Here is a 57281-nt window from a genome sequence, read left to right as displayed (position 1 = left end):
GGCGAGCCGCTACGCGATCGAAATAAGCCGTCAGATGTGTGTGCTTCGAGAGATCAAACTGTAACGCTTTAGCCCAACGCAACACGGTGAACAGATACGCATCCGCTACGCTGAAACGCTGGCCTAGCAGGTAATGCTGCTTCTCGAGTACGGTGTCCAGGTAGCTGAATTGGCTGGCCAGCTTATCGCGGGCAATCGCTTTGTATTCGTCCGGCGTCTTCGGATTGAACAGCGGGCTGAAGCCTTTATGCAACTCGGTGGCCACGTAGTTGAGCCATTCGATCGCATGATAGCGGGACAGTGTGCCAGCGGCTGGGATCAGGTTACGATCCGGTACGCGATCCGCCAGATATTGCACAATCGCCACGCCTTCGGTCAGCAGGCTGCCATCGTCAAGTACCAATGCCGGGACTTGTCCCTTCGGGTTGATCGCCAGATAGTCGGCACCACTTTCGGTTTTCTTCTGCGCTAAATCGACTTTCTCTGCGCTGAAATCCAACCCGGCCTCACGTAGTACGATGTGGGGGGACAGGGAACAGGCGCCAGCTTTATAGAACAATTTCATCGAAAACTCCTTGATGGTGATGAAGGACAGGCAGGTTTAACCTCTCATCCTAGTCCTCGGCTGGAAAAATTACAGCGGTTTTGCCAACAATTTTTTATTACTCCACTGGGACGAGTGACTGCATCTGCGCCAATAAATCAGCAATCTGCTGCTGTAATGCCTGTGGGGCCGTTTGCATCGGCGAGCGCAGTTCGTTGTTTATCAGCCCCTGTTGCGACAGCGCTGCCTTAACCGGGCCAGGGTTGGGGTAACTGAACATCTGGTTGATCATGGGTAACAGGGTAAAGAAATTGTCGCGTGCGGCGGCCAGATCGCCTTGCGCCACTTGTTCTACCAAGGCAACGAAGCGTTCTGGGTGGATGTGAGCCGCCGCGGAAATCGCGCCAGTGCCACCGAGACACAACGTGGTCATGATCAAATTGTCTTCACCCGTCAGCACGTCGATAGCGCCATCATGGATCAGCGCCATCGTGGTATCCAGGTTACCGCCGCAATCCTTGATCGCTTTGATTTGCGGATGACGGGCAAGTTGACGCAGCGTCGCCAGTTCAAAGGTTGCTCCGGTGCGATAAGGCACGTTATACAAAATTACCGGCACGCGAGAGGCATCGGCAAGACGGGTAAAATACTCCACCAAGCCTGATTGTGAAGGGCGAATATAGTACGGAGCAGGGATCAGTACACCGGCAATGTCGCGCTGATTGATGGCCTGCTGCATCTGCAAGGTGCCAGTCAGGTGATTACCGGCAAGCCCCATGACCACCTGGCGGGCGGGCACTACCTCGAGAACGGCATCCAGTACGGCCAGCTGTTCCTCTTCGCTGAGTGCCGCGGCTTCGCCGGTGGTACCACAGACCACCACACCAGCAACGCCTTTGGCGATCAAATGTTGAGCCAGCCTTTTTACGGCCGGAAAATCGACGTCGTCATGATTGAATGGGGTAACCAATGCAACCCAAATACCGGAAAATGAAGCCATGTAAAACTCCTGCTGTGACCGACAGAGAAGTCAGATGAGAAAACCAGAGGGGAGTCACGCGTTGCACACCATCCAGTCAGCTCATCTGACGGGACAGCACGCCCCGGTCAAATGAGCGACTGTTTCTTTGCAGTTACCGCCACGATCCCACCAACGGTCAACGCGGTTTGCTGCGGTGTAGCCTGTTGGAGTAGATGGGTCATGGCGATCTCGTAACCAGTGAATGTTATCCGATAGTGAACAGAACACCGCAGGGTGTCAATGGATAACCGGCTGATAATAGACATATTAATAATAGTAGGGCGCAGATGAACCTGGCTTATAAAGCAGAAACCCCGCCGAGGCGGGGTCTGGTATCAACGATGTGGGCGCGTGCTGATGGAAGCGGTCCAACTGAAGGTTTCCCCTGTTGGTTTTACCCGGTTGGCTTTGCGTTCTGCCCGGGTCGCTTTGGCAATCTTTTCGCGTGCGGCCATAATGCGATCGATGGCTTCGTCTTTAATTTTATTATGTTCGGCGTTGGTCAACTGGCGATCGAGGTTTTTGCTTGCTCTGTCCAGATCGGTTTTTACTTCACGTTGTTCGCTTTCTGTCATCTCTTTCAGCGTTAGTCTCTTCATTTTGGCAACCTGTTTTGTGAAGTTGACTTTCAGTGTACAGGATTTACGGCAAAAAAAGTGCGCTGTAGCGATCAAACTTCTTCCAGCAGTTCGCTGAGGAAACGGCGCATACGTTCGGTACGCAACGCTGCCATCATACGGCCAGTGGCAGTCTGAAAACCTTCCTGTAGTTTGAACAGCTTGGTTTCAAAGTGGTCGAGCGTGAATCGTTTGTCATCGTACTGACGCTGTTGTGCCAACGGATCGGCGGCATCGTATAGGGCGCTACGCATACGGCCACCGATATAGAAGCAACGCGCTACGCCGATCATACCAATGGCATCCAGCCTGTCGGCATCCTGCAGGATTTTGGCCTCCAACGTTTGCGGCGTTATGGCAGCGGAAAAACTGTGGGCTTCGATCGCGTGCGCGGTCTTCTGGATATCGGTATTCGACCAGCCAAGGGTTGCCAATGCGATACCCGCCTTTTCTGCCGCCATGCGGGAGGCCAGATGGCGTTGGGGGGAGTTTTTCTCTACCGCAACGCAGTCATGCAGCAATGCGGCGGCGCACAGAATTTGCAGGTCTCCTCCTTCATCCCGGCTGATTTGGCGAATATTTTTCCACACGCGATGCAGGTGGGCCACATCGTGAGAGCCGTCATCGCCCGCCAACGTCAGCGGCAGTAACTGCTGGGCCAATGCCTGGAACGGAGAGAAGGGTTGCAACAGTTCTGGGGCCAAGGCTGGAGAATGCACAAATCGATCCTTATCAATGGCTGGGGGTGAAGAAACATTACTCGTTGCGAGGATTGCCGTATTTGTCGTCGTACTCGCGCCGATAGCCGCGAGCCTTATTGCGATCGCGGATCCACAGATAACCACAAACCAGGGCTACCACGGTTGAAAATGAAACATTGCGCATATCCCGGTCATAGACAAACACCAACAGTGCATCCAGAGCCGCAACCAGGGCAAACCACTTATACATGTGCGACTGCCGCCGCGTTGCGGCGTTAAGGCGTTTCAACTGTCTGGCTTCGTGCAAAACCGGCTTTTGCTGCATAGTCACTCATCATTAATCAGTCTCTACTGGATAAATTAGCAGACTTTTCACGTTGCCGTCATGACGGAAAAGCATTGTTAGGGCAGTTTCTTCTGCGGATTAAAAATCATGCGCTGCCGGATTGAAATCGGCTAAAAACGTGATAGGTTATTTATTCACTATTTCCGATTTTATATTCAGTGAGTGGCGATGATTGTCAGAACCTGGCACGGGTGCGTGCCGCTTCAACATCGGCAGGGATTTGCCGATCATTTAGCTGTCACAGGTGTGAAGCATGCTAATGGCATTGCGGGCAACCTTGGGGCGTTTGTCAGGCAAGAGGTGCAGGGAGACTATGCGCATTTCTTTTTGGCAACCTATTGGACCTCGCTGGAGGCCATCAAATGTTTTGCCGGTGAGGCCTATCAGGTGGCGGTCACCTATCCGGATGATGAAGCCTTTGCGCTGATCTCCGATCCTTACGTATTTCATCATCAGGTGGATGAAATCAGTGAGCTTTAACCTTGGGCAGGAGATAACGATGAACAGCAAAACGGTACGGCCAGAAGAGATCGTGCAACAGCAACTTGATGCCTACAATGCCCGTGATATTGATGCCTTTATGGCCTGCTGGGCCGATGATGCGCAGTATTACCAGCATCCGGATACGCTGCTTGCCCGCGGTAAAGGTGAAATTCGTGAGCGTCATATTGCCCGCTTCCTAGAGCCCAGTCTGTACGGTGAACGCATCAAACGTATGGTGGTGCAGAATCTGGTGATCGACCAGGAGGTGGTGACTCGCAATTTCCCACAGGGACGCGGGAAGATGGACGTTATTGCCATCTACGAAATCGATCAGGGGAAGATTGCCAAGGCCTGGTTCAAGATTGGCCCATGTGAACCGGATGAGGGCGCGCTATAGCGCCCCTGATTTACAGAGCCAGAATCGCTTCGATCTCGACGTTAAGATCCGGCGAAAACAGGGCGCTGACGGCAACCAGTGAACTGGCGGGCAGAGCACCGTCCAGATAGTCGAACAGCACGTCACGGATGGTGGCCAGGTCGGCTATCTCGGTCAGAAACACGGTGACCTTGATCAGTGACTTAAGGTTGGTCCCTTCGCTGGCAGCCACGGCCGCCAGCTGTTCCAGTATGGCGCGTGCCTGATCTTGCACCGGCTGCCCCTGGGCTTCGGTGGCAAAGGCCGTCAGGCCAGAAACGTACAACGTATCGGCGTGGCGTACCGCGTGGACATAGGGCCCGCCCGGCTTGGGTAATTTTGCATAATTGGTGCGTTTGAGTAATGACATGATGACCCCACGAGATAGCCAAGAGCACGCACAACCGAGCGCGTGCAGCCGAAAGTTTTGCAGCAGACTGCCTGATAATACTATCATCCTATCCAGTCGTTCACGCAATAAGGGTGCATAAGGGTGATCAACCAGGCATTTATTCCTTATCTGCAACGTTGGCAGCTGGTGCCCGACGGGCAAGCGTTTGAAACCCACAGCAGCCTGTTGATGCCGGTACGCTATCAAACGATGCCGGCGATGCTGAAAATTGCCCGCGAACAGGAAGAGAAATTTGGCGGTCTGCTGATGTGCTGGTGGCGTGGAGAAGGCGCTGCGCGCGTGTTGGCCTGGCACGATGACGGCATTTTGCTGGAACGGGCCTGTGGGCCGCTGTCTTTGGCACAGTTGGTACGTAATGGCGAAGACCAACGGGCCACGGCCATTCTGTGCCAGGTGATTGCCCGTTTGCATGCGCCACGCGATGAACCCTATCCCGATCTGATCCCTTTGCATCAATGGTTTAATGCCTTATGGCCCGCAGCGCAGGCTCATGGCGGTATGCTGCGCCTGAGTGCCACCGCCGCGGCAGAACTGCTGACCAGCCCACGGGAGCAAGGAGTGCTGCATGGTGATATCCACCATGACAACGTGCTGGATTTTGCCGACCGCGGCTGGCTGGTAATCGATCCCAAGCGTTTGTATGGCGAACGCGGGTTTGATTATGCCAATATCTTCTGTAACCCCAATTACGGTATTGCTACCGATCCCGATATCTTCCATCGGCGTGTAGAGCAAGTGTGCTCGCTGGCCGGATTGGAACGCTGTCGTCTGCTGCGATGGATCCTGGCCTGGGCGGGGCTTTCCGCCGCCTGGTTTTTGGAAGAGGGTGAAGCGGCGGATATCGATTTCCGGGTAGCGGAACTGGCGGCACGCGCCTTAGGTATCGCGTTGCCGCAGGGTGATAGCGGATTTATTCTGCCCATCGTCGCAGAGCAATAGCGGGCTTCAACGTGTTTTGTGCTGTGGTAATGAGAAAATCGCGTATGCCAGCACGCCACCAATCAGCCCCCAGAATGCCGCTCCCACATTTAACAGCGTCAAGCCGGAAGCGGTGATCAGAAAGGTGATCACCGCCGCGTCTCGCTGTTTATCATCTTGCAGTGCACGCTGCAAACTCCCTGCAATGGTGCCTAATAATGCCAGCCCGGCGATGGTATGGATCAAGGCTACCGGCAGCGCGCTGAACAACATGCCGATGGTGCCGCCGAACACTCCCGCCAACAGATAAAACCCGCCAGCGGCTACGGCAGCCATATAACGACGTTTAGGGTCGGGATGAACGTCAGATCCCATGCAAATGGCCGCGGTAATGGCCGCAATACACACCGTGAAGCCGCCAAAAGGGGCCAGCACCAGCGCTGTCAGCGCGGTCCAACTGATCAACGGTGAAGTGGGGACCTGATACCCGGCAGCCTTGAGAGTGGCGATGCCAGGCGCGTTCTGCGAGGCCATCGTCACGACAAAGAAAGGAATACCGATGCCCAGCAGCGTCGGGAGCGTGAAGTGTGGGGCGATAAATTCCGGTTTGGCGAAGGACAGCGTGTGTTGAGTGAAGTGAATGTTACCCTGTAACGCGGCAATGGCCAGTCCGGTAAATAAAGTCAGTACGATGCCGTAACGCGGCAGATAGCGGCGGGTGAACAGATAGACCAGGCACATCCCCGCGCTGAGCGAAAAATTGATCTGCAAAGAGGCAAAGGCGTCCAAGCCGAAGCGGAGCAGTATGCCAGCCAGCATTGCCGCCGAGATGGCCTGCGGGATGTAGTTCATCAATTTGGCAAACAATCCAGTGACACCACAGAGCAGGATCAGGCCGCTGGCGAAAATAAATACCCCGATGGCCTCATTGAGCGGGGTACCGGGCAGGCTGGTGACCAGCAACGCTGCGCCGGGTGTCGACCAGGCAGTGAGGATTGGCGTGCGATAATAGAGCGATAGCCCCAGCGAGGTGATCCCCATGCCCAGACCAAGCATACTCAACCAGCCGCCAATCTGTAGCGGGCTGGCCCCTGCGGCAGCTGCGGCCTGGAAGATAATCGCGGCAGAACTGGTGTAGCCCACCAGTACCGCCACAAAACCGGCGACAATGGCAGAAAAGGAGATATCACGTAAAGAGAGTGCAGGACGCATAACCGCTCCCGAGCCTGTGTGCGTTATAACGTACGAATGGGCGCAGCATAGCATCGTGCGTTATAGCGCACAAGGGGGTATAATCGTCCAGACCTTTCAGGAGAACAGCTATGCAGGATCTTGGCAGCCATTTGGCACAAACGCTGAAGTCATTACGTACACAGCGCGGTTGGAGCCTGAATCAGGCCGCCGAAAAGACGGGCGTCAGCAAGGCGATGCTGGGGCAGATTGAACGGGGTGAATCTAGCCCGACGGTGGCGACGTTGTGGAAAATTGCTACCGGGTTTAACGTGGCGTTCTCGGCTTTTCTTGAAGCCGCACCGTTGCAACCGGCGGCGATGCTGCACCGCTACGGTGAGCTGCCAATATTCAATCAACACAATGCCGACATGCGCGTGGTACCGCTGTTTCCATTCGATCGTCAATTGGGTTTTGATCTGTTTGTGATCGACCTGGCTCCTGGTGCGGTGAGCGAATCTTCGGCACACGAGGCGGGCGTAATTGAACACGTTATCGTGATCAGTGGCCAGTTGGAATTGGCGATCAACGGCAAGTGGTACAGCCTTGCTAGTGGTGAGGCCATGCGTTTCCAGGCAGACTGCCCGCATGCGTATCACAATGCCAGCTCAGAGCCGGTGCGTATTCACGATCTGATCCACTACCCGCGAGCTTGATCGCGGAGCGGGCGCAGCATTATTGGCATTCAAGCGGGGTTTGGTCAGAAAAAAACGCCGAAGCTAGGCTCCGGCGTTTGATGGTCAGGTTACAGCAGGGATTAGAGGGCAGCAGCTTTCGCTTTTTCTGCCGTATCTTCTGCGGTGTCCAGCGTCATACGGTACAGCTTCGGTGCGGTCAGCATCATCAACACGGCGATCACTGCGGTGGCGATACCAATCTGCATAAACACATGGCTGTAGATAGCCAAAGAAGCGTGAGGATCGTTGATGTCGCTTGGCACGGCGGTCAGACCCGCGACTTTACCGGCGATCAGTGCGGCGGCGGCGGTAGTCAGGAACCAGGAGCCCATGATGAAGCCCATCAGACGCTGTGGTACCAACTGGGCAACCATGGCCAGACCCAGACCCGAGATCATCAGCTCACCGATACTCTGCAGGGCATAGCTCAAGATCAGCCAGTTAACGGAGACGATGCCCTGGTCATTGGCGAAGCTTGCGCCCCACGGCAGCACCAGGAACGCGCCGGAGCACAGGATCATGCCGAAGGCAAACTTGTGCGGCATCGGCAGACGGTCACCCATCTTGTTATACAGCGCCGCGAGGAGAGGGCTGGCCAGCATGATCCAGAACGGGTTCAGCGCCTGGTACTGCTCCGGCTCAAAGGCGATCCCCAGAATATTGTGCTCAACGTTATGGATGGCAAAGAAGTTCAGTGAGGTCGGCATCTGGCTGTACAACACGAAGAACACGACCGCTTCGAGCATCAGCAGGAAGGCGACGATCATTTTACGACGTGCGGCACCGTGCAAGGCAAAGGTTTCCTTGGCGAACACGATAACGATACCCACGGAAACGATAGCCAGCGCCACGCGGGCAATAATCTGGTTATGCAGCAACCAGCTGGAAAGCGCAATCAAGGCCACAACGCCAACCAGCACCATCAGCAGTTTTTGAATATGCAACGGCTTGAAGTCAGGTTTTGAACCGTATTGCTTCACCCAGCCGTGGCACATCATAAAGTTGACCAAAGTGATCAACATACCTACCACGCTCAGAGAGAACGCCACGCTCCAGCCATATTTGGCCGCTAACCATGGCGTTGCCAGCATGGAGAAGAATGAACCGATGTTGACGGACATATAGTACATGGTAAATGCACCGTCCAAACGCGGGTCGTCTTTCTCATAGCAGGTAGACAGCAGGGAAGAAGGGTTGGCTTTAAACAGGCCACTACCTACGGCGATGGTGGCCATCCCCAGGTATACCCAGAAGATATCATGGCCAGAATAGGCCACCATGGCGTAACCGGCGGCCAGAACGATGGCACCCAACACGATCACCCGCTTGGAGCCGAGCACTTTATCCCCCAGCCAGCCACCAATGGCCACGAAACCGTAGACCAGCGCACTGAATGAGGAGAACAGCGTGATCGAGTCGGCTTCACTCAGGCCAAGCATTTTGACCAGGTAGACGGCCATGATGCCTTGCAGACCGTAGTAGCCGAAACGTTCCCAGAGTTCAATCGAGAAGATCAGGTAGAAGGCCTTAGGTTGCTTAAACGCGTTAAGGCTAATGTTGTCCGAAGAATTGTTGTTTGCAGTTGACACTGGTACCTCTGGTTTTTTCACTACCCGAATTGTCACGACGGGAAATTGCAGAATGTGATGCTGGGCTGCACCCTTCTGCATTGTTATAGGATTAATGCCGGCGGTTAATGTTCACTATCTTTGTCAACGTGGCAAGCTTTTTGACATGTTCTGTTACATATAACATTCACCACGCCATGTAACTATGTTGCAAATGTTATGCAGTATTAACGTTTGCTATTTTTAAATTTGCCGAGCTTTTGTTTTGATTAAAAGCCGTCCTGAATTATTTTAGTTATATCTTCTGCTATTTTATTTATATCCAGTCCATATCAATGCCTTCTGGCTGCTTGACCTTGGTTTGTCGTGCATAACTTGGTTTGAGTGAAATTTTAGAAAATAGATGATGTGGTGATGGGATTTGTAAATGGAATGTGAACATCAAGACGTGAGCTTAACCACAATTTTTGACTAATTTTAGGGTTGAAAATATCGAAAACAGCGGGTTTGTAGCGAAATCCCGAGCGCCACCAAGGTTAATGCTGTCAGAAGTCACATTTTTGATAAAAAACCGCAGGGAGGGGAAGCGGGCACGGATCGTTGTGCCCGGCAGGCTTAATTCAACGGATAAACTTTCTCTTTAAACTCGCACAGATCTTCGATAATACATGAACCGCAGCGCGGTTTGCGTGCGATACAGGTATAGCGGCCATGCAGGATCAGCCAGTGATGGCAGTCGACCTTAAACTCGGCGGGAACCACTTTCAGCAGCTTCTCCTCCACCTGCTCAACGTTTTTCCCTGGGGCGAAATGGGTGCGGTTACAAACGCGGAAGATATGGGTATCGACGGCAATGGTCGGCCAACCAAAGGCGGTATTCAACACTACGTTGGCCGTTTTACGCCCTACGCCGGGTAGGGCTTCGAGTGCGGCACGATCTTCCGGCACTTCACCATCGTGCTGTTCCAGCAGGATGCGGCAGGTCTTGATCACGTTCTCGGCTTTGCTGTTAAACAGGCCGATGGTTTTGATGTACTCTTTGACGCCGTCAACCCCCAACGCCAGCATGGCCGCTGGCGTGTTGGCAACCGGGTAGAGTTTGGCCGTGGCCTTGTTAACGCTGACATCGGTGGCCTGCGCAGAGAGCAGCACGGAAATCAGCAGCTCAAAAGGTGTGGTATACACCAGTTCGGTGGTCGGGTGTGGGTCGTTGCCCCGCAAACGGGTCAGGATCTCCAGGCGTTTCTCTTTATTCATAGCGCTTTCTCTACGTGCCCCTGTTCCATGTTGGTGTCAACTGCCAAGGCCTTGGCTTTACGCGCCTTCATTTTTTCGTCAATCAGATACTTGGTTGCCAGCATCAATCCCAGGCCGATAAAGGCCCCTGGTGGCAGCATGGCCAGCAGGAAAGGCGTGTCGAAATGGACAATCTCGATGCGCAACACTTTGGCCCAACCGCCCAGCAGCAGGTCGGCACCATCAAACAGCGTGCCGTTGCCAATCAGCTCGCGTAGCGAACCCAGCACAAACATGGCGCTGGTGGCACCGAGCCCGATGGCCATCCCGTCGATCAAGGCCAATCCTACCGGTTTACGTGCCGCAACTGCCTCAGCGCGGCCAACCACGATACAGTTGGTGACGATCAGCGGGATAAAAATCCCTAAAGACTGATACAGGCCGAAGGCATAGGCGTTGATCAGCATCTGCACGATACTCACCGCAGCGGCAATGATCATCACGTAAATCGGAATGCGCACCTCGCTCGGGATCCAGCGACGCAGGGCGGAAATGGAACCGTTGGTAATAGTCAGCACCAGCGTAGTCGCCAACCCAAGCCCCAAGGCGTTGGTGGCGGTTGAGGTTACCGCCAGCAGCGGGCACAGCCCCAATAATTGCACTAACGCGGAGTTGTTTTTCCACAACCCCTGCACGATTAACTCTTTGGCTTCACTCATTCGCTGGCTCCGCAGGCAGGCAAGGTATCGAGTTTAGGCGGCAGCGTTTCCATAAACAACGCGGTACGCCGCACGGCGTTGACTACGGCACGTGGGGTGATAGTGGCCCCGGTGAACTGATCAAACATGCCGCCGTCTTTTTTTACTGCCCAACGCTTATCATCCGGGCCGTCGATCTTTTTACCACTAAAGAAAGTGATCCAGTCGGTAATACGCAATTCGATTTTGTCGCCTAGCCCAGGCGTTTCGTGATGTTCTATCACCCGGGTTCCCAGCACCGTGCCGTTAAAGTCGGCCCCGACCAGCAGTTGGATCGCTCCAGAGTAACCATCGGGGGCGGTGGTTTCCAATGCAGCCGCTACCAGTTGGCCATTCTTGCGGGCCAGATACAGGTGGTGCGGTGCGCCGTTACCTAGCGTCGGATCGCTGACCAGCAGGCATTCGCTCTGCATATCGTTGTCATAATGCTCCGGCGGCACGACCTGATCCAGCAGCGCCTTCTGTTGCAGCGCTGCCTGGTGGGCAATGGTGGTTTTGGTTAGTTGGTACACTACGGCGGTCAGGCCAGTGGTGACTGCGGCAAACACGGCCAGTGTGGTGCCATGCTTTCTCATGGAATTAAGCATATTGACTCCTCAACGGTGGCCATACACGCGTGGTTGCGTGTAGTGATCGATCAATGGAACGGTAATGTTGGCCAGCAGCACGGCAAAGGCGACGCCGTCCGGATAACCGCCATACACGCGGATCAACCACACCAGCAGGCCAACGAGGCCGCCATAAATCAGCCGCCCTTTGGGCGTCGTGGAGGCACTGACCGGGTCGGTGGCAATAAAAAACGCCCCTAGCATGGTGGCTCCGGAGAACAGGTGGATCAGCGGGGAAGCCTGATGGGCAGGATCCAACGTCCAGGCTAAGCCTGAGCACAGGGCAATCACGGCCAACATGCTGAACGGAATTTGCCAGTGGATCAGTTTCCGTCCCAGCATAAACAGGCCGCCGAGCAGGAAGCCCAGGTTAATCCACTGCCAGCCGATACCGGCCAGCGTGCCGCCAAATAGCGGTTGCCCAAGCACCTGTTCCACCGAGTGTCCGCTGCGCAGGCCGGTTTTAAAGCCGTCTAACGGCGTTGCCTGGCTGATGCCATCGACACCCATCTGCAATTCGTGCAGGGTTGCTCCCTGAGCTGTATGGCCGCTGAAAATGGCCAGCAAGGTATCCGGCAGGGTCAGGGCGGTGGCGCGCAGTTCATCCGGCGGTAACCAGCTGGTCATCTGTACCGGGAAAGAGATCAACAGCACCACGTAACCGACCATGGCCGGGTTGAACGGGTTTTGCCCCAGTCCACCGTACAGCTGTTTGGCGATCACAATGGCGAAAAAGGTACCGATAACGATCATCCACCAGGGAGCCAGAGGTGGCAGGCTAATACCCAGCAGCAACGCGGTAAGCAGGGCAGAGTTATCCGCCAGCCGGGCTTTTACCGGTTGTTTACGCAGAGCAAGAATGGCGGCCTCGGCCCCGAGGGCGGTCACCATCGCCAACGCGGTCTGAATAAGGTTGCCATAGCCAAAAAACCACAACTGTGCGGCCATACCGGGAATACAGGCCAGCATGACCCAAAGCATGATGCGGCTGGTGTTTTGCTGGTTATGGGTAAACGGAGAGCTGGCGATGTGTAAGCCCTTGGGGGCTGCCTGTTGTACCGGCCTGAACTTCATAGGATCACTACCATTTCTTTGCCATGTTAATCAGTGCATTCACGGTGCGGGCACCGGGGGAAATTACAGCGTTGCATTCTACCTCAATCATATGCCGGGTAATACGTGCTAATCATGGGGATATTCAGGTTTTCACCTCTGTTGGAGGTGATGGCGCGCCAACGACGGTGGTTTTCCAAGCCAAACCGGACTGAGACTTATCTATATTAACGTCCAAGACATGCAGTAAAGGTTGGCAGACTGATGATTGAGCTGCTATTTTCGGACGTACTTTTCGCACGGAATAACAACTTTTGTATAATTAACGTGGGTTACTATCCCGGCTATTTATTGAAGTAGTGAACAGATAATAATGACTAATGAAGACATATTTTTTATTGATGAACTGATCGAGTGGGTCGAAATCCATCTGGAGACGCGGCCAAACCTTGATGAGGTTGCGCGTATTTCTGGCTATTCCAAGTGGCACCTACAGCGCAAGTTCAAGCGCATCACCGGCATCCAGCTTGCCACCTATATTCGCTCACGCATTCTTACCCGTGCGGCGGTTGCGCTGCGCATTACCAACCGTACCATTATCGACATCTCCGATGAGCTGGGTTTTGACTCGCAGCAAACCTTTACCCGGATGTTTAAGCAACGTTTTGGCATCACGCCAAATCGCTACCGCACCATGGATAAATGGGACGTGCAGAGCCTGATGCCGCGCTTCGACTTCGAAGCGGTGTATGAAGCGGGTTTTTACCCGGAAATACAGCGGCTGACGTTACCGGATACACACCTGGTAGGGTTTACGCGGGAGATGGAGTTCGATGGGGCGCAGGAGATGGCGATTTCCTCCTGTATCGCCATGAAGGGGGAAATCTTCAATGATTTCTTCAAAGGCTTGAATATGGAGTGCCACAAGGTTTACAGCATTCATTCAGCTCGTGAGAACGGTGATGCTGAATGCTCAGTCACGCATACGATGGCGGTGGAACCGGAATTTAAAAAAGACATTCTGTCGGGTCATAAAATTGACGACATTCATCTGCCAACGCGTGAGTATATCGCCATAGCACACCAGGGGACGGCAAAAGAGTGTATCAAATTTGTCTCGTACCTGATCTCACATGTGATGCCAGGGCTGCGTAACGAAGTGCGCGGCAGCGTCGAGATGGAGATGATTGAAGCCAAGGCGTGGAACCAGGATGCCAAACTGCGTCAGATCGATGTCAATTACACCTACCTGATTTCTATTGATTAGCCCCTCACCCTAACCCTCTCCCAAAGGGAGAGGGGACTGAATGTGCCACAAGCAGACGCCAGCACTTGACCACTACACCGCAGTCGCTCCCTCTCCCCATCACGGTGTTCATTGGATCCCCAGGCTTTACATCGGGAGAGGGTTGGGGTGAGGGGCTACGACCCTGCCTTGATTACTCTTTATCGACAGTTGCCAACTGCTGCGCCGCTTTTTTCGCCTTCACACGAGCTAATGCTGCTGCAACCGCGGCCTTACGGGGATCTTCTGGCTCAACCGTGGGTTCTGGTTGTGCAGTAGCTTCCTGCTGCGCCGCTTTTTTCGCCTTCACGCGGGCCAATGCGGCTGCAACCGCGGCCTTGCGGGGATCTTCTGGCTCAACCGTGGGTTCTGGTTGTGCAGTTGCATCCTGCTGCGCCGCTTTTTTCGCCTTCACGCGGGCCAATGCTGCTGCAACCGCGGCCTTGCGAGGATCTTCTGGCTCTGCGGTGACCACCGCGCTCTCTGCGTTTTGCTCCTGTGCCGCTTTCTTGGCTTTGACTCGTGCCAATGCCGCAGCCACAGCCGCTTTCCGTGGGTCTTTCTCTTGCCCGGCGGGTACTTCAGGCATTTCGCTGGCCTGCTCGAGCTTACGCTCTCTGGCCTGCGCTTTACGCGCTTCGCGGGCAGCAATCGCGGCGCTGTTGTCCGGCTCCTGGCCGGTAACGGCAACGCCAGTAGCCTCATTGTTTTTACTGCGAACGCGAGCCAGCGCTGCCTGCACGGCATCCTGATCGCTATCGGTCAATTTCACTGCCGCTTTCTTATGCCGTTCTTCGCGCGCCAGTTTCTCACGCTCCAAACGAGCCTGCTTGGCTTCATAACGCGCCTTGGCTTCGGCGGTACGCGCCGCTTCCTGATCCAACGCGTTAATTTCAGCCTTCTCCTGGCGATAATATTGCACTAACGGAATATTGCTGGGGCAGACGTAGGCACAGGCACCACATTCGATGCAGTCAAACAGATTATGCTGGCGCGCCTTCTCGTGCTCTTCGCCACGGCTGAACCAGTAAAGCTGCTGCGGCAACAGCCCGGCAGGGCAGGCATCAACACACAGGCCACAGCGGATACAGGATTGTTCCGGTTCCTGTACGGCCATTTCGTCCACCGTAGGTGCCAGCAAGCAGTTGCTGATTTTGACGATTGGCACATTTAACGCAGGCAGCGTGAAGCCCATCAGCGGGCCGCCCATGACCACCATCTGTTGGGATTGCGGTTGATAGCCGCCAAAGGCCAGCAAGTGCTGCACCGGAGTACCGAGGCGTGCCCAAACGTTGCCGGGTTGGCTCATGGCCTCGCCGGTCAAAGTGACGACGCGTTCAATCAACGGCTCGCCATCGACAATCGCCCGCTTGATGGCAAAGGCGGTGCCCACGTTCTGCATCAGTACACCAATGGTGGACGAGCGCTTGCCGTGAGGCACTTCTTTGCCCGTCAGGATCTTGGTTAACTGCTTGGCCCCGCCGGAAGGGTATTTGGTCGGGATCACCCGCAGGACGATGTCATCCTGCCCGCGCAAGGCGACTTGCAAGGCGGCGATGGCTTCCGGCTTGTTATCTTCGATGCCGATCAACGTCACCTTGGGTTGCAACAGGTGGCGCAGGATCTGGGTGCCCTCGATAATTTGTGCGGCCTGCTCTTGCATCAGCCGATCGTCGGCGGTGATGTAAGGCTCGCATTCGGCGGCGTTGAGGATCAGGGTTTCTACCTCTTCGCGCCCGCCTTGCAGTTTGCTGGCCGTCGGGAAACCTGCGCCCCCCAGACCGGCAATTCCGGCCTGGTGAATGCGTTGGATCAGCTCTGCCGCATCCAATTGGCGATAATCGGCAACCGGAGTCAATTCGCACCAACGATCTTCACCGTCAGGATCGATAATGACGCACAGCTCTGCCAGCCCTGAAGGGTGAGCGGTAACGTGAGGCTCAATGGCGCGGATAGTGCCTGAGGTGGGCGCGTGTACCGGCAAGGTGCGACCACGGCCAAAGGTCAGCGGTTGGCCTTTCAGGACAGAGTCGCCGGCTTTAACGCACAGCTCACCCTCCGGCCCCAAATGCTGTTGCAGGGGGACGATAAAAATCTCTGGCAGGGGAGCCACGCGCAGTGGCACACCGCTGGACTGGGTCTTCATTTCTGGCGGATGGATGCCGCCGTCAAAGTCCCAGATCCGATCTTTTTTCATAGCGGCGAACAGATTAAACATGTTGCTCCACGGGGATCACTTGCACCGGAATGGTTTTCATATCCCATTTCCAGCTGGCGGTCGTGGTGGCGACCGGTATCATTTCAATACAATCGGTTGGGCAGGGCGCAACGCACAGATCGCAGCCGGTACAGAGATCGGTAATGACCGTATGCATGGCGCGGGTAGCGCCCACGATGGCGTCGACCGGGCAGGCCTGAATGCACTTGGTGCAGCCGATGCAGTTGGCTTCGTCGATAAAGGCGACCTTGCGTACCGGTTCGGCCACGGCGGCACCGCCATCCAGCGGCTGCGGTTCGACGTTGAGTAACTCGGCCAGTTTGAGCATCACCTGCTCGCCGCCGGGCGCGCACTTGTTAATCATCTCACCGTTGGCCACGGCCTCGGCGTAAGGGCGGCAGCCAGGGTAGCCGCATTGGCCACATTGGCTTTGCGGCAGGATCTCGTCGATCTGTTCGGCAACCGGATCTTCTTCCACTTCAAAACGGCGCGCGGCATAGCCCAGCACCAGACCAAACAACAGGCCCAGAGCGCTTAATGCCGCCATCGCAATCCACAACGCAGTCATTAGAATCGCACCAGCCCGGTAAAGCCCATAAAGGCCAGGGACATCAGGCCAGCGGTGATCAAGGCGATGGAGGAACCACGAAACGGTGCGGGAACATCGGCTACGGCCAAGCGCTCACGGATGGCGGCAAACAGCACCATCACCAACGAGAAGCCCGCAGCGGCACTGAAACCATAAACCGCAGATTGCAGGAAGTTATAGCCCAGGTTGACGTTGAGCAATGCCACGCCCAATACGGCACAGTTGGTGGTGATCAGCGGCAGGAAAATCCCCAGCAGGCGATACAGCGCCGGGCTGGTTTTACGCACCACCATTTCGGTGAATTGCACCACCACGGCGATCACCAGAATAAAGGACAGCGTGCGCAGATAGACCAAATCCAGCGGGATCAGGATAAAGCTGTTGATCAGCCAGGCGCAGACCGAGGCCAGCGTCATCACAAAGGTGGTCGCCATGCCCATGCCGATGGCACTTTCCAGTTTCTTGGAAACGCCCATAAAGGGGCACAGGCCCAGGAATTTAACCAGGACAAAGTTGTTCACCAGTACGGTGCCAACAAACAACAGCAGGTATTCGGTCATTGCAACGCCTAAAAAAAGAAAAGCCGCCTATTATCGGGAATCAGCGGCGTAACGACAACATACTAATCGCAGGGGTATTGCGCTTTTTTGCCAATTTTGCTGAAAATTTACTCAGCAAGGCGTGCAAAACGTGCGTTGCCGCGGTTATTTCTCGGTGAAGGTGCCTTTCACGCGCTTGGAACGCTTAAAATAGGGCACCAGCAGGGCCGCCATTACCAATGGCCATAACAGGCTACGAACGGCAAGTTCATCGGGGACTGGAGCAAAAGCGAACGCTTTGATTGCCAACAACACGGTGATCAGCAGCCAGACCAGAAACAGCTTCGGGAAGCGTTGTGAACGCTGGCAGAACAGCCACAGCAGATACAGCGTAAAGCACCACATCACCAGCGTGGTCAGCACCGACAGATACCACTGGGTGGAGAAGGCTTGAGCATTGGTGCTCAGATACTCGCGGGATTCCGGCATAAAAATGGCCATACCGTACAGGGCCAACATCAGGCTGGCGCTGAGCAGGGTAACGATCAGATAGGCCATCGGGGCTAACAACCAACCGCCAATGCGCGAATATTCAGCTTGGGTCATACGGGATCCTGAGTGGTATTCCAACAAAGTAAGCCACATAGCTTACTTAAATATGTGTCAATGCGCGAGGAGAAGGCGTTTTCACCACAAGAATGTCAATCAGGAGGGGAGCTGCGAGAAATAGTGCAACAGGTGGAAATCATGCAGAACGCCGACACGTCGTGAACCCGTCCCTGGGGGCTCGCAATCGCGCATCCTTGCGCTCAACGGTCGGCTAACCTGCAATGATCCCCACCTGCCTCAAGCTTCAGGTGTTGCGGTATTATACCCAGCAACACCTGGAACGCGATTAACGTTCAACACCGTTGCTGGCGATCAGTTTCTGGTACCAGAAGAAGCTCTTCTTGCGCTGGCGAGCCAGATCCTTGTTGTGGTCAACGTAGATGAAACCGTACTGCTTCTGGAAGCCGTTGAGCCAGCTCAGCAGATCGATAAATGACCACGGATAATAGCCGCGTACGTCAGCACCCTGTTTGATGGCGTCTTCAATGGCACCAATGTGCTGGCGCAGATAGTCGATGCGATCGTCATCCACCACTTCACCATCAATAATCGGGTCTTTGGCACCCAGACCGTTTTCGGTGATGTAGATAGAAATATCGCCGTAACGTGCCTTGATGTTCATGATGCCTTCGGTAAGGCCCTGCGGATAAATCTCCCAGTCCCAGTCGGTATACACGCCGTTTGGGTTGCGCACGAACTTGAACAGCCCTTTAAAGCCGAATTCGTTACCCTGCTGGTGGCCGCTGCCTTTTTCGCCGGTGGTGTTGATGGTCAGGCGTGACTCCTGATGATTGGCTGCGATGGTTTCACGCTTGTAGTAGTTCAAGCCAATAAAATCACAGATATTGTCGCACAGCAGTTGTTCATCACCCGGCGCGAATTGAGGCACGCCCCATAGCGCTTGCGTCTGCGCCAACAGTTCGGCCGGATATTCGCCTTTCAGTACCGGATCGTACAACCAATGGGTAAAGATCCCTTCGGCCAACTGATAGGCCGCCAGGTCTTCCGCAGACTGGCTGAGCGGGGTGTGGGTTTGCAGCACGTTGACGAAGCCGATTTGGCCGTCGATGCCGCTGGTGCGGAATGCTGCCACCGCTTTAGCGTGTGCCACAAAAACGTGGTGGCAGGCCTGGATGGCGCGCGCCGGGTTCTGTACGCCCGGTGGGTGGCCACCGGTGATGTAACCGAAGCCAATAAAGCACACGGTTTCATTGAAGGTAGACCACAGCTTGACGCGATCGCCGTAACGCTCGTAACACAGGCGGGCATATTCTTCGAAGGCCTCAGCGGTGCTGCGTGCTTCCCAACCGCCTTCATCTTGCAGCGCCTGCGGCAGATCCCAATGATACAGCGTGATCATCGGCTCAATGTTGTGCTCCAGCAGGGCATCGATCAGGTCGCTGTAGAATTTGACCCCGGCCTCATTGATGGTGCCCCGGCCATGTGGCAGCAGGCGTGGCCAGGAGATAGAGAACCGGTAGCTCTGCATCCCCATTTCGGCCATCAGCGCTACGTCCTCGCGGAAACGGTGATAGTGATCGACGGCGACGTCACCGTTGGTGCCTTGGTAGGTGGTGCCTGGTAGGTGGGAGAAGGTATCCCAGATGGATGGGCCCTTACCGTCGGCATCGTGCGCGCCTTCAACCTGATACGCCGCGCTAGCCGCGCCCCAGAGGAACTCTTTCGGGAAAGCAGACATAACTATTCTCTCTCTGTACGTAAAATATAGAGTCTAGTTTAGGTCGGTTTGAAATGAGTTTGCAACCGGTTTCTGAAACCGGTTGCAGTATTGCTTCGGAAGATTAACGACGGTTGATTTGGTAGTAGGTTTCGTTCCAGCGGATTTCGTTCTTGAACGCTGGTAGGGTAGTGTCGTTATCGATCAGCAGGAATTCGATGTTATGCATCTCGGCATACAGGCGCAGATAGTCGGCGTTCAGTGACTGCGAGAACACCGTATGGTGCGCGCCGCCCGCCAGGATCCAGGCTTCGGCCGCTGTTGCCAGGGAAGGCTGAGCACGCCAGATTGCGCGCGCCACCGGCAGCTTCGGCAACGGTTTCGGTTGCTCGATGGTATCGACCTGATTAACCAGCAGACGGAAACGGTCGCCCATATCGATCAGGCTGGCGTTCACTGCGGGGCCTGCCGGGGTAGAGAAGATCAGGCGGGCCGGATCGGCCTTGCCACCAATGCCCAGATATTGAATATCAAGCAGCGGTTTTTGTTCTTTGGCGATGGAAGGGCAGACTTCCAGCATATGGGAACCCACCACCAGATCGTTGCCTGGCTGGAAGTTATAGGTGTAATCCTCCATAAACGAGGTACCGCCGTTTAGCCCACTGCCCATCACTTTCATAATGCGCAGCAGGGCGGCGGTTTTCCAGTCGCCCTCGCCGGCAAAGCCGTAGCCTTGCTGCATCAGGCGCTGTACCGCCAAACCTGGCAACTGCTTCATGCCGTGCAGCGTTTCAAAGTTGGTGGTGAAGGCGTGGAACTTACCCTGCTCGAGGAAGCGTTTCATGCCCAGTTCGATAGCAGCAGCATCGATCAGGTTCTGACGTTTGGCCCCGTTAAGTTTTGCCACGTCGCTCAGCTCATAGCTGGCTTCGTACTCTTCGACCAGGGTCGCGATATCGCCCTTGCTCACTTCATCGATCACGCTGACCAAATCGCCGATGCCGTAAGCATCCACGGAGTAACCAAACTGGATCTGCGCGGCCACTTTGTCACCATCGGTTACCGCGACCTGACGCATATTGTCGCCAAACCGCGCAACTTTCAGCTGCTGGCTTTCCTGCTTGGCGGCGGCAACACGCATCCATTGGGCAATGCGTTCCTGGGCATGTTTGTCTTGCCAGTGGCCTGCGATCACGCTGTGCTGCTGGCGCATGCGTGCACCGATAAACCCGAACTCACGGCCGCCGTGGGCAGTCTGGTTCAGGTTCATAAAGTCCATATCCATGGAGTCCCAAGGCACCTCGGCGTTAAATTGGGTATGGAATTGCAGCAGCGGTTTATCGAGGATCGACAGGCCGGCAATCCACATTTTGGCAGGCGAGAAGGTGTGCAGCCAGGTCATGATGCCGATACAGTCCTGGTGATAATTGGCCTCACGACAGACGGTGGTGATTTCGTCCGGCGTGGTGACCAGCGGCTTCAATACCAGTTTCACCGGTAAACCGGCTTCACGATTCAGGCTGTTCACCACCTGCTCGGCGTTGGCCGTCACCTGTTGCAGGGTTTTTGGCCCATAGAGATGCTGGCTGCCGATCACGAACCATACTTCACGTTGCTTAAAGATGTTCATCAAAAACTCCTGAATCTAGAGGTTTTATTGAGCCGAGGCAGAGCGCACCCCGGCGTATTAATTTTTGCCGGTTGGCGCAAAGCGCGGCTCGGCGGCCTGACACCACTGTTGGTAGCGTTCATAAAGTTGTTGGTAGCGTGCGACATTGGCCGGATCGGGCTGCAAAGTACGTTCAATGCTGCAAGCCATATGCTGCTGGGCTTGTGGCACGTCGCTGAAATGCCCTGCGGCGACGGCGGCGAAAATGGCTGCACCCAGTGCACAACATTGGTCGGAGGCTACAATCTGTAGCGGGCGGTCCATCACATCGGCACAAACCTGCATAATCACCGGTGATTTACGGGCGATGCCACCCAAAGCCAGCACGTTTTCCACCGGGATATCCTGCTGTTCAAAGCATTCCATGATGGCGCGAGCGCCAAAGGCCGTTGCGGCGATAAAGCCTCCAAACAGCGTGGGGGCATCGGTGCCGAGGTTGAGGTCAGTGATCACGCCTTTCAGACGCTGGTTGGCGTAAGGAGTACGGCGGCCATTGAACCAGTCCAGCACCACCGGCAGATGATCGAGCGACGGGTTTTTGGCCCAGGCAGCGGTCAGAGCGGCCAGCATGTCATGCTCGATTTGTTGCAACTGTGCCTGAAGCTGTGGCTGAGTCTTGGCTGCCTCACGCAGTGGCCAGCTCAGCAACCGGCTGAACCAGGCGTACATATCGCCAAAAGCGGACTGTCCGGCCTCCATCCCGATGGTTTGCGGTATCACGCTGCCGTCTACCTGCCCGCAAATACCGCCAATGGCGCGATCGCCCACGCGTTCACGATCTGCGATCAAAATGTCGCAGGTTGAAGTACCGATCACCTTCACCAGCGTATAAGGCTGCGCACCGGCCCCTACGGCTCCCATATGGCAATCGAATGCACCACCGGACAGCACGACGCTTTCTGCTAGCCCAAGCCGTGTGGCCCACTCTTTGGTCAGCGTTCCCACCGGCAAATCGGCAGTGTAGGAGCCGGTGAACAGCGGATAGGGCAGATCTTCCACTAGCAGCGGATCCAGGGCGGCAAAGAAGGCTTCTGGCGGCAAGCCGCCCCAATCTGGATGCCATAACGTTTTATGCCCAACGCTGCAACGGCCGCGCTTCAAGCTTTGCGGTGCGGTAGTGCCAGAAAGCAGCGCCGGCACCCAGTCACACAGCTCGACCCAAGAGGCTGCGGCGTGGCGCACCGCCTCATCCTGACGTGAAACGTGCAGGATCTTGGCCCAGAACCATTCAGAGGAGTAAACACCGCCGATATAGCGTGAATAGTCGGGGAAATCGCCACGGCGACACAGCTGGTTAATTTCCTCGGCTTCTTCAATGGAAGTGTGATCTTTCCACAGCACAAACATGGCGTTGGGATTGTTGGCAAACTCAGGCCGCAACGCCAATACGTCGCCATGCTCATCGATCGGGGCAGGAGTCGAGCCAGTGGAGTCCACGCCGATCCCGACGACGGCCTGCCGCTGTTCCAGGCTCATGCGCTGCACCACGGCGACGACGGCTTGTTCCATGGCTTCGATATAGTCGAGTGGGTGGTGGCGGAACTGGTTCTGCGCGGCGTTACAGAAATCACCACGCTGCCAGCGAGGGTAGTAAACCACCTCGGTATCCAGTTCGTTGCCGTTATGACAGTCGACAGCCAGTACCCGCACTGAATCGCTGCCGAAGTCTAATCCCAGGGCAATAGCGCCTGCCGTCATGATGCTGACTCCTAAGTTGTTAGATTGAGGTTAACGATAGGAGCGGGACGGGGGGGCAGGTGAGGAATCATTGGCTGGAAGTATGCACTTTTCTGCTTGCTACAGTGATTTTGTGATGGGTGTCAAAAGTTATCACTTGGTTAAATTTGCTAAATGTATGCACATACCTGCTGTTATTCCGAGATGTGATAGCGCTCTACATTTAGGTAACAAATACCCGCTAAAACTGTTGGCGTCTTATCTGTGTCGACGACAGAAATCGCGGTGTAGTGCGACTGTTGTGACGGGAACCCATAATGATAACGTTTTCACAGTGGCCCGGTTTTCCCACCGATGAAAGCAAAACAGCGGAGAGTACCATGCATAAATTCACTAAGGCGTTGGCGGTTATCGGTCTGACGGCGGTTATGTCACATTCGGCTGTAGCAGAGACCATGAAACTGGGCTTTTTGGTTAAACAGCCTGAAGAACCCTGGTTCCAGACCGAATGGAAATTTGCTGACAAAGCGGGTAAAGACCTGGGTTTTGAAGTGATCAAGATTGCCGTGCCAGACGGTGAGAAAACCCTCAATGCCATCGACAGCCTGGCGGCCAGCGGGGCCAAGGGATTTGTTATCTGTACCCCGGATCCCAAACTTGGCTCGGCGATTGTCGCCAAGGCGCGCAGCTACGACCTGAAAGTCATTGCGGTTGACGACCAATTTGTGAACGCCAAAGGCAAACCGATGGACAGCGTGCCGTTAGTGATGATGGCCGCCACCAAAATTGGTGAACGCCAAGGTGAAGAACTGTGGAAAGAGATGAACAAGCGCGGCTGGCAAGTGGCAGAGACCGGCGTCATGGCTATCACCTCTGATGAACTGGACACCGCACGCCGCCGTACCGGTGGCTCGATGGACGCGTTGAAGGCGGCGGGGTTCCCAGAAAAACAAATCTACAAGGTACCGACCAAATCCAACGATATCCCAGGGGCGTTCGATGCCGCCAACTCAATGCTGGTGCAGCATCCTGAAGTGAAAAACTGGCTGATCGTCGGCATGAACGACAATACCGTGCTGGGCGGCGTGCGTGCCACCGAAGGTCAGGGCTTTAAAGCGCCTAACGTGATCGGCATTGGCATCAACGGCGTTGATGCGGTGAGCGAACTCTCCAAGAAACAGGCCACCGGCTTCTATGGCTCGCTGCTGCCAAGCCCGGACATTCATGGCTACAAAAGCATCCAGATGCTGCATGACTGGGTAGAGAAAGGCGTGGAACCGCAGAAGTTTACCGAAGTGACCGACGTGGTGCTGATCACCCGCGACAACTTCCAGGTAGAACTACAGAAAAAAGGTCTGATGTAAGCAGTGTGCCGCCTGGTTCAAGCAGGCGGCCGTTTATCGCACAGCATTGAGGAAAGCACTATGACTGCCGTCACGCCCTATCTGGCATTCAAAGGCATTGGTAAAAGCTTCCCTGGCGTCAAAGCGCTGGATGATATCAGTTTCAGCTGTCAGGCCGGGCAGATCCACGCGCTGATGGGGGAAAACGGCGCGGGGAAATCGACGCTGCTGAAAATCCTCAGCGGCAATTACGCCCCAAGCCAAGGGGAAATTCACCTTCAGGGGCAAGCGATGCAGTTTGCCAACACCACCGATGCGTTGAACGCCGGGGTGGCGATTATCTACCAGGAACTGCATCTGGTACCGGAAATGACCGTGGCAGAGAACATCTATCTGGGCCAGTTGCCCACTAAATATGGCCTGGTCGATCGTCAACTGCTGCGTTATGAGTCCCGCTTGCAGTTGGAGCACCTCGGGTTGGATATCGACCCGGATACCCCGTTGAAGTATCTGTCGATTGGCCAGTGGCAGATGGTGGAGATTGCCAAGGCCTTGGCGCGTAACGCCAAAGTGATTGCGTTTGATGAACCGACCAGTTCGCTGTCGGCGCGTGAGATTGAACAACTGTTCCGGGTGATCCGCGAGCTGCGTGCCGAAGGCCGGGTGATCCTGTATGTCTCACACCGGATGGAGGAAATCTTCGCGTTGAGTGATGCCATTACCGTATTCAAGGATGGCCGCTATGTGCGCACCTTCGACGATATGCAGCAGGTCAACAATGAAGTGCTGGTGCAGGCGATGGTTGGCCGCGATCTCGGCGATGTGTATGGCTATCAGCCACGCGAGCTGGGGGAAGTGCGCTTGCAACTCAGCGCTTTGCAGGCCACTGGAGTGAAAACGCCGATCAGCCTTGACGTGCGTGCGGGTGAGATTGTCGGTCTGTTTGGCTTGGTGGGCGCCGGGCGTAGCGAATTGATGAAGGGGATCTTTGGCGCGACGCGGATCACCGCAGGTCAACTGACGCTGGATGGGCAGCCGCTCGATGTCCGTTCACCGATTGACGCAATCCGAGCGGGCGTGATGCTGTGCCCGGAAGATCGTAAGGCCGATGGCATCATTCCGGTGCATTCGGTGCGCGACAATATCAACATCAGCGCACGCCGCAAAAGCATCAAGGCGGGCTGCCTGATCGACAACGCCTGGGAAACCAGCAATGCCGATCACCACATTCGGGCGTTGAATATCAAAACCCCAAGTGCAGAACAACTGATCATGAATCTCTCCGGCGGCAATCAACAGAAGGCGATCCTGGGCCGCTGGTTGTCGGAAGAGATGAAGGTGATCCTGCTGGATGAGCCGACACGCGGCATCGACGTTGGTGCAAAGCACGAAATCTACCATGTGATTTATCAACTGGCGCAACAGGGCATTGCCGTACTGTTCGCTTCCAGCGACCTGCCCGAAGTGCTGGGGCTGGCGGATCGCATCATCGTGATGCGTGAAGGGGCGATTTCAGGCGAGTTGACCCACAGCGATGCCACTGAGGAAAAAGCCCTCAGCCTGGCGATGTTACGTACCCCCGATATCGCAGCGGCGATGGCCTGATTGTGAAGGAGCAAGAGATGTCGAGTATGACAACCAATTCTGTGAAAAACCGTGGCGGCTTTAGCCTGGCACGTATCTGGGACAGCTACGGTATGCTGGTGGTCTTCGCCGTGCTGTTTGTTGCCTGCGTGGTGTTTGTGCCAAATTTTGGCAGCTTTATCAATATGAAGGGCCTGGGGTTGGCGATCTCCATGTCCGGCATGGTGGCGTGTGGCATGTTGTTCTGCCTGGCGTCCGGCGATTTTGACCTGTCGGTTGCGTCGGTTATCGCTTGCGCTGGTGTTACCGCTGCTGTGGTGATCAACATGACCGAGAGCCTGTGGATCGGCGTGGCAGCCGGTTTGCTGCTGGGCGTGCTCTCTGGGCTGATCAATGGTTTTGTCATTGCCCGGCTGAAAATCAACGCGCTGATCACCACCTTGGCCACTATGCAAATCTTCCGCGGCTTGGCCTATATCATCTCCGACGGTAAAGCGGTGGGGATCGAAGACGAACGTTTCTTTGCGCTGGGTTATGCCAACTGGTTTGGGTTGCCTGCGCCGATCTGGATCACCATTGGTTGCCTGATCCTGTTCGGTTTCCTGCTCAATAAAACCACCTTTGGCCGTAATACCCTGGCTATCGGCGGCAACGAGGAAGCGGCCCGTTTGGCTGGGGTGCCGGTGGTGCGCACCAAGATCATCATCTTTGTGCTTTCCGGGCTGGTATCCGCCGCTGCGGGCATTATTCTGGCTTCGCGGATGACCAGCGGCCAGCCGATGACCTCCATCGGCTATGAGCTGATCGTGATCTCCGCTTGTGTGCTGGGCGGTGTTTCGCTCAAAGGCGGCATTGGCAAGATTTCTTACGTTATCGCCGGGATCCTGATCCTGGGGACGGTAGAAAACGCCATGAACCTGCTGAACATCTCGCCGTTCTCGCAGTATGTGGTGCGCGGCGTGATCCTGCTGGCGGCGGTGATTTTTGACCGCTACAAGCAAAAAGCCAAGAGCAGGGCGTAAAAGAGACATCACACTTTTACGATTAGCTTCAGCAGCATTTTACCGGATGGGTAAACTGGTTGTATTGATATGAAACGCAGAGGCTATTTTGTAGCACGGACAGTCCCCTCTCCCTTTGGGAGAGGGTTAGGGTGAGGGGTCCTAGTTTCAGGACCGTGACACGACACTTTTGGAGGCCAGATGTATCATCGCATGGTTCAGGAACCCCAACCGAACCCGTTGTTGCCGGGTTACACCTTTAACGCCTACCTGGTTGCCGGGCTGACGCCGATTATGGCGGACGGGCCGCTGGATTTCTTTATCGATCGCCCTGGCGGTATGAAGGGGTACATCCTCAACCTGACCATTAAAGGCCAGGGCAAGGTGTTTGACGGTGAGGAAACGCTTTACTGTAATCCAGGCGATCTGTTGCTGTTTCCACCCAAGGCGGCGCATAACTATGGCCGATCACCGGATAGCGACTGCTGGTATCACCGCTGGGTCTATTTCCGTCCGCGTGCCTACTGGGCGGACTGGCTGGAATGGCACAGCAAGGCGCATCAGGTGGGGCGTCTGACGTTGCCCAACAACCAACTGCTGACCGAGTTTGACCGGCTGTTTGCCAACATTGAGCAGACCCAGCGCTCCGGCCGCCGTTTTGCCGAAGAGATTGGTATGAATCTGCTTGAGCGTCTGCTGCTACGCGCAATGGAGGAAGATCCGCTCAGCCCGCAGAAGATTATGGATCCACGGGTGATTGAAGCCTGTCAGTTCATTACCGGCAATCTGGCAGGGGAACTGCGTATCGATGAGGTGGCACGCCACGTTTGCCTTTCGCCTTCACGGTTGGCACATCTGTTCCGGGATCAGGTTGGGATCAACATTCTGCGTTGGCGTGAGGATCAGCGGGTGATCCGCGCCAAACTGTTGCTGCAAACCACTCAGGAGTCGATTGCCACCATTGGTCGGGTGGTGGGTTACGACGATCAGCTCTATTTTTCACGGGTGTTTCGCAAGCGGGTGGGCGTCAGCCCGAGCGATTTCCGCCGCCGTAGCCTGGAGATCAACTATCCTGCGAACCATTTCCAGGAGCGGCCATTGGTTACCGCGGTCCGTTAGCTGAATTCCTCTGTAGGGGCGCAGCATGTTGCGCCCGCTTGGTTGCCTATCACGTATGCTTCGCTGTATTGCCGGTTTGTTATCAATCTGCATTTAGCGCTTGTTCCTGCCTGCATCATGGTGTCAAATCGAAGCCATCTCTAGTTCATCTTTTTCTAGCGGCAACACTCAGGGAGCAGGTTTTTCGTCCCAACTGACATGGACGTAGCATTTCAGCTGCCTGGAATTGATGCGTATATCGCCCTGCATGAGGAAACAAGATGTCTGAAACAATCCGCGTTGGCCTGGTGGGCTATGGTTACGCCAGCAAGACCTTTCATGCTCCGCTGATCGCGGGAACTCCCGGCATGGAGTTGGCCGCCGTTTCCAGCAGCGATGCCGGTAAAGTCCACGCCGACTGGCCGATGATGACGGTAGTCAGCGATCCGCAGGCATTGTTTAGCGATCCTTCGATTGACCTGATTGTGATCCCAACCCCCAACGATACCCACTTCCCGCTGGCGCAACAGGCGATGGCGGCAGGCAAACATGTGGTGGTGGACAAGCCCTTTACCGTGACACTGTCACAAGCGCAGCAGTTGCAACAACAGGCCGAACAGAGTGGACAGCTGCTTTCGGTGTTCCACAACCGCCGCTGGGACAGTGACTTCCTGACTTTAAAGGCGTTGCTGAAAGACGGCACGTTGGGCGAAGTCGTCTATTTTGAATCTCATTTCGATCGCTTCCGCCCGGAAGTGCGCCAGCGCTGGCGTGAGCAAGGTGGCGCAGGCAGCGGCATTTGGTACGATCTGGGGCCACATCTGATCGACCAGGCCTTGCAGCTGTTTGGCAAGCCACAAACGCTGTTTGTCGATCTCGGTGAGCTACGTCCAGGGTCACAATCGGTGGATTACTTCCATGCAGCGCTCAATTACGGTCATCGACGCGTGGTGCTGCATGGCACAGTACTGGCTGCGGCGGAAACGGCCCGTTACATTGTGCACGGCACCCAGGGGAGCTTTATCAAATATGGCCTGGATCCGCAGGAAGACCGTCTGAAAGCCGGTGAGCGTTTGCCGCAGGCCGACTGGGGCTATGATATGCGTGATGGTGTAGTGACGTTGTCACGTGATGGTTTGCTGGCGGAACAGCCGCTGTTGACCATACCGGGCAATTACCCGGCGTATTACGCCGCCATTCGCGATGCCATTTCCGGTATTGGTGCCAATCCAGTCCCGGCCAGCGATGCAATCAAGGTCATGGAAATGATCGAGCTGGGCATCGAATCGGCCAAACAACAAAAAGCGCTGCCGGTAGTTTAACGTAGGGGCGCCGCATGCTGCGCCCATGTTCCATCGTAGGGGGCGCTGCATGCGGCGCCCGTTAAGCTTTTAATGGCAAGGAATAGTGCAGGATGTCCTGGTTGCAACGTCTACGTATCGACAAGTTCTTACTGGTTTTGCTGATGGTGGTGCTGTTGGCCTCGTTGTTTCCCTGTGAAGGGATTTGGCAGACCTTCTTCGAACATTTAACCACTGCGGCGATAGCCTTACTGTTCTTTATGCATGGGGCCAAGCTTTCCCGCGAGGCGATCGTGGCCGGGATGAGCCACTGGAAGCTGCACCTGGTGGTATTTCTCAGCACCTTCGCGCTCTTCCCGCTGTTAGGGTTGTCGATGAACCTGCTGGTGCCGGGCTTGATGACGCCTACCGTCTATCTAGGGTTCCTCTATCTGTGCGCTCTGCCTGCCACGGTGCAATCAGCAATTGCGTTTACCTCTGCTGCCGGAGGGAACGTAGCGGCGGCGATCTGTAGCGCTTCGGCATCCAGCATTCTGGGGGTATTCCTGTCTCCGCTGTTGGTTGGTGCGTTGATGCATACGCAGGAAGGCAATACCGACGTACTACATGCCATCGGGGCGATTATTCTGCAACTGATGGTGCCGTTTGTGATTGGTCATCTGGCGCGTCCGCTGATTGGCAAATGGATCGATCGCCATCGTAAACTGATTAACCTCACCGACCGCTCCTCGATCCTGCTTGTAGTGTATACCGCGTTCAGCGCGGCGGTGGTTGAAGGGATTTGGCACACTATTGACGGTTGGTCGCTGCTGACGATCCTGGTGATGTCACTGGTGCTGCTGACGGTGGTGCTAATCATCAATACCTATAGCGCACGCTGGCTGGGCTTTGATACTGCCGATGAAATCACTATCGTGTTCTGCGGTTCGAAAAAGAGCCTGGCCAACGGTATTCCGATGGCTAACGTGCTATTTCCGGCCGCCGCCGTTGGGGCGATGGTATTACCCCTGATGATCTTCCATCAGGTACAGCTGATGGTGTGTGCGGTACTGGCGCAGCGCTATGCGCGCAAAACTGCCCAGCAGCAGGCTGCGGTCAATAATTAACGTCACAGACAGGGAAACCTATGAGTAGGGTTGTCGAGATATTGCAGTACCGGCTACAGGCCGGAAGTGGTGAGCGTTTTCACCACATCATGCAGCATGATAGCGTGCCGTTGCATCAGGCGGCAGGGATTAAGGTACTTGAGTTTGGTGTTTCGCTACACGACCCCGATGCCTATTACCTGCTGCGGCGGTTTGATGGCATGGCGGAGATGGAGCAGGGATTACATGACTTCTACCGTAGCCAAGCCTGGCTGACAGGGCCACGTACGGAGATTGTGGCGCTGATTGAGGAGAGCCACCGGGTGGTATTACCGTATCAACCTTGAGATACAGGCTCAGTGACCCACAAGGCCACTGAGCCTGCTGATGGCCTTAGTTAAGCACTTTTACGCGCAACGCCTGCTTTTCTTGCTCGCTGAGGAAGGCCATCTTCAGACCATTTTCCTGCGCGGTACGGATTTCCTGCGGCGTTAACCCGGCCTGCGGGGCTGCCACGCGGTATTCGTGCTCGATCTCGATGCCCTGCACGGCCGGATCGTCGGTATTGATCGAGGCTACCACGCCATGACGCAGGAAGGTGGCCAGCGGATGTTGTGCCAGCGAAGCGACGGTGCTGGTCTGGATATTTGAAGTCAGGCACGACTCAACGCCGATGGCATGTTCTGCCAGGAAATCCATCAGTGCCGGATCTTCGACCGCTTTAACCCCGTGGCCGATACGTTCGGCACCCAATTCGCGGATTGCCTGCCAGATACTTTCAGGGCCAGCGGCTTCACCGGCATGCACGGTAATGCGCAGGCCAGCATCGCGGGCACGATTGAAATGGCTGAGGAACAGGCTGCCAGGGAAGCCCAGTTCATCACCGGCCAGATCCAGCGCGGTAATGCCATCGCGGTGGGCCAATAAGGCGTCCAACTCTTGCAGGCAGGCTGCTTCGCCGAACGTACGGCTCATGATACCAATCAGGCGCACGTCAATATCGCGATCGCGGCATCCTGAGCGAATACCGTCAATCACCGCTTCCACCACGCCAGCGACCGGCAACTGATGCTTCATTGCCATGTAGTACGGGGAGAAGCGCAGTTCGGCGTAGTGCAACCCGGCGTTGGCCGCATCTTCCACGTTTTCATAGGCCACGCGACGGCAGGCATCCAAATCGCCCAACACCGCCACGCCCCAATCCAGCTTTTGCAGGAAGCTCATCAGATCCGGTTCGGCATGGGTGATTTGTACGTGCGGCAGCAGGGCGGCAAGCTCGTTGGCAGGCAGAGTCAGATTAAACTGGCGGCCCAGTTCCAGAATGGTTTGCGCGCGGATGTTACCGTCCAGGTGACGGTGAATATCGGTGAGGGGTAAACGGCGGTCAATCATGATGGGCACTCGTTATTGTTGTTTAGATTAAGTGCAGAGCAGTATAAAAACAAATGGATGAAAATAGCCATTGAGTTGCATAAAAAAGTGATGTTTATCACATTAAATTGCGATGCCGATCGCGGTTTCAGACAATGCTGAGTGGGATGGATGGTCCCACGCAGCCATCAAGCCCTGATTACGCTCACTCCTGCCAGTTGCAGTGGCTCAATCAAGGCGTTATCGGTATCACCTTCCACGATGATCGTCTGTGCCAGGGTCAGTTCACCAATGGCATATTGCGAAGCCGCATTCAGCTTGGCGGCAGAGGCCAACACCACGGTTTCTGCCGCTCGTGCGGCTAATGCACGCTTGATATAGGCTTCCTCAAGGTCACCCGTGCTCAACCCGGCAACGGGATGTACCCCGGTGACCCCCATAAAGTAAATGTCTGCACGAATATGCGACATGGCTTCTACCGCAGCGGCGCCCACGCAGACGATGGAATGTTTGTACAAGCGGCCACCGATCATGATGACCTCAATATTGGGATAGTCGACCAAACCCACTGCGACGCTTGGGCTGTGGGTCACAAAGGTTGCCTGCAAATTGCGCGGTAGATGCCGAACCAGTTCGGCAGAAGTGGTACCACCGTCCAGCATCACCACTTGCCCGGGCATAATCATGGCGACCGCCGCCTTGGCGATGGCGGTTTTGGCGGAGGATTCCAAGGTATTTCTTTCGGCAAAGCTGGCAATCGCGGATGAAACCGGTAGGGCGCCGCCATGGACCCGCTGTAATAACCCTTCGTTGTCTAACTCCCGCAGATCCCGTCGTAAGGTATCTTCGGAAAGCCCAAACAACTCACTCAGTTGCTTGGCGACAACCTGTCCATCCTGAGCCAGTTTTTCCAGAATGATCTTTTTGCGTTGGCTGGTAAGCATGGGGGATCCCTCGTGATTGTTGATGCATGAATTATCTTGATCATACACGAAACTGCACGATATTATCACTCTTCCTTCCGGCCATAACGAGATTAAGCAGATGGTGACCACCAAAACCAAAGATCGAGTGCGTATTGTTGCCAGCCAGGTGTTATCTGATGATTGGTATGTGCTGAAAAAAACCACCTTTGATTTCCTGCGGCGCAATGGCCAATGGCAACGGCAAAGCCGTGAAACCTACGATCGGGGCGATGGGGCAACCATCCTGTTATTTAATCGTCAACAGCAGACGGTGGTGCTGACGCGCCAGTTCCGTTTCCCGGTGTTCGTCAATGGCCACGACGGCATGCTGATCGAAGCCGCTGCCGGATTACTTGATAACGCCTCCCCGGAAGCCCGTATTCGGGCCGAGGCGGAAGAGGAAACCGGCTATTCCGTGCAAAACGTGCATAAGGTGTTTGAGGCCTACATGAGTCCGGGGTCGGTCACTGAAAAACTGCACTTTTTTATTGGCGAATACGATGCGCAAAGCAAAGTGGCCGCCGGTGGTGGCATTGAAGCGGAAGGAGAGGATCTGGAAGTGCTTGAAATACCGCTTGCAGAGGCACTGGATGCGATGAGTCAGGGCGTTATCGTCGATGCCAAAACCATCATGCTGCTGCAATTCGTGGCGTTGAACCGTACGCTGGAAAGATGAGATATCAACCAGGGGCGCAATGCCCCTGGCGTTCAACGTTATTTATCAGCCAAGACAAACTGCAACGCGGCAATCAGCTTATCCATCCCGGCTTCAACCTTGCTGCGTGGGCAGCCGACGTTCAGACGCAGGAAACCGCGCCCTTCTTCGCCGTAGGTGAAGCCTGGCATGATGGCGACTTTCTCCCGCTCGATCAGCACCTGTTGGAGTTGTTGGTCATCAATGCCCAATGGGCGAATGTCGATCCACGCCAGATAGGTGGCCTGCGGTGGCTGCCAGTTTAGCTGCGGCAACGCCTGATTGAGGCGCTCGGCCACGTAGGTCAGGTTATCTTGCAGATAGTCGCGCAGGGCGTCCAGCCAAGGTTCGCCGTGACGGTAGGCTGCAATATGGGCCGCTACCGCCAGCACTGCCGGGGAGGATAGGCCATCGCGGCTTTTTAGCGCCTGAACGTAGCTGTCACGGGTGCTGTCATCGCTGATGATGCCATAGGCACCGGTGAGCGCTGGAATGTTGAAGGTTTTTGAACCAGAAGTCAGCAACGCCCACGGGGTTGTCGCCACCAGGCTCCATGGCGTGTGGCGATGCTCACCCCACACCATATCCATATGGATCTCATCGCTGATCACCTTCACGTCATGGCGTTCACAGAGTTCTGCCATCTGCTCCAGTTCTTGCTGGGTCCACACCTTGCCAGTAGGGTTCTGCGGGCTGCACAGCAGCAGGATCTTGGTTTGTGGCCGGGCCAGCAGGGCTTCCAGATGGGCCATATCGCACTGCCAGTCGTTATCCACTTTGTGCAGCGGGCAAGGTAGAACCTGGCGCTGATTACCCAGGATCACCTTATAGAACGCATCATAGGCCGGGGTATGGGTGACCACGTATTCACCCGGAGCCGACCAGATGCGCACCAACTGCGCTACCATGTAAATTACCGAAGGGCCATAGACGGCCTTGGTGGTATCGATAGGGGCATTGAAACGTTGTTGATACCAATGGCGCACCGCGCCAAGAAAGTCTTCATGCTGCCAGCGGCTGTAGCCCAGTACGCCGTGTTGCAGGCGCTGTTGCAGGGCTTCAAGAATGCAGGGGGCGGTGGCGAAATCCATATCGGAAATGGTGAAAGGCAGCAGGTCTGCGGTGCCAAACCGGTCGGCGATATAGTCCCACTGGGTGCACCAGGTACCGTGACGATCTACCGGGGTAGAAAAATCAAACATGTGAAACTCCGAACAAGGGCGCAGCAGGCTGCGCCCGGGGGGAAGGTTATGCGGTGGCCATCAGCGATTCTAACTCATCTTTCACCGATTGTACCTGCGGGCCGATCACCACTTGCAGGTTATGGTCATTAAGATGAACGACACCGATCGCCCGGTTGGCTTTCAGCAGTGCGTCATCCACCTTGCTCATGTCGTTAACCGACATACGCAGACGGGTAATACAGTTATCCAGCGAGACGATGTTCTCTTTACCGCCCAACGCCGCCAGGATAGCAGGCACGTTATAGCCGGACTTACCTACGGCGCCGATAGGAGCGCTCTGTGTCGCGGTAGTTTCAGTCTCACGCCCCGGCGTTTTAATGTTCCAACGCTGGATGGCGAAACGGAAGATCGCATAGTAGGCAACAAACCAGATGGCGGCCACCAACGGTACCAGATACCACTTGGTTGCGGTGCCGTGCAGGATGCCAAATACCACGAAGTCGATGATGTTACCGTCGGTGTTACCGATGGTGACGCCCAACAGTGCCATCACGGTAAAGCCCAGGCCAGTCAGGATGGCGTGGATCAGATACAGGAACGGGGCGACAAACAGGAACAGGAATTCGATCGGTTCGGTGGTGCCGCCGACCACACAGGCAACCACACCGGAAATCAGCAGCCCTTTGATCTTGTGACGGTTCTCTGGTTTGGCACAGTGGTACATGGCCAACGCCGCACCTGGCAGACCGCCGAGGAAGGCTGGCATTTTACCCTGTGACAGGAAGCGAGTGGCGCTTTCGGCAAAGCCGTGGGTGGTAGGGCAAGAGAGCTGTGCCTGGAAGATGGTCAAGGCACCGCTGACTTCGCGGCCACAGACGTCCAGCGTACCGCCGGCTTCGGTAAAGCGGATCAGCGCCACCAGAATGTGGTGCAGACCAAACGGCAGCAGCAGGCGCTCACCGGAACCGAAAATCATCGGCCCAAATATGCCTGCTCCGTTGATCATTCGTCCCAAACCGTTAATACCGGCAGCGAACCAAGGCCAGATCAGCGGAATGATCAGGCCGCACAGGCCCAGCACCACGGTGGTGACGATTGGCACGAAGCGGGTACCGCCGAAGAACGCCAGCGCATCCGGCAGACGGATGGTGTTGAAACGCTCATGCAGCAGGTAAACGATGATCCCGACGATCACCGCACCGAGGATGCCGGTATCGATAGACTGAATACCCAGGATGTTCTGGATGTTGTTGGCTTTCAGCACCAGCGGATCGACGGTAGGCAGCACACCTGAAGTGGTCAGGTAGAAGTTGGTCGCCAGGTTCAGCACGGCAAAGCCGACAAAACCCGAGAAGGCGGCCACGCCTTTGTTCTCACGCGCCATCCCCAGCGGAATGGCAATGGCGAACATCACCGGCAGGAAGCTGAAGGCAAAGGAACCGATCTTGCTCATCCAGGTGAACAGCAGTTGGAAGGCCGGATGACCAATGAAAGGCAGCAGGGTGATCACGTCACGGCTGCTGAGCGAGCTACCGATCCCCAGCATGATGCCGCAGAATGAAAGCAGTGCGACGGGCAACATAAAAGTCTTGCCCAGGCTTTGGAAAAATTCCCAAAGCGTAATTTTTTGTTTTTTAGACGCTGCCATAACCGACGACTCCTGGCGAAAAAGCATGCAATGTTGTGTGTACCCGATTAGGTAAAAATAAGATAAAACGTTTTACCTAGTAAAAATGCGTCGCTAATCACAATTATGAACAGCGCTTTGCGGCGACAATACGAAAGGCGGTAAATCGTTTTACTGCATTGATAGATTCGGTATACCATTTGTTATCAGGGTGAAGCCCGCTCTGATAGGGCATTGCAGAGGTTATTCCCATCAAAAAAATCACTATCACTGACGTCGCACAGTTGGCAGGCGTTTCCGTCACCACCGTTTCTCTGGTATTGAGCGGTAAAGGTCGTATTTCTCCCACCACCATGACCCGTGTGAATCAGGCGATCGAACAGCTTGGCTATGTCCGTAATCGTCAGGCTGCCACGCTGCGCGGTGGTGAGTCAGGGGTGGTCGGGCTAATCCTGCGTGATATCTGTGAGCCGTTTTATGCCGAGATGACCGCCGGGGTCAGTGAGATACTGGAAGCCAATGGCAAAGTGCTGTTTCTGACCCAAAGCGGGCGTGAAGGCAAAGGGCTGATGCGCTGCTTTGATATGCTGCTGGAACATGGTGTTGATGGCATGGTGCTGGCGGGGGGAGTTCGTACCGCAAAAGGGCTGAAAGAAAAAGCCGAAGCTCAGGGGGTGCCGCTGGTCTGTGCCGCGCGCTCCAATGGCTTGGAAGGTGTAGACGTGGTGCGGCCCGATAATATGCAGGCGGCGAAAATGGCCACCGAATTTCTGATCAAACGCGGTCATAGCCAGATTGCCTACCTCGGTGGGCAAAGCGATTCGCTAACCCGTGCCGAACGTCTGGGGGGATTTTGCGCCACCCTGGTGCAATACGGGTTGCCATTCCGTTCTGAGTGGATCGTCGAATGCGATTGTCATCAACGTGCGGCCGCTGAAGCCGCTGAAAACCTGTTGCGTCAATATCCAAATATCAGTGCGTTGGTGTGCCATAAAGCCTCGGTAGCGTTGGGGGCCTATTTTGGCATTGTGCGCAGTGGCCGCAGTATTGGCTCGGAAGGGATGGACAGTTTCTACGGGCAACAGGTGGCGCTGATCGGTTTTGGCGATGTGCCGGAGGCCGAACTGACCGAACCTCCTCTGACCTTTATTTCCAGCTCTGCCCGTGAAGTTGGGCGCAGTGCCGCATTACGGCTGTTGCAACGTATTAGCGACGATTCCCTCGCACCGCAGAATGTGATCTTGTCGCCTGAACTGATCAAACGAGGATCGGCCTGATCTGCTGCTCGCACTTTTCCGTCTTTTAAATAATGATAAGAGTCGTACACTGGTCTAATTCCCCTCACCCCAACCCTCTCCCGATATACAACCGGATATGTCATACATCCTTGTTAGGGGGAGAGGGAGCCCGTCTTGAACCGCAGTCAGGTGCAGGAGTCAAAATGTAGCACATTCAGTTCCCTCTCCTTCTGGGAGAGGGTTAGGGTGAGGGGGCATTACTCCACTGGCTTCAATATGTTAAGAAGGGAAGACTCATGCAGCAGACATTGACACAACGGATAGAAGCAGTGAATCAACAGGCGATCGCCGAAGGGCGGATCGTGGGCAGCGTGGTGCTGGTGGCACAACGGGGGGAGCTGATTTACGCCGGCGCCAGCGGTTATGCCGATCGTGAGCAGCGGCGGCCGATGCAGCGTAACAGCCAGTTCCGCCTGTCGTCGGTCTCCAAGCCGTACATCACTCTGGCGGCCATGCGCATGATAGAACAGCAACTGCTGAGTCTGGACGATGTCGTTAGCCGATGGCTGCCGTGGTTTACTCCCGAGTTGCCCGATGGACGGCGGCCAGCGATCGCTATTCGTCATTTGTTAACCCACACCGCCGGGTTGGATTACCGTTTCAATCAGCCGGAAGGTGGGATCTATCAGCGACTGGGGATCCAGGATGGTATGGAACAAACCTCGCTCACGCTGGAGCAAAATCTGCGTCGGTTGGTGCAGGCTCCGTTACAGGCAGAGCCGGGGAGCGTCTTTTGGTTACTCGCTGGCGATCGACGTATTAGGTGCGGTGCTGGAGCAGGTCGCTGGTATGCCGTTACCGCAGCTGTTTGAACGCTGGGTTGGCCAGCCTTTAGGGCTTGGGAACACCGGTTTTTATACACAGGACGCCGATAATCTGGCGACGGCTTATTACGATAGCGAACCACAACCGGCAGTGATGTACGACGGTCTGCGGCAAACGCTTCCCGAGGGGGTTGGTTTTGCTGCGGAATTTGCGCCTTCGCGCGCGCTCGATTGCGATGCTTACCCCTCGGCTGGCGCGGGTATGGTTGGGGACGCTGACGACGTGCTACGTCTGGTCGAAACGCTGCGTAGCGGCTGCGACGGGATTTTGCAGCCGGAAACCGCTGCATTGATGCGTCAGCCTCATGTTGGCGCGCAGGCAGAAACTCAGGGGCCGGGTTGGGGCTTTGGTTTTGGTGGCGCGCTGCTGGTGGATGCCGAGTTGGCGGCAACGCCGCAGAATAACGGTACCCTACAGTGGGGGGGCGTATATGGTCACACCTGGTTTTACGATCCGGTTGCACAGATGAGCGTGATCGTATTGACCAACACCGCCTTTGAGGGGTTGAGCGGTTTATACCCCGTACAGATCCGCGATGCGGTCTATGGCCAATGAAGGAGGGCCCCCAGGCTGGGCCCCTAGGGTGGCTAATTTCACCAAACTCCGGCCGTTGAACCGCCATCCACCGGTAATATTGTGCCGGTCACGAAGGAGGCATCGGTCAGATATAATACCGCCTCGGCAACGTCCTGCGGTTCACCGATCCGTTGGACTGGAGCCATAGACTGTAGCGCTTCACGTGCCTGTAAATTATCCGCGTGCATTGGGGTGGCGATGACTCCTGGGGCAACGGCATTCACCATGATATTGTGCGGGGCCAGTTCAATCGCCAACGCCTTCACCGCCTGATTCAAGCCGCCTTTAGTCAGGACTGGCAATAGCGCTGGCAGGTTGGCGTTAGGCTGCATACCAATCGCTGCCGTAACCGCGACAATATGGCCACCACCGTGCTGCATCATATGCTTAGCGGCTGCCTGCGCGGGATAGATAAAACCGCGCAGATTGATATCCAACATGCGGGTAATATCCACTTCCGCATAGTCAGTCAGTGGCTTGGCAATAAATATTCCCGCATTGATGATCAGAATGTCTACCCGTAAGCCATGCTGTTCGGCATAGCCGAACAGGCGTTCAGACGTTGCCGATAATGAAATATCACCGGCAACACCATGGAATCCGGCGGGGTTTCCCAGATTGTCGGCAGCCCTGTCCAGGCTTGCTTGCGTCGAGGCATTACCGATAACGTGATAACCCCGCTTAAGATAAGCGTTGGCGATAGCGAACCCCAGACCACTGGATGCCCCGGTGACAATAACGGTTTTTGTCGTGTTGTTCATGTTGTTCTCCGCTGAAAATGAGTAAGTAGTGTTGATTGAGCGCCACTTTACCGTTGCCGCGCCTAGGGAAAAATATGCAATAATTAACTTCAGTAATTACATCATGTAATAAATGGAACCGATCTTGATGAACCAGAAGCTCAGCGAAATTCAGCTAGGCAGTTTGGAGCTGTTTTGTCTGACGGCAGAAACCGGGAGTTTTACCGCTGCGGCCACGCTGGCTGCGCTTACTCCAGCAGCAGTCAGCCGTGCGGTTGCCAGATTAGAGGCTCGTTTGGGGGCAAAGTTGTTGCTCAGAACCACGCGTAGTATGCGATTGACCAGCGAGGGGGAGCAGTACTATTTGCGGTGCAGGCAGGCATTGAATCAGCTTAATGACGCCGAAAAACAGTTGGCGCAAGAGCAGGAGCTACCTGCCGGTTTATTAACGATCAGCGTTCCCACCCCCTATGCCCATTACCGCCTATTGCCACGGTTGCCCGCTTTCCGCCGCCTTTACCCTGAGGTGACTTTAGATATCCATGTCAGTAATCATAATGTCGATCTGACCGCCCAAGGCTACGATTTGGCCATTCGTGGCAATCATTTACCGGATTCGGAATTGGTTGCCCGCAAGCTGGAAGACGCAGCCTTATGCGTGGTGGCCGCACCGGAGTATCTTGCCCAGTACGGCACTCCAACAACGCCGGAGGAGTTAAAACACCATGAGTGCATTCAGTTTGAATTGCCTGGGTCCGGGCGATTGATCCCTTGGGAATTTATGCTGTTCGGCCAAACGGTACATTTGGATATTCAAGGTGGCGTGGTGTGTCGCGATGACTTCTTATCAACCTTGACGTTGGCCAAAGCCGGGGGCGGATTGATGCAGGTTTACCGTTTTACTGTAGCAACGGAGTTGGCTGAGGGAAAACTGATTGAGGTACTGACAGACTATGATGGCGTGACGCGTCCCTTTTATATGCTGACGCCTTACTCACGCTATCAACCGTCCCGGCTGAAGGCATTGATACAGTTTCTGGTGGGTCTCACTGCATAGGGGCGCTGCATGCTGCACCCCTTCAATAACAACACCGGCCTAATGACACTGAGCCGGTTGCTCTGGCGCGGTTTCGATTACCGGATTACCCCCGGCAAAGCGACTGATAAACACCTGCAACGACATTTTGTTGCCATTGAGTTCCACCTGATTATCGGCATAGCGCAGGCTGCTACCGATCACCGCGTCTTTCTGCGTAAGCAGGTTAAACTGCTGCGCCATGGCGACCAGGCCTTGCACCTGCTGTGGTGCCATCGCTTGCGCCTGTTGCACGCTGGCTCCTTGTAGTTGCGCCAACTGAGCCGAAGCTTCCGTTGCCATGGCTTCCGGGATCGTCAGATGCGCTTCCAGCCTTTTGATGGCCTGCGTCAGTTGCTGCTCCGGTGAAGCGGCAGTACCTGTCTGCAGCGCTTCTTGCAGATCAAGAGTAAAGGAGAAGCTGGCTTCACCCTGGCTATTCTTCCAACTGAACGGCGCAATGCTGAGGGTTGGATAGCCTTTCAGCAACAGCGGCAGATTATGTTCAACCAGCTTGGCCAACTGCTGCCGAGTGCCTTCATACTGTTGTAACAGATTGATACTTTCGCGATTGTAGAAATCGATAAACGCCTTCAACACTGTGGCGTCGACATTGTTAACGTTCATTCGTAGTTGGCCCGAGCCAAGATCGTGTCCCTTGATTTTTAACGCGTTGATGCGGTAATCGGCCTGACCATTCAGGTAGTTATCTTTACCATCGGTCTGGCTGGATATCGTAATACCTTCCAGTTCAACCGCGCCGGTCTGCGGGGTTAATACTTGCAACTGCTTCACTACTAAAGACTGAGTGCCCAGCCTGAAATCGAAGGGATTTTTCCTGGTGTCACTGTTCCATGCCAAGCCACGTAACACCAATCTGCTGTGGGTTTTATCAGCAAAATCCAGATCGCCAGCGTTGAAATCCAGCCTGACATCTTTCATATCGTGGCTGATGCCGAGCGTCAGCTTGGCTCCGCTGAAGGTCAGCCGGTATTCGCCTTGCTGGTGATCCAGCGGGAACATATCGATAACCGACGAAATATCGCCGCTGTAAGCAATACGCGTATCGGAAGTGATGGGGGACTTGCCTTTGGCGAGTTCAAACAGCGTATTGATAACCGGCGTATTTTCCAGTTCGGCGTGCACCGAGGCCATCGTCGGCAGCAGATTGAAACGGGTTAACTGGTTTAACGGGAAAGGGCCGTGATCGATGGTGGCCAATGCTACCACTGTGTCGCCGGGAGCCTGTATGGCACGATCTTCATTATGCAGCACATAGCGCACCTGGCTGGTAAAAATGCCGCGTCGGTAATTTTCAATGCTTAGCATAAACCCAGTATCAGGAAGCTTGTTTTGCAACTGTTGATTGGCGTTAGCGACCACCGTTGCCATCTGCTGCTCAATCAGTTTACCGGTATACCAGGATGCGCCACTCCATGCAGCGCCAAGCACGGCAATGATGCTGACAGCGACTAATGACTTTTTCATGCGTTGTTGATTCCTTTCTACAGCGAGAGAAGGCCGACAATACGGTCAAGATTGGGGATGATTGTGGTGGCAGAGGGGATGTCTTGGCAATCGATTTACGCGAAATCGGCGGGGGTTTAAGAAAAGTAGCAGGCTAATCAATTTGCAGAAAATAGGGGCCTGGCATATCTCCAAGCCCCAGACGTATTACTGCCCTTGGATCATAGGCTCTGGTGCGGCTTCTGGTACCGGAGCGGCATCCTGCGGATCGGTTGCAGGTGCACTCTCTTCATCAGGTGCGGAACCGCCACCCAACATGCCGAACAGACCAACGAACTGTTGCAGCGACATTTTCTCGCCATTGAGTTCGATCTGATTATCGGCATACTTGAAGCTGCTGCCAATCACGTTATTTTGCAGCTTGGTGAGCTTGAACATCTCGCCCATTGCCGCCAGGCTTTTCACCTGTTGCTCGGCTGCCTGCTGTGCTTCTGCTGCGCTGGTGCCTTGCAGCTGAGCCGCCTGGGCCATGGTTTCTTGCGCCATGGCGACAGGAATCGCCAGCTGGGCGTCGATTTTCTTCACCGAACGGGCAAGCTGCTGATCCGGTGATTCGGCCGCAGCGCCAGCCTGTGCCGGATCCAGCAGATCGAGGTTCAGGGTAAAGGTACTTTCACCCTTGCTATTCTTCCAGCTCAGCGGGGCGATGCTGATGGTTGGGTTGCCTTTCAACAACAGCGGCAGGTTCTGCACCAGCATCTCTGCGGTTTGCTGCTGGTAGGCTTCTGGCGACAGAGTTTCGGCCTGTTGCAGCAACTTCATGGCCTGCTGGTTGTAACGATCGGCAAACTCTTTCAGGCCTTTGCCGTCCAGATTATCGACTTTCAACAGCAGTCTGCCGGCGCCAAAATCGGTGCCCTGAATCTTCAACGCCGTCATGGTGTAATCCAACTGACCCGCCAGGCTGTTGCCTTTCTCACCGAACTGGCTGGCCAGGTTGAAGCCTTCCATCGTCACGGCGTCTTTGCCGTCAACCGCTACGGTCAACTGCTTCAGGCCCAGCGCCTGGTCGCCCAGGCTGAGGCTGTATTGACCCTGATGGGTGTTGCTTTTCAGCGTCAGACCTTGCATGGTCATCTGTTCGTTCTGGCCGGACTCGTTCGGGCCACTGATGACGATGCTGTCACTGCTGGCATCCAGCACTGCGGTTTGCATATCTTTACCGATATCCGCGTCAATTTTCGCACCGCTGAATTTCAGTGAGGATTTATCTTTCTGGTATTCGACCGGGATAACATCGATAGACGTGGCGATAGCGCCACTATAGGCGATGCGCGAATCGGCGCTAAACAGTGATTTACCCTTGGTGATTTCAAACAGCGCTTTGACTTTCGGCGTGTTTTCCAGCTCGGTGTGTACCGAGGCCATGCTTGGCACCAGGTTGAATTTTTTCAACTGAGCCAGCGGGAAAGGGCCGTGATCGACAGTTTCAATAAAGGCCACTTCTTCGCCTGGCTTCAGCAGGGCATCATCGGTGGTGATGCTACCGTCGGCACGCAGCACATAACGGATCTGGCTGCTGAACATGCCGCGTTGGTAGTTTTCGTAGCTCAGTTTTACCCCAGCTTTCGGCAACACGGATTTCAACTGGCTGTTGGCGGTGTCGACCATTTCCCCCATCCGTTGCTCGATCAACTTGCCGGTATACCAAGAGGCTCCAGTCCATGCTGCGCCGAGCACTACAATGACGCTGACAGCGACTAACGATTTTTTCATAGTTCTGTTCTTCCTTATCTTAAGCCGGTAGAGGGCAGGGCAACCAATTAAAAAAACGCCCGTAGGCGTTTTATTGTGTAGGTAATCTAATCATCTTAGCAACTTATTTGCCGCGATTTTACCACTAATTAAGACAACTGATTATAAACGCGGGCGATACGGCCGCTACCCACAACGTTCACCGGGGATTCAAAGGCGGCAATAAAACAGGACTCGCCGGGTTGCAGCACCACCTGTTGACCCTGTTTCTCCAGCGTTGCTTCACCTTCAACACAGAACACGATCGCCGCGCTGTTTTGTTCCAGAGGTTGCGGTGTGGCATCCAGATCGTGCAGCGAGAAGGCAAAGTCTTCCACAGGGATTGGGAAGAACAGCTCTTTGCCACGTTGCTCTGGCTGGGTCAGCAGGCCAGACGCCGGTTGCGGACGGAACTGCAGGTTGGCCAACAGTTCAGGAATATCGATGAATTTAGGGGTCAGACCTGCGCGCAGCACGTTATCCGAGTTGGCCATCACTTCCAGCGCGACGCCGTTCAGGTAGGCATGCGGGGTCTCGGCATACAGGAACATGGCTTCACCAGGTGCCAGTTTGACCACGTTCAACAGCAGTGGCGAGAACAGGCCGCTGTCGTCCGCGTAGAAACGGGCGATAAAGCGAATGGTATCCCAAGGCTCACCCTGCTGGTTGTTTAACGCGGCTTTCAGCACGCCAAGCGCCAGCGTTTTTTGCTCACCGCTCATTCCCAGCAGGCTGGCAAACAGGGTCGCCAGGTGGGCGGTATCCGGCTGTTGCAGGAAGGCGGCAATATCGTGATGTGCGGCGGAAAGCGGCTGTAACAGCGCAACGATATCGTCCAGTTCACGGAAGCCGTTCATCGCCAGGAATGGCGTCAGGGCAAAGACCAGCTCTGGTTTGTGATTGGGATCTTTATAGTTGCGCTCTGCGGCGTCAAACGGAATACCGGCGGCATTCTCTTTGGCAAAACCTACCTCTGCGGCGGCTTTGCTCGGGTGCACCTGAATGGAGAGCGGCTGGTCAGCACACAGCACTTTAAACAGGAATGGCAGTTCACCAAAGCGTTGTGCCACTGCGGCACCCAGCTGTTTTGGTTGGTCGGCGTCAATCACCTCACGCAGAGAACGCAGGTTCCCCGCCTGATCGGCCACCTGTGAGCTGCTTTTCGGGTGGGCGCCCATCCACAGTTCGGCCATTGGTTTGCCTGCCGTATTGGCAATGCCATACAGCTTGGTTAACGCATCCGCGCTGCCCCAGGCGTAGTTTTGGATGGCATTAGTCATTTTTTGCATGATTGTATCCCTGCTATCTCAAGAAAATTGCGCTAAGTAAACAATGCGGCGCAGGCGCATGCAAGCCAAGATGTCTAAAAATGCGCTTTGTCTTGGACGTTAATGCGAATAGTTATTATCTGGCTATACTGAGAGGGCTCGCCAACAAGTTGAATCATGTTGGCATTTTCATTGTGTAAAGGAGACCGTGATGGCAGGCGTTCGGATTGAAAAAGACTCAATGGGCCCCATCGAAGTACCCGCAGACCAGCTATGGGGCGCGCAGACTCAGCGTTCGCTGGAACATTTCCGTATCTCGTCAGAAAAAATGCCCCCGGCGCTGATCCATGCGCTGGCGATGACCAAGCGTGCGGCAGCCAGCGTCAATATGGATTTGGGATTGTTACCCGCCGAGCGGGGTAAAGCCATTATCCAGGCTGCCGATGAAGTGCTGGCCGATCGGCATCCTGATGAATTCCCGCTGTCGATCTGGCAAACCGGCTCCGGTACCCAGACCAATATGAACATGAACGAAGTGCTGGCCAACCGTGCCAGCGAACTGCTGGGGGGCGAACGTGGTGAAGCGCGGCGGGTTCATCCCAACGATGACGTCAACAAAAGTCAGAGTTCCAACGACGTTTTCCCGACCGCCATGCACGTTGCCGCGGTGATCGCGGTGCGCGAGCATCTGATCCCAGAGTTGAAGGCGCTGCACCACACGTTGCATGCCAAGGCGGAAGCCTTCCGCGATATCGTGAAAATCGGCCGCACTCACTTACAGGATGCTACGCCGCTGACGCTGGGGCAGGAAATCTCCGGCTGGGCGGCAATGCTGGCATACAACCTCAAACATATTGAGGCCAGCATACCGCATCTCAGTGAGCTGGCCTTAGGCGGCACGGCGGTGGGGACCGGGCTGAACACACATCCCGAATATGCCGTCCGCGTGGCGAAGGCGTTGGCAGAGCTTACCGGGCAGCCGTTCGTGACTGCCCCGAACAAATTTGAAGCCTTGGCGACCTGCGATGCACTGGTACATAGCCACGGGGCGTTGAAGGGATTGGCCGCTTCGTTGATGAAGATTGCCAACGATGTGCGCTGGCTGGCCTCTGGCCCACGCTGCGGCATTGGCGAGATCGCGATCCCTGAAAATGAGCCGGGCAGTTCGATCATGCCGGGGAAGGTCAATCCTACCCAGTGCGAAGCCATGACCATGCTCTGTGCGCAAGTGATGGGCAACGACGTAGCGGTGAACATTGGCGGGGCTTCGGGAAACTTTGAGCTGAACGTGTTCCGCCCGATGGTGATCCATAACTATCTGCAATCCATCCGCCTGCTGGCGGACGGCATGAGCGGTTTCAATGAACACTGTGCAGTGGGGATTGAACCGAACCGCGACCGCATCGGCCAACTGCTTAACGAGTCCCTGATGTTGGTTACGGCGTTAAATACCCATATCGGCTACGACAAGGCGGCAGAAATTGCCAAACAGGCGCATAAGGAAGGGTTGACCCTGAAAGCCTCGGCGCTGAAGTTGGGCTATCTGACCGAGCAGCAGTTTGATGAATGGGTGCGGCCAGAGGAGATGGTCGGCAGCATGAAGAAATGATGCCAAAGGCCAGGCACAGCCCATCGTGCCTGGCGCTGATAGTTAACCGTTCAGTAGTGAAACCAACCGGCCCGGATCCGCACGCCGGGTGTAATCCGGGTTAACCTCTGCATCAATGATGTCACCATCAGGTGCGATTACAAAGCGGGCAGGGATCGGCAATGTCCAGCCACTGCGATCGTTAAGTTTGGTCAGATCGAGACCCAAGCTATTGCTGTACAGTTCGACTATATAATCTGCCAACTCGAAACGTAAACCAAACTGGGCCGCCAGGCTATTGCCGCTATCCGTCAGCAAAGGAAACGTCAGGTCATGCTCCTGCTGCATTTGCTGGCCGTTAACCGGCAACTGTGGCGAAATGGCCACCAGGCTGGCATGGCGGCTACGCAACTCGGGCAGCACGGCTTGTAGAGCCTGGAGCTCCATATTGCAGTAGGGACACCAACTCCCCCGATAGAAACTGACTACCAGCGGCCCTTGCGCCAGTAATTGCCGGGAAGAGACTGGGTTGCCCAGGGTATCCGGCAAAATAAACTCTGGGGCGCGATCGCCGACCTTCAAGGCGTTGCTGGCTATTTCCGCGCTGATGAGCTCGTCAATCCCCTGACGGAGTAGCCCATGCACCGAGGCCTCAAGCTTGAAGGGCAGTTGGCCTGCTTCGAAAGCGATTCTGAAGGCGTCGAGCCGATCCTGAAGTTTCATACTGTTCCTTAAGATAGCGAATGGACGGCTGTCAGTTTGCCTATTGCCGCGGTAAGGGGGTAGAGTGCGTTGATCACTAATGGTTATTCCGGCGGGGAATGGCGGGATGGATAAACTGGGCGACTACGCCACCTATATCAGCGTGTTTGAAGCGGGCTCATTTTCCGTTGCGGCCCGGCGGCTTAATATTGGTCAACCGGCGGTATCCAAGGCCATTGTCCGGTTGGAACAACAGCTGAATACGCGCTTGCTGCTCCGCTCGACTCATGGTTTACGGCCAACGGAGGCGGGGCAACAGCTTTACCTGCGGGCCAAGCACATCTTTCATGAGGTGGCGGAAACCGAATCGGCCGTCTCAGGCGTAGCCGAAGTGTTGACTGGCCGGCTGCGGGTCGCATCGGCTGCGGTGTTTTCTCGGCTGATTGAGCTAGCGGACTTGAGCCGCTTTTTACACGACAACCCGGAATTGGCCATGGATCTGTTGCTTGATGAGGGTGAGTTGGGGTTAATCGCCGAGGGGATCGATATTGCTTTACGCGTCGGTGATTTAACCGACTCTGGTTTCACCGCCCGCAAATTGGGTTCGGCAACGCAACGAGTCATCGGGGCTCCGGTGTATTTTGCCAAGGCGGGGATGCCGCAAGAGCCACGGGAGTTGCTAGAGCATGAGCTGGTGATCCATCACCGAGTGGGTAGCGCTGAGGAATGGCTGTTCACTCGCGAGCAACAGCAGCAACAGGTCAGATTACAGGGTCGGGTGCGCGTTAGTGCTACGGAGTGCTTGCGTGAAATGGTGGTGGCCGGTTTTGGTGCCACGGTAGCCTGTGAAGGGCTGTTTCGTAGTGAATTACGTGAGGGAACGGTGGTTGCCGTTTTGCCGCAATGGCAATTGCCGCCGTTGGCGCTGTGGGCGGTGTTTCCCAGTGGGCACTTTGTCTCGGCCAAGGCCCGCGCCTTTGCCGACTTTATTCAACAACTGCTACTGCAACGGGAGTAACCGATGTCCCGCACTCAACGTCTGCTCGATCTGATGCAGATCCTGCGCCGCCATCGCTATCCGGTCGCCGGGCATTCCCTGGCCGAAGAGTTGGGGATCAGCATGCGTACCCTGTACCGCGATATAGCGACCTTGCAGCAGCAGGGGGCGGATATTGTTGGTGAAGTGGGTATCGGCTATGTATTGCGACCGGGATTTATGCTGCCCCCACTGATGTTCTCGCAGCAGGAGATCGAAGCGCTGGTATTGGGCATGCGCTGGGTGGAGCGCCGGGGTCATAGCCAACTTGCCGGTGCGGCGACCAATGCGCTGGCCAAAATTGCCGCCGTGTTGCCTGCGGAACTGCGGGACGAGCTGGATGCCAATACGTTGCTGATCGGCCCGGTGCCCACCGCTTATGTCGATGACGGCATTCTGGTGACGATCCGTGAGGCGATACGTCTCGAACGCAAGATCACGGTGGAGTATCGGGATTATGCCGGTAATGGCAGCGAGCGTATTTTGTGGCCGTTTGCCATGGGGTATTTCGAGCAGGTGCAGATCCTGATGGCCTGGTGTGAATTGCGTGGCGCAATCCGCCATTTCCGTCTTGACCGCATTGGCCGGTTAACGCCGTTGCCGCAGCGTTATCCTGCTGGCCGCCGGGCGCTGATGAAGCAATGGCGGGAAAGTGAGAATATTTCGCCGCAATGATCCTACTGCCAGAAACTGTCAGTAGGGCGAATTAAAGTAACGTTATCAGAGCCAACCGGCTTTCATCACAAGGAAAACGTTATGAGCAACCCAACCCCAAGCATGACCATGATTTATGTCGATAGCCCGGAAAACAGCGCCGAATTTTATCGCCAATTGCTGGGTGCCGAGCCTGTCGAGCAGTCTCCTACCTTCGCCTTGTTTATCTTGAGCAACGGTTTCAAGCTGGGCATGTGGTCAAAACATACCGTTGAGCCTGCGGCGACAGCGACCGGGGGCGGTACGGAGATCTGCTTTATGTGCGAACAGCCGCAACAGGTCGATGCGCTCTATCAGCAATGGCGGGATCAAGGGCTCACCATCGTACAAACTCCGGTCGATCTGGACTTTGGCTACACCTTCGTGGCGCAGGATCTCGATGGTCACCGGCTGCGTGTTTACCAACTTAACGACGAATAACGCCTTTTATTGCTCGCTGGGCGCTGCATGCTGCGCCCGGTAGTCAACCCGCAATATCGGTATACAAATGCAGGCGTTTCACCAGTAACCGCAGGGGTTTAGCCTCTGGTTTGTATTTGTGTTTCACCGTCGTCACGTCGTAATTGAACAGTTCACCGATCTTTGGCACCTGTGCGCCCATCTCAGGTTGGCATAGGGCAATCAGCGGCAGCGGGCAGGGGTGTTGCACCTGTTTTTGCTGCTGTTGATACCAGACGCGTGCTATGGGTTGCACCTTCACCGGCCGTTTGATTTTCAGCATCGCGTTCTGCGGTAGTCTGCCGACGTCGTCTATTTCACGGCTAACCAGCTCGGCCCACTGCTCGCGGTTGAAGGGCGGAACGGCGCGCCCGGCTTTCAGGCTTTTCTCCAACTGAGCCAGGATATCGTCGCGTTTCACCTTCTTGATGATGTGCTTGTTGGCCCAGCCAAAGCGCACGGAATCGGGGTTGGTGAGCAGGGTGATGGAACGGTAGGCGCTGAGGGTGATCAAACCGTGCAGGTGGGTATGCACAAATTCAAAGCGTTGCTCGGGGGCGAGGCCGGACTCGACGGTGATGATCTGCTCCAGCTCGGCTTTCAGCCGGTTGATCAGGGCGATCTGCTGTTGTAGCGCCAGATAGTCGGCCCGTTCGGTTTCAAGGCAGATGACACCGGGCAACCTTACCGCTGCCTTGCTGCTGATGTGCTGGCGGTTATGGTGGATAAACAGCCGCTGATAGTGCTCCAGAGCCAAATCGCGCGCGGCCTGGCCCACGTGCTGTTCCACTTCGATTTGCTCAATGGCGGTGTGTTCTTTGCCTTTTTCGATTTCCGGCAGGCTGAACACCCGTGCGGCCAATAAACGTAATGGCAGAATTTGCTGGTGGAGCAGGGCCAACGCCTGTTCCAACTCGCTAAAACGCGCATTCATTCTGCCGATCAGGCTGTACTTATCCATTTTCACCTCGCATTTTAGTTACAACATACACTATAGGGTAGAGTAACCGAGGTGGCAACTTCGGCCACAGCGTGACCGTTGCTTGGTAGGGTGCCAATGGCGGCACCCTCTTTTCTATTCAGGGGATTAAATGCGTGCGGCTTCTGGCAGTCGCTTGAGATAATGGGCAACCAGCAGGGCCAATAACAGCATCACGCTGATAAAGGCGACAACGCCGCCCCAGCCAAAGTTATGCCAGAACACTCCGCCAAGCGTGCCGGCAACGCTGGATCCAACGTAATAACAGAACAGATACAACGACGAAGCCTGGCCTTTGGCGCGGCGAGCGCGGCGGCCAATCCAGCTACTGGCAACCGAGTGGGCGGCAAAGAAACCGGCGGTGAACAGCATCATGCCGATAAAGATGGTGGCTACAGGGGCGAGGGCGGTGATCAGTATCCCGATCAGCATAATGATGATGGAAGCAAGCAGCACCGGGCCACGGCCAAATCTGGAGGTCAGGGCACCCGCCTTGGGTGAGCTGTACGAACCGGTGAGATAGACCACCGACAACAGGCCCACAATAGCTTGGCTAAGATGATAGGGATCGCTGAGCAGGCGGTAGCCGATGTAGTTGAACATCGTCACAAAGCTGCCCATCAGCAGAAAGCCTTCGGCAAACAGCAGCGGTAGCCCCTTGTCGTGCCAATGCAGCTTAAAGTTAATCAGTAGCGTCCTTGGCCGCAATGAACTGGCGCGGAAGTGCCTGGAAGCGGGCAGAATACGCCAGAACATACAGGCTGCCGCCAGAGCAAATACCCCAATCACCGCCAGCGAGACGCGCCAGGAGAAGAAATCGGTCAGCACCCCGGTCACCAGGCGTCCACTCATGCCACCAATCGAGTTACCGCTGATATACAACCCCATGGAAAAGGCCACGAAGCTGGGGTGGATCTCTTCGCTGAGGTAGGTCATCCCGACCGCTGCAACCCCGCTCAGTGAAAGCCCGATCAGCGCTCGCATCAGCAATATGCCGTGCCAACTGGTCATAAAGGCACAGATTAACGTACAGATTGCCGCCAACAGCAAGGCCACCACCATCACCGACTTTCGGCCGATCGCATCGGACAGCGGGCCGGTAAACATCAGGCCGATGGCCAGCAACCCGGTGGAGAAGGAGAGAGAAAGGCTGCTCTCGGCAGGGGAAATGCCAAAATCGTGCGACAGCACCGGCAAGATCGGTTGCACACAGTACAGCAACGCAAAAGTAGCCAACCCAGCAGAGAACAGCGCCAAGGTCACACGCATAAACTGCGGTGTACCGCGTTCAATGTAGGGAAGTTTATTCAGCGTAGCACGTTTGGTAGGTGGGGCACTGTCAGGAGCAGGCAGCGTTTTTGGCATACTAGCCGCAGAACGCGAAGCGGTTGTCACAACGTTTCCTTACCGGGTTCGGGAGATGAAAAACACGTCTTGAATCACAAAATCATAGGGAGAGGTGAGTTTTTTGTCTAATATATTAATCATCATAATTAAGACGTTTAAAGTATGAGTATCGAACTCAGACATCTGCGTTACTTTGTTGCCGTGGCCGAAGAACTGCACTTTGGCCGGGCGGCGGAACGGCTGCGGATCTCCCAGCCGCCGCTTAGCCAACAGATCCAGGCATTGGAGGAAATGGTGGGCGCACGTCTGCTGGCGCGCAATAACCGTAATGTCGGCCTGACCCAGGCGGGGGAAATGTTCCTGAAAGAGGCCTATCAGGTGCTTGCCCAGGTTAATCGGGCCGCCGAAAAGGCGGCACGCCTGGAACGTGGGGAGCTGGGTGAATTGACGATTGGCTTTACCTCTTCGGCCCCGTTTATCAGCGTGGTTTCTCGCAGTTTACGTGCGTTCCGGCAGTTATCACCGGATGTGCATATCAAAATGCGTGAGGTCAACACCAAACAGCAGCTTGAGCCGTTGTTAAACGGTGGCCTTGATCTGGGCGTGATGCGCAACACTCGCTTGCCGGATGCGCTTGAGCACCAGTTGCTATTGCGTGAACCTTTGCTGGCTGTGGTTCCGAATGGCCACCCGTTGACGCTAAAGGCACCGGGCACGTTGCGTTTCTGCGATTTGGCCCTGGAACCCTTTGTGTTCTTTTCCCGTGAAGTGGGCACCGCACTGTACGACGAAATCCTGGCATTGTTGGCCACTGCCGGGATTGCGCCCTACATCACACAAGAAGTGGGGGAAGCGATGACCATTATCGGTCTGGTCGCGGCCGGGTTGGGGATTTCGATCCTGCCAATGTCCTTTGGCCGGGTGAAGATCGACGGAGTGACCTATCTTCCCCTAGCCGAACCGGAGGCGATGACCGAGGTCTGGTTAGTGCATCATCGAAGTAGACCGTTAACGGCTGCGGCCAAGGCGCTAATGGTGTTGATGCTGGCACCGGCAACTGTGTAAATATGAGGCGTTTCCCGGTCAAATATCAGCGAATTTGTGCTGTTAATCACATAACGAATCAAATAGTTGACGCTGTATTCTAAAAGCCCCACCATAGCCTCTAATCTTTATTTAGAAGCGCGAAAAATAGTAGGAGCGGGTGTGTGATTGCGGATGGACAGCCTGGGCATATTGATCAGATCAAGCAAACCAATGCAGGGGCAGTTTACCGGCTGATAGATCGGCTGGGGCCGATTTCGCGCATCGAATTATCCAAGCGCGCACAGCTGGCGCCAGCCAGTATCACCAAGATCGTGCGTGAACTGCTCGAAGCGCATCTGGTCAAGGAAACCGAATACCAGGAAGTGGGTAGCCGTGGCCGCCCGGCCGTTGGCCTGGTGCTGGACACCGAAGCCTGGCACTACCTCTCTGCGCGTATCAGCCGTGGCACCATTACCCTGGCGCTGCGCGATCTCAGCAGCAAAATGGTGGTTGAGGAACTACTACCGCTCAAGGCCGAACATCCAGAGCCGTTATTACAGCGCATCGTCAGCGAAGTTGACCAATTCTTTATCCGCCACCAAAGCAAACTGGAACGTTTAACCGCCATTGCCATTACGCTGCCCGGTATGATTGATACCGCCGCCGGTGTTGTTCACCGTATGCCGTTTTATGACGTCAATGAGATGGCGCTGGGGCCAGCACTAGAGGCACTGACGGGGCTACCGGTTTACGTACAGCATGATATCTGCGCCTGGACGATGGCAGAGGCGTTATATGGAGCCTCACGTGGCAACATGAACGTTATCCAGGTGGTCATCGATCATAACGTCGGCGCAGGGGTGATCACCAACGGGCGCGTACTGCATGCGGGCAGCAGTAGCGTGGTAGAGATTGGTCATACACAGGTCGACCCTTACGGTAAACGCTGTTATTGCGGCAACCACGGTTGTCTGGAAACGGTCGCCAGCATTGAAAACATGCTGGAAATTGCCCAACAGCGGCTAGGCGGTTCAATGTCCTCGGTGCTCCACAGCGCGCCATTGACGGTAGAATCGTTGTGCGATGCGGCCTTGGCAGGCGATCAGTTAGCCAAAGACATCATTCTTGGCGTTGGCCACAGCGTCGGGCGCATCGTGGCGATCATGGTTAATCTGTTCAACCCGGAAAAAATCCTGGTAGGCTCGCCGCTGAACCGGGCCGCAGAAATACTTCATCCGGCGATAGCCTCCTGCATTCGCCAGCAATCCTTACCTGCCTATAGCGAGCATGTTCAGGTTGAATCCACTCAGTTTTTCAACCAGGGCACGATGCCGGGAGCCGCATTGGTGAAAGAAGCGATGTATAACGGTTCTTTATTGGTGAAACTGCTGCAAGGTTGATATAAGTTATTCTTATCAGAGTTTCTTATTATTTACCGCCAAAAGATTGAGCTACCTCAAGCCCCCGTTGAGTTGCATCCCCTAGACTTTTCCCGTAGGACGACTCTCGTCGCAATTTACGGCGATTTTTCAGGTTAACGAGGCATCTCAAGGCAATCTATTCATGTTAAAGCGTTTATTTGTTACAGGCACTGATACCGACGTCGGCAAGACAGTGGTTTCTCGCGGTTTACTACAGGCTTTCGCCGCGCAAGGCCGTTCAGTGGCGGGTTATAAACCCATTGCGGCCCGCTGCCAGGAAACCAGCGAAGGCATCCGCAATAGAGACGCTTTGGTTTTACAGGCCTCTTCCTCACTGCCGCTGTCCTACGACGAAATCAATCCGATCACCTGCCTCGATGAGGTGTTTCATGCCCATGCGACCCAGGATATTGATTACGGGCTGATGAGCCGTGGTTTACAGCATCTCTCTGCCAAGGCTGATACGGTCGTGGTTGAGGGCAGTGGCGGTTGGCGTGTCTTGATGAACGATCTTCGCCCTTATGCCGAATGGGTGGTTCAGGAACAGTTACCCGTCATTCTGGTCGTCGGGATCAAACTGGGCTGTGTCAGCCACGCACTATTGACCGCACAGGCAATTATTAACGATGGCTTACCATTGCTGGGCTGGGTCGCCAACCGTATCAACCCCGGTTTGGCACACTACGCAGAAACCATTGATGCGATGCAGCAGCGCATTCCTGCTCCGTTGCTGGGTGAGATCCCTTATCTGCCACGCGCGGAACAGCGTGAGCTGGCACAGTATCTGGACGTTTCCCAACTGGTTGATCGTTACGCGTTGTGATAGACCGACAGCGGGCGTAGCCCGCGAGCAATCGTCGTGGCGATAACGCAAGCCAATAGAATGCCTGGCAGCAGGGTATATTCCCCGGTCATTTCAAACACCATTAATGCCGCCATAATCGGCGCATGAGTGGTGGCAGCCAGCAAGGTCGCCATACCGGTCAGTGCCAGCAGAATTGGCACTGCAGTCCCCAACTCCGGCCACAGGCCAAACATCTGGCCCACGACCGATCCCAACGCGGCCCCCACGAATAACGTCGGCGTAAATACGCCACCTGGGGCACCCGAGCCGCTGCTGGCCAGCAGGGCCAACAGTTTGCAAATCAGAATCGCCGTCACTAACAACATCCCCGGTGGTGCCGTAAGCAAGGATTGCACCACGCTATAGCCATTCCCCCAGACTTCGGGGTACAGAAGGGAAAGTAACCCGACGATCAGCCCGCCAAGCGCCAGTTGTAGCGGGGGCTTAAGGTTGAGCGAGCGAAATGCTCTTCCGCTGGCCGCCATCGCCCATAGAAACAGCGGGCCACAAACTCCCGCCAGTATGCCCACCAAGGCCATCAACAGATATTGCACCGGCCAGGGAGCCGCCAGCGGTTCCACGATATACAGCGGGGCCTGGCCACCGTTCAGCAGATTGGTCATCAGCAACGCGCTCACGGCGGCGATCACCACTGGGCCAAGCGAGGCCAGCATCAGTGAACCAAACAGGATTTCCGCGATAAACAGGCTGCCCGCTAACGGGGCGTGATAGGCACTGGCCATCCCGGCCGCAGCAGCGCAAGCCACCCACAGTTTCCATTCTTTCGCCGGAGTAAAACGCTGGGCGAATACCGAGCCGACCAATGCCCCCAACAGGATCATCGCTCCCTCGCGGCCAATGGTGCTGCCGCTGGAGACCACCAGCAGTGAGGCCAGGCATTTTATCAGGCTGGCATTAACAGCTAACCGCCCGTCCCCGGTCTCAATTGCTTCCATGTAGTCAGTAGGCGCGCCGGGTTGCTGATGTTGGTAACGTTGATACATCCACAGCAAAAAGCCGGCGGCCAATCCACCCAAGGCAGGTGTTAATGCTCTACGCCATCCGGGTAATGCAGCCGCGGCTGCCACCAGGCTGCCTTCGTCGTGATCCAGCAATAACCATTCAAGCCCGAACATGGCACGGTGAAATAACCACACGGCCAGCGCAGCACAAATGCCGAGTAAGATGGCAATAAACAGATGGCGCAGCAGGGCGCGATAGTGGTGCAGAGGGACCAATTGTTTCATGCGTCGGCAGATGATGAAAAATAAGAGGATCAGGTGGGCATTGTGCTTGTCTACCCACCTGAAAACCAGTGAATCTTTAGCTGATCCACTGGCGTTGTGGCTAAAGTCTTAACCGCCTGGAGGCGTTGCTGGTTGATATTTACCGCTCATGCCTTCCAGCAGCGCCACCAGATCCTTGATATCGCTGTCAGGCAGGCTAACGCCAACCTGGTAGGTCAGCATGTCCTTGACCGCCTGATGCAGTGAAGTCACGCTGCCGTCATGGAAGTAAGGCGCGGTTTGGGCGATGTTACGTAACGTCGGGGTTTTGAAGCGGTGGCGATCGCCTTCATTTTTAGTGACGTTGTAACGACCTAGATCGGCCTCGGTAGGATTACCGCGAGCGGCGAAGTAATCTGCTTTCAGCCCCATTACCTCATAGGATTGGCCGCCAAGGTTGACGCCGGTATGGCAGGTGCCGCATTTGTTTTGCTGGAACAGCTGGTAGCCATGTTTCTGTTGGGCCGTCAGTGCGTCGCTGTCACCCTTCAGGTAACGGTCAAACGGGCTATCTGGCGTGATCAGCGTTTTTTCGAACTCGGCAATGGCGTCGGTTATATTGTCGCCGGTGAAACCGTTAGCATAGACGCGCCGGAAATCGGCCTTCAGCAAGGCATCCTGATCCAGTTTAGCGATGATTTCGTCCCAGGAGTCTGAGGCCATCTCGATCGGGTTCATTGGCGGGCCACCCGCCTGGGCTTGCAAATCTGCCGCGCGGCCATCCCAGAACTGCACCATATTGAAGGCGGCATT

Annotated in this window: 54 protein-coding genes and 1 pseudogene (2 of these 55 cut by a window edge); 23 read left to right on the top strand and 32 right to left on the bottom strand. The window is 55.4% G+C overall.

What is annotated here, in order from left to right; translation table 11 throughout:
* The 5 genes from gstA to U869_RS0107935 all read right to left on the bottom strand — a co-directional run.
* Nucleotides 1–565: the 5' portion of a glutathione transferase GstA gene (gene gstA, locus U869_RS0107955; RefSeq protein WP_025118922.1), read on the bottom strand. The gene continues 38 nt to the left of window position 1, outside the view; the window shows 565 of its 603 coding nt (coding positions 1–565); the start codon lies at nucleotides 563–565; its stop codon lies off the left edge, out of view.
* 97 nt (nucleotides 566–662) lie between these two features.
* Nucleotides 663–1544 carry a 4-hydroxy-tetrahydrodipicolinate synthase gene (dapA, locus tag U869_RS0107950; protein ID WP_025118921.1) on the bottom strand — a complete coding sequence of 294 codons (882 nt, stop codon included), beginning with the start codon at nucleotides 1542–1544 and terminating at the stop codon, nucleotides 663–665.
* A 356-nt stretch (nucleotides 1545–1900) separates the two neighbouring features.
* Nucleotides 1901–2164 (bottom strand): DUF3811 domain-containing protein, encoded by a 264-nt coding sequence (locus U869_RS0107945; protein WP_025118920.1) that lies wholly within the window; start codon nucleotides 2162–2164, stop codon nucleotides 1901–1903.
* A gap of 71 nt (nucleotides 2165–2235) precedes the next feature.
* Nucleotides 2236–2901, bottom strand: a complete 666-nt coding sequence (locus U869_RS0107940; RefSeq protein WP_025118919.1) for an HD domain-containing protein — start codon at nucleotides 2899–2901, stop codon at nucleotides 2236–2238.
* 37 nt (nucleotides 2902–2938) lie between these two features.
* Nucleotides 2939–3208, bottom strand: a complete 270-nt coding sequence (locus U869_RS0107935) for a hypothetical protein (RefSeq protein ID WP_025118918.1) — start codon at nucleotides 3206–3208, stop codon at nucleotides 2939–2941.
* A 189-nt stretch (nucleotides 3209–3397) separates the two neighbouring features.
* Between U869_RS0107935 and U869_RS0107930 the strand changes: the two genes are divergently transcribed.
* Entirely contained in the window at nucleotides 3398–3709 is a 312-nt protein-coding gene (locus U869_RS0107930; RefSeq protein WP_025118917.1) for a hypothetical protein, read from the top strand.
* Between the two features lie 19 nt (nucleotides 3710–3728).
* Nucleotides 3729–4109 (top strand): nuclear transport factor 2 family protein, encoded by a 381-nt coding sequence (locus U869_RS0107925; protein ID WP_025118916.1) that lies wholly within the window; start codon nucleotides 3729–3731, stop codon nucleotides 4107–4109.
* Nucleotides 4110–4119: 10 nt separating this feature from the next.
* Here U869_RS0107925 and U869_RS0107920 read toward each other — a convergent pair whose 3' ends face one another.
* Entirely contained in the window at nucleotides 4120–4497 is a 378-nt protein-coding gene (locus U869_RS0107920) for a RidA family protein (protein ID WP_025123966.1), read from the bottom strand.
* Nucleotides 4498–4623: 126 nt separating this feature from the next.
* Here U869_RS0107920 and U869_RS0107915 point away from each other — a divergent pair, with 126 nt between their 5' ends.
* A complete protein-coding gene (locus U869_RS0107915; protein WP_025118914.1) occupies nucleotides 4624–5478 on the top strand; it encodes an aminoglycoside phosphotransferase family protein in 855 nt (284 codons plus the stop codon).
* Between the two features lie 6 nt (nucleotides 5479–5484).
* Here the strand turns inward: U869_RS0107915 and U869_RS0107910 are convergent, their stop codons facing one another.
* Entirely contained in the window at nucleotides 5485–6669 is a 1185-nt protein-coding gene (locus U869_RS0107910) for a benzoate/H(+) symporter BenE family transporter (RefSeq protein WP_025118913.1), read from the bottom strand.
* Nucleotides 6670–6779: 110 nt separating this feature from the next.
* On the opposite strand from U869_RS0107910, the gene U869_RS0107905 reads away from it, so the two are divergent.
* Nucleotides 6780–7343 (top strand): helix-turn-helix domain-containing protein, encoded by a 564-nt coding sequence (locus U869_RS0107905; RefSeq protein WP_025118912.1) that lies wholly within the window; start codon nucleotides 6780–6782, stop codon nucleotides 7341–7343.
* A 101-nt stretch (nucleotides 7344–7444) separates the two neighbouring features.
* Here U869_RS0107905 and dtpA read toward each other — a convergent pair whose 3' ends face one another.
* From dtpA to rsxD, 5 genes are all read right to left on the bottom strand, one after another.
* Nucleotides 7445–8953, bottom strand: coding sequence for a dipeptide/tripeptide permease DtpA (dtpA, locus tag U869_RS0107900; RefSeq protein ID WP_025118911.1), 1509 nt, complete (start codon nucleotides 8951–8953; stop codon nucleotides 7445–7447).
* A gap of 594 nt (nucleotides 8954–9547) precedes the next feature.
* Nucleotides 9548–10189, bottom strand: a complete 642-nt coding sequence (gene nth / locus U869_RS0107895; protein ID WP_025118910.1) for an endonuclease III — start codon at nucleotides 10187–10189, stop codon at nucleotides 9548–9550.
* Nucleotides 10186–10887, bottom strand: a complete 702-nt coding sequence (locus U869_RS0107890) for an electron transport complex subunit E (RefSeq protein ID WP_025118909.1) — start codon at nucleotides 10885–10887, stop codon at nucleotides 10186–10188. Before U869_RS0107890 ends, nth begins: the two co-directional genes overlap by 4 nt.
* The gene (rsxG, locus tag U869_RS0107885; RefSeq protein ID WP_025118908.1) at nucleotides 10884–11513 is read right to left on the bottom strand and encodes an electron transport complex subunit RsxG; all 630 of its coding nucleotides are present in this window, start codon (nucleotides 11511–11513) and stop codon (nucleotides 10884–10886) included. The genes U869_RS0107890 and rsxG overlap by 4 nt, the downstream gene beginning before the upstream one ends.
* Before the next feature lie 9 nt (nucleotides 11514–11522).
* On the bottom strand, nucleotides 11523–12608 hold the full coding sequence (gene rsxD / locus U869_RS0107880) for an electron transport complex subunit RsxD (RefSeq protein WP_025118907.1): 1086 nt from the start codon (nucleotides 12606–12608) through the stop codon (nucleotides 11523–11525).
* A gap of 352 nt (nucleotides 12609–12960) precedes the next feature.
* On the opposite strand from rsxD, the gene U869_RS0107875 reads away from it, so the two are divergent.
* Entirely contained in the window at nucleotides 12961–13854 is an 894-nt protein-coding gene (locus U869_RS0107875; protein WP_025118906.1) for a helix-turn-helix domain-containing protein, read from the top strand.
* Between the two features lie 172 nt (nucleotides 13855–14026).
* On the opposite strand, the gene rsxC is transcribed toward U869_RS0107875, so the two are convergent.
* The 7 genes from rsxC to U869_RS0107840 all read right to left on the bottom strand — a co-directional run bounded on the left by rsxC (nucleotide 14027) and on the right by U869_RS0107840 (nucleotide 22872).
* Nucleotides 14027–16090 (bottom strand): electron transport complex subunit RsxC, encoded by a 2064-nt coding sequence (gene rsxC, locus U869_RS0107870; protein WP_025118905.1) that lies wholly within the window; start codon nucleotides 16088–16090, stop codon nucleotides 14027–14029.
* Entirely contained in the window at nucleotides 16083–16658 is a 576-nt protein-coding gene (gene rsxB / locus U869_RS0107865) for an electron transport complex subunit RsxB (RefSeq protein ID WP_025118904.1), read from the bottom strand. Before rsxB ends, rsxC begins: the two co-directional genes overlap by 8 nt.
* On the bottom strand, nucleotides 16658–17239 hold the full coding sequence (gene rsxA / locus U869_RS0107860; RefSeq protein ID WP_021178056.1) for an electron transport complex subunit RsxA: 582 nt from the start codon (nucleotides 17237–17239) through the stop codon (nucleotides 16658–16660). The genes rsxB and rsxA overlap by 1 nt, the downstream gene beginning before the upstream one ends.
* 144 nt (nucleotides 17240–17383) lie before the next feature.
* On the bottom strand, nucleotides 17384–17824 hold the full coding sequence (locus U869_RS0107855; protein WP_025118903.1) for a DUF2569 domain-containing protein: 441 nt from the start codon (nucleotides 17822–17824) through the stop codon (nucleotides 17384–17386).
* Between the two features lie 289 nt (nucleotides 17825–18113).
* Entirely contained in the window at nucleotides 18114–19526 is a 1413-nt protein-coding gene (locus U869_RS0107850; protein ID WP_025118902.1) for a glycoside hydrolase family 1 protein, read from the bottom strand.
* 103 nt (nucleotides 19527–19629) lie between these two features.
* A complete protein-coding gene (gene araA / locus U869_RS0107845; protein WP_025118901.1) occupies nucleotides 19630–21135 on the bottom strand; it encodes an L-arabinose isomerase in 1506 nt (501 codons plus the stop codon).
* A 57-nt stretch (nucleotides 21136–21192) separates the two neighbouring features.
* Nucleotides 21193–22872, bottom strand: coding sequence for a ribulokinase (locus U869_RS0107840; protein WP_025118900.1), 1680 nt, complete (start codon nucleotides 22870–22872; stop codon nucleotides 21193–21195).
* Nucleotides 22873–23231: 359 nt separating this feature from the next.
* Between U869_RS0107840 and U869_RS0107835 the strand changes: the two genes are divergently transcribed.
* The 7 genes from U869_RS0107835 (at nucleotide 23232) to U869_RS0107805 (ending at nucleotide 30610) form a co-directional block, all read left to right on the top strand.
* Nucleotides 23232–24215 carry an arabinose ABC transporter substrate-binding protein gene (locus U869_RS0107835; protein ID WP_025118899.1) on the top strand — a complete coding sequence of 328 codons (984 nt, stop codon included), beginning with the start codon at nucleotides 23232–23234 and terminating at the stop codon, nucleotides 24213–24215.
* A gap of 60 nt (nucleotides 24216–24275) precedes the next feature.
* A complete protein-coding gene (araG, locus tag U869_RS0107830) occupies nucleotides 24276–25799 on the top strand; it encodes an L-arabinose ABC transporter ATP-binding protein AraG (RefSeq protein ID WP_025118898.1) in 1524 nt (507 codons plus the stop codon).
* A gap of 17 nt (nucleotides 25800–25816) precedes the next feature.
* On the top strand, nucleotides 25817–26800 hold the full coding sequence (araH, locus tag U869_RS0107825; protein WP_025118897.1) for an L-arabinose ABC transporter permease AraH: 984 nt from the start codon (nucleotides 25817–25819) through the stop codon (nucleotides 26798–26800).
* Nucleotides 26801–26980: 180 nt separating this feature from the next.
* Nucleotides 26981–27898 carry an arabinose operon transcriptional regulator AraC gene (araC, locus tag U869_RS0107820; protein ID WP_025118896.1) on the top strand — a complete coding sequence of 306 codons (918 nt, stop codon included), beginning with the start codon at nucleotides 26981–26983 and terminating at the stop codon, nucleotides 27896–27898.
* Nucleotides 27899–28158: 260 nt separating this feature from the next.
* Complete coding sequence (locus tag U869_RS0107815; RefSeq protein ID WP_025118895.1) at nucleotides 28159–29199, top strand: oxidoreductase; 1041 nt, start codon at nucleotides 28159–28161, stop codon at nucleotides 29197–29199.
* A gap of 92 nt (nucleotides 29200–29291) precedes the next feature.
* Nucleotides 29292–30284, top strand: a complete 993-nt coding sequence (locus U869_RS0107810) for a bile acid:sodium symporter family protein (protein WP_025118894.1) — start codon at nucleotides 29292–29294, stop codon at nucleotides 30282–30284.
* 20 nt (nucleotides 30285–30304) lie between these two features.
* The gene (locus U869_RS0107805) at nucleotides 30305–30610 is read left to right on the top strand and encodes a hypothetical protein (protein WP_025118893.1); all 306 of its coding nucleotides are present in this window, start codon (nucleotides 30305–30307) and stop codon (nucleotides 30608–30610) included.
* Nucleotides 30611–30656: 46 nt separating this feature from the next.
* Here U869_RS0107805 and add read toward each other — a convergent pair whose 3' ends face one another.
* Together add and U869_RS0107795 are read right to left on the bottom strand one after the other, a co-directional pair.
* Nucleotides 30657–31655, bottom strand: a complete 999-nt coding sequence (add, locus tag U869_RS0107800; protein WP_025118892.1) for an adenosine deaminase — start codon at nucleotides 31653–31655, stop codon at nucleotides 30657–30659.
* A 167-nt stretch (nucleotides 31656–31822) separates the two neighbouring features.
* Nucleotides 31823–32578: a DeoR/GlpR family DNA-binding transcription regulator gene (locus tag U869_RS0107795; RefSeq protein ID WP_025118891.1), complete on the bottom strand. Its 756-nt coding sequence runs from the start codon at nucleotides 32576–32578 to the stop codon at nucleotides 31823–31825.
* 100 nt (nucleotides 32579–32678) lie between these two features.
* Between U869_RS0107795 and U869_RS0107790 the strand changes: the two genes are divergently transcribed.
* Nucleotides 32679–33275 (top strand): NUDIX domain-containing protein, encoded by a 597-nt coding sequence (locus U869_RS0107790; protein ID WP_025118890.1) that lies wholly within the window; start codon nucleotides 32679–32681, stop codon nucleotides 33273–33275.
* Between the two features lie 38 nt (nucleotides 33276–33313).
* Here the strand turns inward: U869_RS0107790 and U869_RS0107785 are convergent, their stop codons facing one another.
* Together U869_RS0107785 and malX are read right to left on the bottom strand one after the other, a co-directional pair.
* Nucleotides 33314–34495 carry a MalY/PatB family protein gene (locus U869_RS0107785; protein WP_025118889.1) on the bottom strand — a complete coding sequence of 394 codons (1182 nt, stop codon included), beginning with the start codon at nucleotides 34493–34495 and terminating at the stop codon, nucleotides 33314–33316.
* Between the two features lie 46 nt (nucleotides 34496–34541).
* The gene (gene malX / locus U869_RS0107780) at nucleotides 34542–36125 is read right to left on the bottom strand and encodes a maltose/glucose-specific PTS transporter subunit IIBC (RefSeq protein ID WP_029987191.1); all 1584 of its coding nucleotides are present in this window, start codon (nucleotides 36123–36125) and stop codon (nucleotides 34542–34544) included.
* A 224-nt stretch (nucleotides 36126–36349) separates the two neighbouring features.
* On the opposite strand from malX, the gene U869_RS0107775 reads away from it, so the two are divergent.
* Both U869_RS0107775 and U869_RS29275 read left to right on the top strand, forming a co-directional pair.
* Nucleotides 36350–37381 carry a Mal regulon transcriptional regulator MalI gene (locus U869_RS0107775; RefSeq protein ID WP_025118888.1) on the top strand — a complete coding sequence of 344 codons (1032 nt, stop codon included), beginning with the start codon at nucleotides 36350–36352 and terminating at the stop codon, nucleotides 37379–37381.
* Between the two features lie 257 nt (nucleotides 37382–37638).
* Nucleotides 37639–38782 (top strand): annotated as a pseudogene (locus tag U869_RS29275) (serine hydrolase domain-containing protein).
* A gap of 38 nt (nucleotides 38783–38820) precedes the next feature.
* On the opposite strand, the gene U869_RS0107765 reads toward U869_RS29275, so the two are convergent.
* On the bottom strand, nucleotides 38821–39564 hold the full coding sequence (locus U869_RS0107765; protein ID WP_025118887.1) for an SDR family NAD(P)-dependent oxidoreductase: 744 nt from the start codon (nucleotides 39562–39564) through the stop codon (nucleotides 38821–38823).
* Between the two features lie 127 nt (nucleotides 39565–39691).
* Here U869_RS0107765 and U869_RS0107760 point away from each other — a divergent pair, with 127 nt between their 5' ends.
* Entirely contained in the window at nucleotides 39692–40600 is a 909-nt protein-coding gene (locus U869_RS0107760) for a LysR family transcriptional regulator (protein WP_025118886.1), read from the top strand.
* A 39-nt stretch (nucleotides 40601–40639) separates the two neighbouring features.
* On the opposite strand, the gene U869_RS0107755 is transcribed toward U869_RS0107760, so the two are convergent.
* From U869_RS0107755 to manA, 3 genes are all read right to left on the bottom strand, one after another.
* Complete coding sequence (locus U869_RS0107755) at nucleotides 40640–42106, bottom strand: YdgA family protein (protein ID WP_025118885.1); 1467 nt, start codon at nucleotides 42104–42106, stop codon at nucleotides 40640–40642.
* Nucleotides 42107–42292: 186 nt separating this feature from the next.
* The gene (locus U869_RS0107750) at nucleotides 42293–43861 is read right to left on the bottom strand and encodes a YdgA family protein (protein ID WP_025118884.1); all 1569 of its coding nucleotides are present in this window, start codon (nucleotides 43859–43861) and stop codon (nucleotides 42293–42295) included.
* Nucleotides 43862–43989: 128 nt separating this feature from the next.
* Entirely contained in the window at nucleotides 43990–45168 is a 1179-nt protein-coding gene (gene manA, locus U869_RS0107745; RefSeq protein WP_025118883.1) for a mannose-6-phosphate isomerase, read from the bottom strand.
* A 190-nt stretch (nucleotides 45169–45358) separates the two neighbouring features.
* Here manA and fumC point away from each other — a divergent pair, with 190 nt between their 5' ends.
* Nucleotides 45359–46756, top strand: coding sequence for a class II fumarate hydratase (gene fumC / locus U869_RS0107740; RefSeq protein ID WP_025118882.1), 1398 nt, complete (start codon nucleotides 45359–45361; stop codon nucleotides 46754–46756).
* 42 nt (nucleotides 46757–46798) lie between these two features.
* Here fumC and U869_RS0107735 read toward each other — a convergent pair whose 3' ends face one another.
* Entirely contained in the window at nucleotides 46799–47458 is a 660-nt protein-coding gene (locus U869_RS0107735; protein ID WP_025118881.1) for a peroxiredoxin-like family protein, read from the bottom strand.
* Between the two features lie 106 nt (nucleotides 47459–47564).
* On the opposite strand from U869_RS0107735, the gene U869_RS0107730 reads away from it, so the two are divergent.
* From U869_RS0107730 to U869_RS0107720, 3 genes are all read left to right on the top strand, one after another.
* Nucleotides 47565–48455, top strand: a complete 891-nt coding sequence (locus tag U869_RS0107730; protein WP_025118880.1) for a LysR family transcriptional regulator — start codon at nucleotides 47565–47567, stop codon at nucleotides 48453–48455.
* Nucleotides 48456–48458: 3 nt separating this feature from the next.
* A complete protein-coding gene (locus U869_RS0107725) occupies nucleotides 48459–49148 on the top strand; it encodes a YafY family protein (protein ID WP_025118879.1) in 690 nt (229 codons plus the stop codon).
* 81 nt (nucleotides 49149–49229) lie between these two features.
* On the top strand, nucleotides 49230–49607 hold the full coding sequence (locus tag U869_RS0107720; protein ID WP_037408066.1) for a VOC family protein: 378 nt from the start codon (nucleotides 49230–49232) through the stop codon (nucleotides 49605–49607).
* Nucleotides 49608–49650: 43 nt separating this feature from the next.
* Here U869_RS0107720 and tus read toward each other — a convergent pair whose 3' ends face one another.
* Both tus and U869_RS0107710 read right to left on the bottom strand, forming a co-directional pair.
* Nucleotides 49651–50586 carry a DNA replication terminus site-binding protein gene (tus, locus tag U869_RS0107715; RefSeq protein ID WP_025118877.1) on the bottom strand — a complete coding sequence of 312 codons (936 nt, stop codon included), beginning with the start codon at nucleotides 50584–50586 and terminating at the stop codon, nucleotides 49651–49653.
* A gap of 126 nt (nucleotides 50587–50712) precedes the next feature.
* Entirely contained in the window at nucleotides 50713–51969 is a 1257-nt protein-coding gene (locus U869_RS0107710) for an MFS transporter (protein ID WP_029987189.1), read from the bottom strand.
* A gap of 144 nt (nucleotides 51970–52113) precedes the next feature.
* Between U869_RS0107710 and U869_RS0107705 the strand changes: the two genes are divergently transcribed.
* From U869_RS0107705 to bioD, 3 genes are all read left to right on the top strand, one after another.
* A complete protein-coding gene (locus U869_RS0107705; protein WP_025118875.1) occupies nucleotides 52114–53016 on the top strand; it encodes a LysR family transcriptional regulator in 903 nt (300 codons plus the stop codon).
* A gap of 143 nt (nucleotides 53017–53159) precedes the next feature.
* A complete protein-coding gene (locus U869_RS0107700; RefSeq protein ID WP_025118874.1) occupies nucleotides 53160–54377 on the top strand; it encodes an ROK family transcriptional regulator in 1218 nt (405 codons plus the stop codon).
* Between the two features lie 163 nt (nucleotides 54378–54540).
* Nucleotides 54541–55221: a dethiobiotin synthase gene (bioD, locus tag U869_RS0107695; RefSeq protein WP_025118873.1), complete on the top strand. Its 681-nt coding sequence runs from the start codon at nucleotides 54541–54543 to the stop codon at nucleotides 55219–55221.
* Here the strand turns inward: bioD and clcB are convergent.
* Together clcB and U869_RS0107685 are read right to left on the bottom strand one after the other, a co-directional pair.
* Entirely contained in the window at nucleotides 55209–56489 is a 1281-nt protein-coding gene (gene clcB, locus U869_RS0107690; protein WP_029987187.1) for a voltage-gated ClC-type chloride channel ClcB, read from the bottom strand. The genes bioD and clcB overlap by 13 nt on opposite strands.
* Nucleotides 56490–56597: 108 nt before the next feature.
* Nucleotides 56598–57281, bottom strand: partial view of a cytochrome c peroxidase gene (locus U869_RS0107685; RefSeq protein WP_025118871.1) — the 3' end only. Its footprint extends 687 nt past the window's final position; the window shows 684 of its 1371 coding nt (coding positions 688–1371); the start codon falls outside the window, past its right edge; it ends in the stop codon at nucleotides 56598–56600.

Source organism: Serratia sp. H1w, assembly GCF_000633355.1.
Classification (GTDB): Bacteria; Pseudomonadota; Gammaproteobacteria; order Enterobacterales; family Enterobacteriaceae; genus Chania.
Note: the sequence above shows the minus strand (reverse complement) of the source record. Positions and strands in the feature narration are given on the sequence as shown.

What these genes read in the sequence shown, in the direction of transcription:
- U869_RS0107750 (WP_025118884.1), bottom strand. Translation starts at nt 43,861, where the DNA reads ATGAAAAAATCGTTAGTCGCTGTCAGCGTCATTGTAGTGCTCGGCGCA.
- araA (WP_025118901.1), bottom strand. Translation starts at nt 21,135, where the DNA reads ATGAACATCTTTAAGCAACGTGAAGTATGGTTCGTGATCGGCAGCCAG.
- bioD (WP_025118873.1), top strand. Translation starts at nt 54,541, where the DNA reads ATGTTAAAGCGTTTATTTGTTACAGGCACTGATACCGACGTCGGCAAG.
- U869_RS0107910 (WP_025118913.1), bottom strand. Translation starts at nt 6,669, where the DNA reads ATGCGTCCTGCACTCTCTTTACGTGATATCTCCTTTTCTGCCATTGTC.
- U869_RS0107840 (WP_025118900.1), bottom strand. Translation starts at nt 22,872, where the DNA reads ATGACGGCAGGCGCTATTGCCCTGGGATTAGACTTCGGCAGCGATTCA.
- U869_RS0107930 (WP_025118917.1), top strand. Translation starts at nt 3,398, where the DNA reads ATGATTGTCAGAACCTGGCACGGGTGCGTGCCGCTTCAACATCGGCAG.
- U869_RS0107705 (WP_025118875.1), top strand. Translation starts at nt 52,114, where the DNA reads ATGAGTATCGAACTCAGACATCTGCGTTACTTTGTTGCCGTGGCCGAA.
- malX (WP_029987191.1), bottom strand. Translation starts at nt 36,125, where the DNA reads ATGGCAGCGTCTAAAAAACAAAAAATTACGCTTTGGGAATTTTTCCAA.
- U869_RS0107795 (WP_025118891.1), bottom strand. Translation starts at nt 32,578, where the DNA reads ATGCTTACCAGCCAACGCAAAAAGATCATTCTGGAAAAACTGGCTCAG.
- U869_RS0107810 (WP_025118894.1), top strand. Translation starts at nt 29,292, where the DNA reads ATGTCCTGGTTGCAACGTCTACGTATCGACAAGTTCTTACTGGTTTTG.
- U869_RS0107835 (WP_025118899.1), top strand. Translation starts at nt 23,232, where the DNA reads ATGCATAAATTCACTAAGGCGTTGGCGGTTATCGGTCTGACGGCGGTT.
- U869_RS0107790 (WP_025118890.1), top strand. Translation starts at nt 32,679, where the DNA reads ATGGTGACCACCAAAACCAAAGATCGAGTGCGTATTGTTGCCAGCCAG.
- nth (WP_025118910.1), bottom strand. Translation starts at nt 10,189, where the DNA reads ATGAATAAAGAGAAACGCCTGGAGATCCTGACCCGTTTGCGGGGCAAC.
- U869_RS0107725 (WP_025118879.1), top strand. Translation starts at nt 48,459, where the DNA reads ATGTCCCGCACTCAACGTCTGCTCGATCTGATGCAGATCCTGCGCCGC.
- U869_RS0107945 (WP_025118920.1), bottom strand. Translation starts at nt 2,164, where the DNA reads ATGAAGAGACTAACGCTGAAAGAGATGACAGAAAGCGAACAACGTGAA.
- dapA (WP_025118921.1), bottom strand. Translation starts at nt 1,544, where the DNA reads ATGGCTTCATTTTCCGGTATTTGGGTTGCATTGGTTACCCCATTCAAT.
- araH (WP_025118897.1), top strand. Translation starts at nt 25,817, where the DNA reads ATGTCGAGTATGACAACCAATTCTGTGAAAAACCGTGGCGGCTTTAGC.
- rsxB (WP_025118904.1), bottom strand. Translation starts at nt 16,658, where the DNA reads ATGACTGCGTTGTGGATTGCGATGGCGGCATTAAGCGCTCTGGGCCTG.
- rsxD (WP_025118907.1), bottom strand. Translation starts at nt 12,608, where the DNA reads ATGAAGTTCAGGCCGGTACAACAGGCAGCCCCCAAGGGCTTACACATC.
- U869_RS0107890 (WP_025118909.1), bottom strand. Translation starts at nt 10,887, where the DNA reads ATGAGTGAAGCCAAAGAGTTAATCGTGCAGGGGTTGTGGAAAAACAAC.
- araG (WP_025118898.1), top strand. Translation starts at nt 24,276, where the DNA reads ATGACTGCCGTCACGCCCTATCTGGCATTCAAAGGCATTGGTAAAAGC.
- U869_RS0107710 (WP_029987189.1), bottom strand. Translation starts at nt 51,969, where the DNA reads ATGCCAAAAACGCTGCCTGCTCCTGACAGTGCCCCACCTACCAAACGT.
- U869_RS0107730 (WP_025118880.1), top strand. Translation starts at nt 47,565, where the DNA reads ATGGATAAACTGGGCGACTACGCCACCTATATCAGCGTGTTTGAAGCG.
- U869_RS0107755 (WP_025118885.1), bottom strand. Translation starts at nt 42,106, where the DNA reads ATGAAAAAGTCATTAGTCGCTGTCAGCATCATTGCCGTGCTTGGCGCT.
- U869_RS0107850 (WP_025118902.1), bottom strand. Translation starts at nt 19,526, where the DNA reads ATGTCTGCTTTCCCGAAAGAGTTCCTCTGGGGCGCGGCTAGCGCGGCG.
- add (WP_025118892.1), bottom strand. Translation starts at nt 31,655, where the DNA reads ATGATTGACCGCCGTTTACCCCTCACCGATATTCACCGTCACCTGGAC.
- U869_RS0107875 (WP_025118906.1), top strand. Translation starts at nt 12,961, where the DNA reads ATGACTAATGAAGACATATTTTTTATTGATGAACTGATCGAGTGGGTC.
- U869_RS0107805 (WP_025118893.1), top strand. Translation starts at nt 30,305, where the DNA reads ATGAGTAGGGTTGTCGAGATATTGCAGTACCGGCTACAGGCCGGAAGT.
- U869_RS0107815 (WP_025118895.1), top strand. Translation starts at nt 28,159, where the DNA reads ATGTCTGAAACAATCCGCGTTGGCCTGGTGGGCTATGGTTACGCCAGC.
- U869_RS0107855 (WP_025118903.1), bottom strand. Translation starts at nt 17,824, where the DNA reads ATGACCCAAGCTGAATATTCGCGCATTGGCGGTTGGTTGTTAGCCCCG.
- rsxG (WP_025118908.1), bottom strand. Translation starts at nt 11,513, where the DNA reads ATGCTTAATTCCATGAGAAAGCATGGCACCACACTGGCCGTGTTTGCC.
- U869_RS0107905 (WP_025118912.1), top strand. Translation starts at nt 6,780, where the DNA reads ATGCAGGATCTTGGCAGCCATTTGGCACAAACGCTGAAGTCATTACGT.
- araC (WP_025118896.1), top strand. Translation starts at nt 26,981, where the DNA reads ATGTATCATCGCATGGTTCAGGAACCCCAACCGAACCCGTTGTTGCCG.
- U869_RS0107920 (WP_025123966.1), bottom strand. Translation starts at nt 4,497, where the DNA reads ATGTCATTACTCAAACGCACCAATTATGCAAAATTACCCAAGCCGGGC.
- U869_RS0107735 (WP_025118881.1), bottom strand. Translation starts at nt 47,458, where the DNA reads ATGAAACTTCAGGATCGGCTCGACGCCTTCAGAATCGCTTTCGAAGCA.
- clcB (WP_029987187.1), bottom strand. Translation starts at nt 56,489, where the DNA reads ATGAAACAATTGGTCCCTCTGCACCACTATCGCGCCCTGCTGCGCCAT.
- manA (WP_025118883.1), bottom strand. Translation starts at nt 45,168, where the DNA reads ATGCAAAAAATGACTAATGCCATCCAAAACTACGCCTGGGGCAGCGCG.
- U869_RS0107760 (WP_025118886.1), top strand. Translation starts at nt 39,692, where the DNA reads ATGAACCAGAAGCTCAGCGAAATTCAGCTAGGCAGTTTGGAGCTGTTT.
- U869_RS0107925 (WP_025118916.1), top strand. Translation starts at nt 3,729, where the DNA reads ATGAACAGCAAAACGGTACGGCCAGAAGAGATCGTGCAACAGCAACTT.
- U869_RS0107935 (WP_025118918.1), bottom strand. Translation starts at nt 3,208, where the DNA reads ATGCAGCAAAAGCCGGTTTTGCACGAAGCCAGACAGTTGAAACGCCTT.
- tus (WP_025118877.1), bottom strand. Translation starts at nt 50,586, where the DNA reads ATGGATAAGTACAGCCTGATCGGCAGAATGAATGCGCGTTTTAGCGAG.
- fumC (WP_025118882.1), top strand. Translation starts at nt 45,359, where the DNA reads ATGGCAGGCGTTCGGATTGAAAAAGACTCAATGGGCCCCATCGAAGTA.
- U869_RS0107765 (WP_025118887.1), bottom strand. Translation starts at nt 39,564, where the DNA reads ATGAACAACACGACAAAAACCGTTATTGTCACCGGGGCATCCAGTGGT.
- U869_RS0107720 (WP_037408066.1), top strand. Translation starts at nt 49,230, where the DNA reads ATGAGCAACCCAACCCCAAGCATGACCATGATTTATGTCGATAGCCCG.
- rsxA (WP_021178056.1), bottom strand. Translation starts at nt 17,239, where the DNA reads ATGACCGAATACCTGCTGTTGTTTGTTGGCACCGTACTGGTGAACAAC.
- rsxC (WP_025118905.1), bottom strand. Translation starts at nt 16,090, where the DNA reads ATGTTTAATCTGTTCGCCGCTATGAAAAAAGATCGGATCTGGGACTTT.
- U869_RS0107785 (WP_025118889.1), bottom strand. Translation starts at nt 34,495, where the DNA reads ATGTTTGATTTTTCTACCCCGGTAGATCGTCACGGTACCTGGTGCACC.